Below are 46,545 nucleotides of genomic sequence, written 5' to 3'. Positions count from 1 at the left end.
GGGTCGCCGGGCTCCTCGACGCCGCCGTGCTGGCCGCCGGGCTCACCGTCGCGGTGCTGCCGCTGAGCGAACCCGGGCTCCGGCTGCCGGTCGCGCTGGCCGGGCTGGCGATCACCGTCCCGCTGTACGCCGTGGCGCTGCTCCGGCTGCCCGGCCGCTCCCGACTCTCCGGCCGGGAGCGGCTGCGCCGCGGCGTCGACGTGGTCGGCCTCGGCGTCAGCCTGGTCTTCGCCGGTTGGGTGCTGCTGCCGTCCGGCCCGGTGCCGCCGGCCGCGCGGGCGGCCAGCGTCGGCGGTGCCCTGGTGCTGGCCGTCCTGTCGGTGGCCGCGCTCGCCGAGCGGCGCCGGCGGCCGGGCGCCGCCCGCTGCCACGCCGGCGCGGCGGCCACGCTCGGTGGGCTGGCCCTGCTCGTGGTGCTGCTCGCCTACCCCGCCCCGGACCGGGCCGTGCTGGCCGTGGCGCCACCGCTGCTGGCCGGCGCGCTGCTCACCGCGGCCGGCGCCCGGCGTACCGCCGCCGGGGAACGGCCCCGGACCGGCGCGGCTCCGGCCGCCTGGCCCGGTCTCACCGCGCCGGCCGGCATCGCGGCGCTGGCCGCCGGGCACCACCTGTGGACGGTGGGGCAGTTCACCGCCCCGGCGATCGCCCTGGGGCTGTCCGTCATCCCGCCGATGGTGGTCCGGGAGGTGCTCGCCGCCGCCGACCAGCGGCGCCGGGCCGAGCGGCTGGCCGCCAGCGAGGCGCGGCTGCGGCACCTGGCCGGGGACGACGACGACCGCCCGCCGGCCGACGCCCCGCCGGTCGACCGGGCCGAGCTGGTGCACGCCCTCGGCCGGCGCAGCGGCGGGGCCCTGCTCGTGCTCGACCTGCACGGCGCCGACGAGGCGGCGGTGCTGGACGGGCCCGTGCTCGCCGAGGTGGTCCGCCGGCTCCGGTCCGGCGCCGGCCCGCAGGATCTGGTCGCCCGGCTCACCGACACCGAGTTCGCCGTGCTCACCGACCTCGGGCCGGTGCTCGCGTACGCGCTGGGCACCCGGCTGCTGGCCGCGCTCGCCGAGCCGTGTCCCCGGCCCGGCGGGGCGACGAGGATCCGGACCAGCGTGGGGCTGGCCGAGACCACCGGCGGCGAGCCGGAGGACGTGCTGCGCCAGGCCGACCTGGCCCGGCGGCGGGCGGTGCAGTTGGGCCGCGACCGGGTCGAGTGGTACGACGCCTACCTGGAGGAACAGCTGGTCCGCCGGCTGGACCTGGAGCGGGAGCTGCCCGGCGCGGTGGCCCGGGGCGAGCTGGACCTGGTCTACCAGCCGGTGCTGGCGCTGGCCGACCGGCTGCCGGTGGGCACCGAGGCGCTGCTGCGCTGGCGCAGTCCCGCACTGGGCACCGTGCTGCCCGATGAACTGCTGCCCGTGGCGGCTGACCTCGACCTGCTCGGCGAGGTCGGGCGGTGGGTGCTGGACCGGGCCTGCCGGCAGCTCGCCGACTGGTCGGAGGGGGGTCGGGAGCTGTGGATGGCGGTCAACGTGACGCCCCGGGAGCTGGCCGCGCCCGACTTCGTGGCCCGCACGGCGACCGCCCTGGCCGCGTACGACGTGCCGCCGGAACGCCTGGTCATGGAGGTGGCCGAGCCGGCGGTGGCGGCCGAGCTGTCCACAGTGGTGGCCCGGCTCGCCGGGCTCCGCTCGCTCGGTGTCCGCACCGCGCTGGACGACTTCCGCGCCGAGCACGCCTCGCTGGCCCAGCTCCGCCGGCTCCCGATCGACCTGCTCAAGGTGGGCCCGCACCTGGTCGGGCCGGGCCCGGACGGGCAGCGCCCGCTGATCGACGTGGTGGCCAACCTGGGCGACCGGCTCGGGCTGGAGGTGGTGGTCGAGGGGCTGGAGTCCGACGCCCAGGTGGCCGGGGCGCGCCGGGCCGGCTGCCGCTACGGGCAGGGGTTCGCGCTGGCCCGGCCGGCCCCTGCCGAGCGGGTCGAGGCGTGGTTCGAGGAGTTCCCCTCGACGCCCCGCTGACCCGGTCGCCCCAGGATGCTGAACCGGTTCATCGGCCCCGCGGCGGCGCGGTGCTGCCGCGCGGTGTCAGCCGGGCGGTCTCGTCCTGGATGCCGGTCACCGGCTCGCCCGCGATCACGGCCAGGAGCTGCCGCGCGGCGTGCGCCCCGTACGCGGGGATGTCCCGGCCCAGGGCGGTCAGCGGCGGGTGCACGAGCTGGCAGAGCGGGGAGTCGTCCCAGGCGACGATGGACAGGTCGCCGGGGACGGCCAGCCCCATCTCCTGGGCCACGGAGAGCCCGGCGATCGCCATCACGTCGTTGTCGTAGATCACCGCGGTGGGCCGGCCGGCGGAGCTGAGCAGCCGGCGGGTGGCCCGCGCCCCCTCCTCGCCGGTGTAGTCGGACCAGACGGTGGTGGCCTCGTCCAGCCCGAGCCGGCCGCACACCTCGGCGAACGCGTCGGTGCGGATCTCGGTGTGCAGCAGCGAGGGGAGCCCGCCGACCCGGGCGATCCGCCGGTGCCCGAGGGCGACCAGGTACTCCACCGTCTCGACCAGGGCCGCCGCGTCGTCCGACCAGACGCTGGCCAGGCTGCCGGTGTGCCCGGGGCCGCCGATCACCACGGCGGGCAGTTGCAGCTCCTCCAGCGCCGGCACCCGCCGGTCGTCGGTGCGCAGGTCGCAGACGAACACCCCGTCGACCCGGCGTTCGGCCCACCAGCGGCGGTAGACCGCGATCTCCGCCTCCTGGTCGGTCACCACCTGGAGGGTCAGCGCGTAGGAGCGGGCCGACAGCTCCGCCTCCACGCCGCTGATCAGCTCCATGAAGAAGGGCTCGATGCCCAGTATCCGGGCGGGCCGGCACAGGGCCAGGCCGACCGCCTTGGCGGTGGCGCCGGAGAGCGCCCGGGCGGCGCTGCTCGGGCTGAACCCGATCTCGGCGGCGATCGCCAGGATCCGCTGGCGGGTCGCCTCGGACACGCCGGGCTGCCCGTTCAGCGCGTACGACACGGCGCCCTTGGAGACCCCGGCCCGCCGGGCGACATCGGCGATGGTCGGCCGCTTCACCGGCGCGCTCCTCCACTCGTCCGGCCCTCGCGGGCCACCTCGACCGCCGGGGTGACCGGCGGCTGTCACGGTACTGCAACGGGGCCGCCGCGCGATCGGCGCGGCCCTTCACTTGCGCGGTTAAGCGTACGGCCTGATCCACCCGCCGGTATCGGCCGCCGCCTCCTGTTCGTGCCGCGGAGAGCGCTCAACCACGCATGATCGCGCTCCCAGAGAATCACGGCGATTGCCGTTCAGGGTCGCTGTTAACCGGCCGTTGACAGTCCAGGGGGTGCCCCGTACGGTGTGCTCACTTATCCGGTTCAGTCAACGTCTCTCGATGTCGGGAGCGTTCCCACCATGCACGGAGGATGACATGAGACGGTCCTGGACGCACTGGGCCCGGGCGGCCACCGTGGGTGCCGTCAGCCTGGTCATGGTCGCCGCCTGCAGCGGCAAGAGCACCACCGGCGGCTCCGACGCCGCCGACGGTCAGATCACGCTGAAGATCAACTTCTGGGGCGACTTCGGTCTCCAGGACCTCAAGGCGAAGTACGAGGCCGAGCACCCGAACATCAAGATCCAGCTGAACTCCGGCGAGTACAACGCGCAGCACGAGGACCTGCAGAAGAAGCTCGTCGCCGGCAACGGCGCGCCGGACATCGCGGCGATCGACGAGGGCTTCATGGTCCAGTTCCGCAGCCAGTCCGACAAGTTCGTCAACCTGCTGGACAAGGGCGCCGGCTCCTACGAGAGCAAGTACCTGCCCTGGAAGTGGAAGCAGTCCCTCTCCGCCGACGGCAATACCCAGATCGGCCTCGGCACCGACGTCGGCGGCCTGGCCATGTGCTACCGGACCGACCTGTTCAAGGCCGCCGGCCTGCCCACCGAGCGGGACCAGGTCTCCGCCCTCTGGCCCAACTGGGACAAGTTCATCGAGGTCGGCCAGCAGTACACCGCGAAGACGAACAAGAAGTTCATCGACGCCGGCACCAACCTGTTCAACCCGATCCTCGGCCAGCAGCAGGTCGGCTTCTACGACGACCAGGAGCAGCTCCGGATGGACGGCGGCCCGAAGGTCGCCTTCGACTACACCGTCAAGGCCGTCCAGGCCGGGCTCTCGGCCAACCTGGTCAGCTTCCAGGCCGACTGGGACAAGGGCTTCACCAGTGGCGCCTTCGCCGTGCTCGCCTGCCCGGCGTGGATGCTCGGCCACATCAAGGACACCGCCCCCGGCACCCAGGGCAAGTGGGACATCGCCGCGGTGCCCGGTGGCGGCGGCAACTGGGGCGGCTCGTTCCTGACCATCCCCAAGCAGGGCAAGCACGTGGACGAGGCGTACCAGCTGCTGGAGTGGCTGGTCGCGCCCGAGCAGCAGATCGAGATCTTCAAGAAGGTCGGCAACCTGCCCTCGCAGCCGGCGCTCTACGCCGACCCGGCGATCGCCGACTTCAAGAACCCGTTCTTCAACAACGCCCCGGTCGGCCAGATCTTTCCCAGGATGGCGCAGGGCCTCACCCCGCAGTACCTGGGCAGGAAGAACGGCCCGACCCGGGTCGCCGTGGAGAACGTGATCCGGCGGGTCGAGAACAAGAGCCTGAAGCCGGACGCCGCCTGGGGCGAGGCGGTCAAGGAGGCCGACAAGGCCGCCAAGTCCTGACCGGACACCGGTGACGGGGCGGGCGCGGTCCGTCCCGTCACCACCTCACCCGTCACCCACCTCGGCCCTGGAGTGATCCGATGTCCACCACCCGTGCCGCCCCCGCACGGTCGAGCCGCGGAGCCGCGCCGGAACGCGGCCGCTCCGGGGGCGACGACCGGCGGCTGACCTGGCGCAACCGGCTGTACCGCTTCGACATGCGGTACATGCCGTACCTGATGATCGCGCCGTTCTTCCTGCTCTTCATCGTGTTCGGGCTCTTCCCGCTGCTGTTCAACGCCGTGGTCTCGCTGCGCAACTACCGGCTCGACGACCCGACGCTGCCCTACTGGGCGGGCTGGGAGAACTTCAGCCGGCTCTTCGGCGACGAGGACTTCTGGAACGCCCTCTACAACACCTTCGGCATCTTCCTGCTCTCCTCGGTGCCCCAACTGCTGCTCGCGCTCGTGGTCGCGTCCCTGCTCAACCGCAGGCTGCGGGCGCAGACCTGGTGGCGCGTGGGGGTGCTGCTGCCGTACGTGACCCCGATCGTCGCCTCGACCATGGTTTTCAGCGTCTTCTTCTCCCGCGACTTCGGCATGGCCAACTGGGTGCTCGGCCTGTTCGGCCTCGGCGGGCCGGACGACCCGATCGACTGGCGGGCCGACAAGCTGCACTCCTGGATCGCCATCGCCACGATGGTCAACTGGAAGTGGATCGGCTACAACGCGCTGCTCTACCTGGCCGCCATGCAGTCCATCCCGCGCGACGTCTACGAGGCGGCGGCGATCGACGGCGCCGGGCCGTGGAAGCAGCTCTGGCGGATCACCGTGCCGATGATCCAGCCGGTGGTGCTCTTCACCGTGATCCTCTCCACCATCGGTGGCCTCCAGCTCTTCACCGAACCGATGCTCTTCGACCCGAACGCCCAGGCCGCCACCGGCGGGCCGAACGGCGAGTGGCAGACCATCGCCCAGCTCATCTACAAGGTCGGCTGGAAGGACCTCAACCTCGGCTACGCCGCGGCCATGTCCTGGGCCCTGTTCCTGATCATCCTGATCGTCGCCGGCGTGAACTACGTGGTGACGAACCGACTGTCCGGAGGTCGTCGGTGAGCGCGAGGAACGCAGCGCAGCGGAGTACCGCAGTCGCGATCGGAAGGAGGGCGCAGTGACGACCGTCGCACCCCCGCGCCGGAAGCCGCGGCTGATGGCCCGGGCCCCGCAGGAGACCCCGGCGGGGCTCTGGACCTACCTGTTCCTCGCGCTGACCATGCTGTTCGCCGCGTTCCCGCTCTACTGGATGTTCGTCATCGCGACCAGCGGCGACGAGGCCCTCGCGAAGCTGCCGCCGGCGATCGTCCCGGGCGGGCAGTTCATGACCAACGTCGACGAGGTCTTCTCCCTCCAGGACGTCTACTTCGCCGCCTCGCTGGTCAACAGCGTCATCGTCTCGACCGTGGTGACCGCCTCCGTGCTCTTCTTCTGCTCGCTGGCCGGGTTCGCCTTCGCCAAGCTGCGGTTCAAGGGCAGCAACGCCCTCATGCTCTTCGTGGTGCTCACCCTGACCGTGCCCAACCAGCTCGGCATCGTGGCGCTCTACATCGTGATGGGCAAGCTCGGCTGGAACGGCACCCTGCTCGCGGTGATCGCCCCGGGGCTGGTCACCGCGTTCGGCGTGTTCTACATGCGGCAGTTCATCGTCAACACCGTCCCCGACGAGCTGGTCGAGTCGGCCCGGATGGACGGCGCCACCACCATGCGGGTGTACGCCACGATCGTGCTGCCGGCGATCCGCCCCGCCCTGGCCGTGCTCGGGCTGCTCACCTTCGTGGCCACCTGGAACGACTTCCAGTGGCCGCTCATCACGCTGAGCGGCACCGACTTCCCGACCTCGATGGTGGCGGTTTCCGACCTGGCCAGCGGAAACTATGTGATCTACCGGCGGGTGCTGGCCGGCGCGTTCATCGCCACCGTGCCCCTGCTGGTCATGCTGTTCATCGGTGGACGACAGATCGTCCGCGGAATCATGGAAGGCGCGGTGAAGTCGTGAGCCGTCAGACGCTGCACGAGGGTTGGACGCTGCGGGCCGTGCCCGGTCCGCAGGTGCCGCCGGAGGTCGCCGGGGCGGCGGTGCCGGCGACCGTGCCCGGCTGCGTGCACACCGACCTGCTGGCGGCCGGCCTCATCCCGGACCCGTACCTCGACGACAACGAGTACCGCCTGGGCTGGATCGGCCGGACCGACTGGGTCTACGAGACCACCTTCGACTGGCGGCCCGGCGCCGAGGAGCGGGTCGACCTGGTCTGCGCCGGCCTGGACACGGTCGCCACGGTCACCCTCAACGGCACCGAGGTGGGCCGCACCGAGAACCAGCATCGCGGCTACCGGTTCGCCGCCGGCCCGCTGCTCCGGCCGGGGGCCAACACGCTCACCGTGCGCTTCGACTCGCCGTACCGCTACGCCGAGGCGCACCGGGACCGGCTCGTCGACCGGCCGAACGCCTACCCCGAGCCGTTCCACTTCATCCGCAAGACCGCCTGCAACTTCGGCTGGGACTGGGGACCGACCGTGGTCACCGCCGGCATCTGGCAGGAGATCGGGCTGCACGCCTGGTCCACCGCCCGGCTGGCGACCGTCCGGCCGCTCGTCACCGTCGAGGGGGACACCGGCCGGGTGGAGCTGCACGTCGAGGTCGAGCGGGCCGCCGACGACCCGCTCACCGTGCGCGCCACCGTGGCCGGCGCCGCCGTCGAGGTCACCATCCCGGCCGGGGAGCGCCGCGCCGTGGCGACCCTCACCGTCCGCGACCCCGCGCTCTGGTGGCCCGTCGGGTACGGCGACCAGCCCCTGCACGACCTCGACGTGACCCTCCGCGCCGCCGACGGCCGGCCGCTGGACGGCTGGTCCCGCCGGATCGGCTTCCGCTCGGTCCACCTGGACACCGCCCCCGACGCGCACGGCTCAGCGTTCACCCTGCACGTCAACGGGGTGCCGGTCTTCGTCAAGGGGGTCAACTGGATCCCCGACGACGCCTTCCCGAACCGGGTCACCCGGGCCCGGCTGGCCGAGCGGTTCGCGCAGGCGGTCGGCGCGAACGTCAACCTGCTGCGGGTCTGGGGCGGCGGCCGCTACGAGTCGGCGGACTTCTACGAGCTGGCCGACGAACTCGGCCTGCTCGTACAGCAGGACTTCCTGTTCGCCTGCGCCGCCTACCCCGAGGAGGAGCCGTTCCGCACCGAGGTCGAGGCGGAGGCGCGGGAGCAGGTCACCCGACTCGCCGGCCACCCCTCGCTGGTGCTCTGGACCGGCAACAACGAGAACATCTGGGGCTGGCACGACTGGGACTGGCAGGACGCCCTCGCCGGCCGCACCTGGGGGCGCGGTTACTACCTGGACCTGCTGCCCGCGATCGTCGCCGAGCTCGATCCGACCCGGCCGTACTGGCCGGGCAGCCCCTGGTCGGGCAGTGAGGACGTGCACCCGAACGACCCGGCGCACGGCACCACCCACATCTGGGACGTGTGGAACACCGACGACTACACGAAGTACCGGGAGTACGTGCCCCGCTTCGTCGCCGAGTTCGGCTACCAGGCGCCCCCGGCGTACGCGACCCTGCGCCGGGCCCTGTCCGACGCGCCGCTGGCCCACGACTCGCCCGGGATGGCGCACCACCAGAAGGCGATCGACGGGGACCTCAAGCTCCAGCGTGGCCTCGACGCCCACCTGCCGGCGCCCGCCGACTTCGACGACTGGCACTACCTCACCCAGCTCAACCAGGCCCGGGCCATCCAGCTCGGCGTCGAGCACTTCCGCTCGCACCGGCCGGTCTGCATGGGCACCATCGTCTGGCAGCTCAACGACTGCTGGCCGGTCACCTCCTGGTCGGCAGTGGACGGCGACGGCCGGCGCAAACCCCTCTGGTACGCGCTCCGCCGCGCCTACGCCGACCGGCTGCTCACCGTGCAGCCACGGGACGGCGGGCTGGCGCTGGTGGCGGTCAACGAGACCGGCGAGGCGTGGCACGCGGCGGCCACGGTCACCCGGCTCACCCTCACCGGGGAGCCGAGGGCGAAGACCTCGGTGGACCTCGACGTCCCCGCGTACTCCTCGGTGGTGCTGGCGCTGCCGGCGGAGCTGGCGCGGCCGGACGAGGTCCGGCGGGAGCTGCTCGTCGCGGAGGCCGGGGAGACCGCGGAGCGGGCTCTGTGGTTCTTCGCCACCGACCGGGAGGTCGAGTGGCCGGCGGCGGAGCTGGACGCGACGGTCGAGCCGGCGGGCGACGCCCAGCGGGTCCGGGTGACCGCGCGGACGGTGCTGCGCGACCTGACGCTCTTCCCGGATCGGCTGCACCCGTCGGCGGAGGTCGACCAGGCGCTCGTCACCCTGCTGCCGGGGGAGTCGGCCACCTTCACGGTGCACGCCGACGCCGCGCTCGACCCGGCGGCCCTCACCCGCCGTCCGGTGCTGCGCTGCGTCAACGACCTCACCCGGTAACCGTTCCTGGATCCTGGAGAGTTGCCGTTCGGGGCGGACGGCAACTCTCCAGGATCTCGGCATCGAGTTGAAGATTTTCGCAAGTGCTAAAGTCTTCAGGGTTCTCGGGGAGGAGTCGCCATGTCGGTGCCGCTGTACCAGGCCAAGGCGGAGCTGTTCCGCACCCTCGGGCATCCGGTCCGGATCCGGGTGCTCGAACTGCTCCAGGACGGGCCGAAGCCGGTCCGCGACCTGCTCGCCGCCATCGACGTCGAGCCGTCCAACCTCTCCCAGCAGCTCGCCGTCCTGCGGCGGGCCGGCATGGTCACCTCGCACCGGGACGGCCCGCTGGTCGTGTACTCGCTCAGCACACCCGACGTGGCCGACCTGCTCGCCGCCGGCCGGCGGATCCTCGGCGCGGTCCTCACCGACCGGGACGCCCTCCTCGACGAGCTGCGCGCCGGGGAAGGGGAGCGGTGAACGCGGCGGCCCCGGCCCCCTCCGCAATCGACGGCCCGTCCCGGCGCGGCATCCCCGGCGGCGGCCCGCGGCGGGCCGGCCGCCTGCTCCGGACCCGGCTGTCCGGGCTGCTGCCGGCCCGGTCCGACTGGGCGGCGGTACGCCGCTCGCCCCGCCGCGACCTGCTCGCCGGGCTCACCGTGGCCGTGGTGGCACTGCCCCTCGCGCTCGCCTTCGGCGTCACCTCCGGGCTCGGCGCGCAGGCCGGGCTGGTCACCGCCGTGGTCGCCGGGGCCGTCGCCGCGATCTTCGGCGGCTCCAACCTGCAGGTATCCGGCCCCACCGGCGCGATGACCGTGGTGCTCGTGCCGGTGGTGCAGCGCTTCGGCGCCCAGGGCGTGCTGATGGTCGGCGCGCTGGCCGGCCTGATCCTCCTCGCCCTCGCCCTGGCCCGCCTCGGCCGCTACGTCCGCTACCTGCCGACCCCGGTGATCGAGGGCTTCACCGCCGGCATCGCCGTGGTCATCGCCCTGCAACAGGTGCCGGCGGCGCTCGGCGTCACCGACGCGCACGGCGAGAAGGTCTGGGCGGTGGCCGCCGACGCGGTCGCCCGGTTCGCCGCCCACCCGCGGCCGGTGGCCGTCGCCGTGGCACTCGGGGTGGCCGCGCTGATGCTGCTCGGTGCCCGATTGCGGCCCGGCCTGCCGTTCTCGCTGCTCGGGGTGGCCGCCGCCACGCTCCTCGCCGAACTGGCCCCGATCGACCTGGTCCGCATCGGCGCCCTGCCGCAGGAGCTGCCCGCCCCCTCGCTGGACTTCCTCGACCCCGGAGCGCTCGGCGTGCTGCTGCCCAGCGCGCTCGCGGTGGCCGCGCTCGCCGCCCTGGAGAGCCTGCTCTCGGCGACCGTGGCGGACGGGATGACCGTCGGCGAACGGCACGACCCGGACCGGGAACTGTTCGGCCAGGGCCTGGCCAACCTGGCCGCCCCGGTCTTCGGCGGCATCCCGGCCACCGCCGCCATCGCCCGCACCGCGGTCAACGTGCGCGCCGGCGCCTCGTCGAAGCTCGCCGCGCTCACCCACGCCGTCGCCCTCGCCGCCATCGTGCTGGCCGCCGCCCCGCTCGTCGGCCGCATTCCGCTCGCCGCGCTGGCCGGGGTGCTGCTCGCCACCACCGTACGGATGGTGGAGGCCGGGTCGCTGCGGGCGCTGCTCCGGGCCACCCGGGCCGACGCCGTGGTGCTGGTGCTCACCTTCGCGGTCACGGTGATCTGGGACCTGGTCACCGCGGTGGCGGTCGGGCTGGCCGTGGCCGTCGTGCTCGCGCTGCGCGCGGTGGCCCGCAGCGCCCGGCTGGAACAGGTGCCCCTCGACCCCGGCGAGCACAGCGCCGAGGAGCACGCGCTGCTGGGCGAGCACATCGTCGCCTACCGGTTGGACGGGCCGCTCTTCTTCGCCGCCGCGCACACCTTCCTGCTGGAGCTGGCCGAGGTGGCCGACGTCCGGGTGGTCATCCTGCGGATGTCCCGGGTGTCCACCGTCGACGCCACCGGCGCGCAGGTGCTCGGCGACGCCGTCGACCGGCTGCGCGGGCGGGGGATCGCCGTGCTGCTCTCCGGCATCACGCCGGGCCACGACCAGGTGCTCAGCACGTTGGGCGTGGCGGCGGAGCTGCGCCGGGAGGGACTGATCTTCCCGGACACCCCGACCGCCATCCGCCACGCCCGCACCATCGCGCTGGGCGACTAGCCCGGCAGGGCGGCGAGGCCGGCCAGCAGCTCCCACTTCTCGGCGTCGCTGAGGACCGCGTACGCGGGCTCGTCGCGCCGGTCGGTCTCCGCCTCGATGGCCGCGCGTTCCGGCCCGTCCGGCAGCGCCCGGATCCCGTCGGCGGTCAGCCCGGCCGCCCGCCACGCCGCCCGGTGCGCGTCGGCGCGGTGGTGGCGCAGCGAGCCGAGCCGGGTGACCAGCAGCAGCGCCGGCGAGGCGTCCTCCGGCTCGTACGGCGGGGACATGGCGTGGAACGCCGGGCCGCCGGTGGCCTGCCCGTGCGCCAACACCCGGCCCACCAGGTCGGCCAGCCGGGGCACGATGCTCAGGCCGGGCAGCATTCCCGGCATGGCCGACCACAGCTCCTCGGCGGCCTCGGCGGTGGCCCGCTGCGCGTAGCGGGCCAGCTCCCGGCCCAGCTCGGTGAGGTGCCAGGTGCCCTCGGCGTCCACCGTGGTCACGCCCTGGGCCAGCTCCCGGCTCATGTCGCCGTCGGTGTAGGCCAGGCCGTCGGCGAGCGCCTCGGCGGACATGGGCCGGGCCAGCACCCCGGAGAAGAAGCTGTTCTCGTAGCCGAGGTCCACGCCGCGCTCGGCGTAGAACTTCTCCATCCGGGCCCGGGCGGCCCAGCGGGCGCCCACGTACACCCGGTCGACGGCCGGTCGGATCAGTCGCGCGTAGCTCACGGTCGCATCCACGACGGCGGACCCTACCGGTGCCGGGCCGCGCCGTGGGGGCGGCTACTCCGGCACCCGCCGGTACGCGCCGTCGCTGGCCGAGGTGGCCATCGAGGCGTACGCGCGCAGCGCCGCGGACACCGGTCGGACCCGGTCGGCCGGGGTGTACGGGCGGTCCCGCTTCTCCTCCGCCACCCGGCGCGCCTGGAGCACGTCGTCGGGCACGTCGAGGCGGATCGAGCGGGCCGGGATGTCGATGACGATCTCGTCGCCCTCCCGCACCAGCGCGATGAGCCCGCCCGAGGCCGCCTCCGGGGAGACGTGCCCGATGGACAGGCCGGAGGTGCCGCCGGAGAACCGGCCGTCGGTGAGCAGCGCGCAGGAGCGGCCCAGCCCGCGGCCCTTGAGGAACGAGGTGGGGTAGAGCATCTCCTGCATACCGGGGCCGCCCTTCGGGCCCTCGTACCGGATCACCACCACGTCCCCGGCGACGACCTCCTTGGCGAGGATCGCCGTGACCGCGTCGTCCTGCGACTCGTAGACCTTGGCCGGCCCGCGGAAGGTCAGGCACTCCTCGGGCACCCCGGCGGTCTTCACGACGCAGCCGTCCGGCGCCAGGTTGCCGTGCAGGATGGCCAGCCCGCCGTCCGCGCTGTACGCGTGCTCCCGGTCGCGGACGCAGCCGCCGGCCGCGTCGGTGTCCAGGGACGACCAGCGGTTGGTGGTGGAGAACGGCTCGGTGGTGCGCACCCCGCCCGGGGCGGCGTGGAACAGCTCGACCGCCTCCGGCCTCGGCGACCCGCCCCGAACGTCCCAGTCGGTCAGCCACTGGGCGAGCGAGGGGGAATGGACCGCGTGCACGTCCCGGTGCAGCAGCCCCGCCCGGTCCAGCTCGCCGAGGATGGCCGGGATGCCGCCGGCCCGGTGCACGTCCTCCATGTGGTACTGCGGCGAGTTCGGCGCGACCTTGGCCAGGCAGGGCACCCGGCGCGAGATGGCGTCGATGTCGGCGACGGAGAAGTCCAGCTCCGCCTCCCGGGCGGCGGCGAGCAGGTGCAGGATCGTGTTGGTCGAGCCGCCCATCGCCACGTCCAGGGCGACCGCGTTCTCGAAGGCGCTGCGGTTGGCGATGGCGCGGGGCAGCACCGAGGCGTCGTCGGCGTCGTACCAGCGCTTGGCGATCTCCACGGCGGTGCGGCCGGCCTCGACGAAGAGCGACCGGCGGGCGGCGTGGGTGGCCAGCGTCGAGCCGTTGCCGGGCAGCGCCAGGCCGATGGCCTCGGTGAGGCAGTTCATCGAGTTGGCCGTGAACATGCCGGAGCAGGAGCCGCAGGTCGGGCAGGCGGAGCGCTCGATCTCGCCGAGCTGCTCCTCGGTGACCGCCTCGTTCGACGAGGCGATCATGGCGTCGATCAGGTCGATCTTGGAGTGGACCACGCCCTCGATCGCCACCGTCTTACCGGCCTCCATCGGGCCGCCGGAGACGAAGACGGTCGGGATGTTGAGCCGCAGCGCGGCGAGCAGCATGCCCGGGGTGATCTTGTCGCAGTTGGAGATGCAGACCAGGGCGTCCGCGCAGTGCGCGTTGACCATGTATTCCACCGCGTCGGCGATCAGCTCCCGGCTGGGCAGCGAGTAGAGCATGCCGCCGTGACCCATGGCGATGCCGTCGTCCACCGCGATGGTGTTGAACTCCCGGCCCACACCGCCGGCCTCGGCCACCGCGTCGGCGACAAGGCCGCCGAGGTCCTTGAGGTGTACGTGGCCGGGGACGAACTGGGTGAAACTGTTGGCGATGGCGACGATCGGCTTGCCGAAGTCGTCGTCGGTCATCCCGGTGGCCCGCCACAGGGCCCGGGCGCCGGCCATCGTCCGACCGTGGGTGGAGGTCCTCGACCGCAGCTCAGGCATGCCTACCAGTCTGACACCGTCGACCCGGCGGCCCCCGGCCGCGCGCGCCGTGTCCCAACAGTTGCACACCCGGTGCCCCACGGGGGGCGCCGATCCGGCACAGTTGAGGTCGTGCAGTCGTCCCCGGGCATGGTCACCGTCGCGGTGCTGAGCGGGCTCGCCGCGGCCGGCGCCGCCGCCCTGCTCGCCGCGTCGGCGCGCCGCCGGGGCGGGCCGCACCGGCGGGCCCACGTGCTGCTCGCAGCCGCCGCCGGGGTCGCCCTGCTCAGCCTGCTCCTCGGGCTGGCCGGCACGCTGGCCGCGGGCGACCACTGGGCGCACCGGCAGGGGCAGCGGACCGGCTGGGCCACCCTCGTCTCGGTCGGCACCACGCTCGCCGGCCTCGGCCTCGGCGTCGTGCTGCTCCGGCTGCCCGGCACCGCCGCGGCCCGGGCGGCCACCGCGCGGCTGCTGCTGGACGGCCTGATCATGGCGGGCGCGCTCTGGTTCGTCGGCTGGGCGGTGTTCAGCCCGCCGACCCGGCTGCTGGGCGACGCCACCCCGGCCCTCTGCGCACCGATCCTGCTGGCCACGGTCAGCGCGGCGCTCACCGCCGGGCTGACCCTGATCATGGTGTTGCGGGCGGCCCCGCCGCGCGGCCGGCTGGTCCTGCTCGGCGCGGGCGCGACCGGGGTGACCTGCGGTGGCCTGGGCCTGGCGGCCGGGCTCTGCCAGGCCGGCGCGGGCCTGGCGTTCGCCGGCGCCGCGGTGATCGCCGCCGGCCTGCTGGCCACCGCCCTGGCCGCGCACCGGGTCGACCTGCCGCAGGTCGACGTCGACCTGATCCGCCGCGACGGCGAGTACGCCTTCGTGCCGATGTTCGCGATGGCCGCCTCCGCCATGTACCACCTGCTGCAGGGCGGCCGGTTCGACGTGTTCGGCATCGCGGCGGGGAGCGTCGAGGGCTTCGCCCTGGTGGCCCGGCAGTACCTGGCCCTCAACGACGTCCGCGGCTACGCCGGCCGGCTGGCCGAGCGCGAGGCGCACTTCCGCGAGCTGGCGCACACCGACCCGCTCACCGGCCTGGCCAACCGGCGGGGCCTGCTGCGGGCGCTGCACCGCTGCGCCGAGGCCGGCGTCCCCTGCGTGCTGCTCGGGCTGGACCTGGACGGCTTCAAGAACGTCAACGACATGCGCGGGCACGACGTCGGCGACGCGGTGCTGGCCGAGGTGGGCCGGCGGCTGCGCGGCAACCTGCGCCCGGGCGACCTGGCCGCCCGGCTCGGCGGCGACGAGTTCGCGGTGCTCATGCACGGCACGACCGATCCGGGGCCGGTCGCCGAGCGGCTGCTCGGGGTGCTCGGCCGCCCCTACGAGGAGGCCGACGGGCCGGTCTTCCTCTCGGTCAGCATCGGGGTGGCCGGCGGCTGCGGGGAGACCGACGTCGAGCTGCTGCTGCGCAACGCCGACCTGGCGCTGCGCTACGCCAAGCAGCGGGGCAAGAACCGGATCGAGCGCTACGACGCCAGCTACGACCAGCTGCTGCGCCGGCGCACCATGCTGGAGCACGAGCTGCGCGGCGCGATCGAGCGCGACGAGCTGCGGCTGGCCTTCCAGCCGGTGGCCTCGCTGCCCTCGGTCCGCCCGGTCGGTGCCGAGGCGCTGCTCCGCTGGCACCACCCGGAGCTGGGCAACGTCCGGCCGGACGAGTTCATCCCGCTCGCCGAGGAGTGCGGGATGATCTCCAAGCTCGGCGCCTGGGTGCTGCACCAGGCCTGCTACCAGCTCTCCCGCTGGCTGGCCGACGGGCACGACGTCTGGGTGTCGGTGAACGTCTCGCCCCGCGAGCTGCACGCCCCGGAGTACGTGGTCCAGGTCGCCGACGCGCTGCGCGCCCACCACGTGCCGCCGCAGCGGCTGGTGCTGGAGGTCACCGAGCACGCCGTCGCCACCGACCTGGACGAGCTGATCCGGCGGCTCACCGCGCTGCGCCTCACCGGGGTGCGGATCGCGCTGGACGACTTCGGCGCCGGCTACTCCTCGCTGGGGCAGCTCCGCCGGCTCCCGATCGACATCCTCAAGATCGACCACAGCCTGGTCGCCGAGCACGAGCCGGTCCGGCCGGTCGGCCGGGACGGCCCGGCGTTCGCCCCGATGGTCGACATCGTCATGCGCCTCGGGCACCAGCTCGGCCTGGAGGTGATCGCCGAGGGCGTCACCACCCCCGCCGAGCTGGCCGCCGTGGTGGCCGCCGGCTGCCGGTTCGGGCAGGGCGCGGCCTTCGGCTGGGGCGTGCCCGCCGAGCACCTGGAGGCGATGCTGGAGGCGGCCACCTCGCCCGGCAACCGCCCCACCTCGGTCCCGCCCGCGCCGCCGGCCGCCCAGGTGCGGACCGGGCCGTCGCCGCTGCTGCCCCGGCTGCGGTCGAATCCGCCCGCGCAGATACCCGCGCCGCGCACCTCGAACGAGGGATCTTCGCAGGTCGCGCCGGCCGTGGAGGGCGGTCCGGGAGGCGACACGCCCACGTCCGTGAACCAAAATGTGGGATCAGTTGACTCATCGCGTGAGATGCGTCAGGCTTGACCGCATGTCGTCGAACCGGTCGCTGCGAGTACTTACCTGAGCGCACTCTCCCGAACGAGAGTGCGCTGGCCCCGTGCATCTGCACGTGGGCCGTTTTTGTTGCCGTCGGACCATTGCCGGGACGCCCGCGTTCCATCCTGAGAAGCGCATCACCCACTCCAGCCGAAGGCCTGAACCGCCATGACGAGACCCACGCCAGAGACTCTCGCCCACTCCGTCCGGCGAGCCCGCCCGGCCACCGAGCCGGCCGCCGACGCCGACAACGCCCCCGCTCCCCGCACCGGTGCTTCCCAGGCCGCCCCGGCGGTACGGCAGCCCGCTCAGGTCTCCGGCGCCGGCTCGCTGGTGCGGTCGCTCGAGGCGCTCGGCGTCGACGTCGTCTTCGGCATCCCGGGCGGGGCGATCCTGCCGGCGTACGACCCGCTCTACGACTCGACCGTCCGGCACATCCTGGTCCGGCACGAGCAGGGCGCCGGGCACGCCGCCACCGGCTACGCCCAGGCCACCGGCAAGGTCGGCGTCTGCATGGCCACCTCCGGCCCCGGGGCGACCAACCTGGTCACGCCGATCGCCGACGCGTACATGGACTCGGTGCCGATGGTGGCGATCACCGGCCAGGTCGCCCGCCCGTCGATCGGCACGGACGCCTTCCAGGAGGCGGACATCCAGGGCATCACCCTGCCGATCACCAAGCACAACTTCCTGGTGCAGACGGCCGAGGAGATCCCGCAGGTGCTCGCCGAGGCGTTCCACCTGGCCTCGACCGGCCGGCCCGGCCCGGTCCTGGTCGACATCCCCAAGGACGTCCTCCAGGCGCAGACCACCTTCACCTGGCCGCCCACCCTGGACCTGCCCGGCTACCGGCCCACCCTGCACCCGCACGGCAAGCAGATCCGCGAGGCGGCCCGGCTGATGACCAGCGCCCGCCGCCCGGTGCTCTACGTCGGCGGCGGCGTGCTCAAGGCCGGCGCCACCGAAGGGCTGCGCCGGCTGGCCGAGCTGACCGGCATCCCGGTGGTCACCACGCTGATGGCGCTCGGCGCGTTCCCCGACTCGCACCGGCAGCACCTGGGCATGCCCGGCATGCACGGCACCGTCGCCGCGGTCTACGGCCTGCAGAAGTCCGACCTGATCGTGGCGCTGGGCGCCCGCTTCGACGACCGGGTCACCGGCAAGCTGGACTCGTTCGCGCCGGACGCCACCGTGGTGCACGCCGACATCGACCCGGCCGAGATCGGGAAGAACCGGCACGCCGACGTCCCGATCGTGGGCGACGCCCGGCACGTCATCGACGAGCTGATCGCGGCCGTCACCGCCGAGCAGGCGGCCCGGCCGGCCGCCGACCTCGCGGACTGGTGGAACCAGCTCGACGACCTGCGCGGGCGCTACCCGCTGGGCTACGAGGAGCCGGCCGACGGGACGCTCTCCCCGCAGTACGTGATCAAGCGGCTGGGCGAGATCGCCGGCCCGGACACCGTCTACGTGGCGGGCGTCGGCCAGCACCAGATGTGGGCCAGCCAGTTCATCTCGTACGAGAAGCCGTACACCTGGCTCAACTCCGGCGGCCTCGGCACCATGGGCTACGCCGTCCCGGCGGCCATGGGCGCCAAGGTCGGCAAGCCGGACACCACGGTCTGGGCGGTGGACGGCGACGGCTGCTTCCAGATGACCAACCAGGAGCTGGCCACCTGCGCCCTGGAGGGCATCCCGATCAAGGTCGCTGTGATCAACAACGGCAACCTGGGCATGGTCCGGCAGTGGCAGACCCTGTTCTACGGGGAGCGCTACTCCAACACCGAGCTGGGCACCCACAAGCACCGCATCCCGGATTTCGTGAAGCTCGCTGAGGCGCTCGGCTGCGTCGGCCTCCGCTGCGAGAACGCCGCCGACGTGGACAAGACCATCGAGGCGGCCATGGCGATCACCGACGCCCCGGTGGTCATCGACTTCGTGGTCGGCAAGGACGCCATGGTGTGGCCGATGGTCGCCGCCGGCACCAGCAACGACGAGATCATGTTCGCCCGGGGCGTCCGCCCCGCCTTCGACGAGGACGAGCTGTAGTCATGACGGAGTGCACCGAGCGCAGCGAGGGCCATGAGGGCATGACGAGGAAGGCGCAGCCATGACCATGCACACCCTGTCCGTGCTGGTGGAGAACAAGCCGGGTGTCCTGGCCCGGGTGTCCGGGCTGTTCTCCCGGCGCGGGTTCAACATCGACAGCCTCGCCGTGGGGGAGACCGAGAACCCCGACGTCTCCCGCATCACCATCGTGGTCAACGCCGAGTCGTCGCCCCTGGAGCAGGTGACCAAGCAGCTCAACAAGCTGGTCAACGTGCTCAAGATCGTCGAGCTGGACCCGCAGGTCTCGGTGGCCCGGGAGCTGCTGCTGGTCAAGGTCCGCGCGGACCGCAACGCCCGGGGCCAGGTGCTGGAGACCGTCGCCCTGTTCCGCGCCCGGGTGGTCGACGTCGCGCCGGACACGCTGACAATCGAGGCCACCGGCACCCCGGACAAGCTCGACGCGCTGCTGCGTGACCTGGAGCCGTTCGGCATCAAGGAGATGGTCCAGTCCGGCACGGTGGCCATCGGGCGTGGCTCCCGCTCCATCACCGCCGGCCCGGCGCTGCGCGCCGCCTGATTCGCACCCACCAGATTTTCGACGGGCCGACGGGCACCGCCGTACGAAAGGGAAGTCAATGAGCGTTGAGGTGTACTACGACGACGACGCCGACCTGGGCCTGATCCAGGGCCGCAAGGTCGCCGTGATCGGGTACGGCAGCCAGGGCCACGCCCACGCGCTGTCGCTGCGCGACTCCGGCGTCGACGTGGTGATCGGCCTGCCCGCCGGCTCGAAGAGCCGGCCGAAGGCCGAGGAGCAGGGCCTGCGGGTGCTCACGCCGGCCGAGGCGGCGGCCGAGGCCGACGTGATCATGATCCTGGCGCCGGACACCGCCCAGCGCGGCCTCTACGCCGACGCGATCGCCCCCAATCTCGCCGCCGGCAAGGCCATCTTCTTCGGCCACGGCTTCAACATCCGGTACGGCCTCATCAAGCCCCCGGCCGACGTGGACGTGGCGATGGTCGCCCCGAAGGGCCCCGGCCACCTGGTCCGCCGCCAGTACGTCGACGGCAAGGGCGTGCCCTGCCTGGTCGCGGTCGAGCAGGACGCCAGCGGCAACGCCTTCGGCCTGGCCCTGGCGTACGCCAAGGCGATCGGCGGCACCCGGGCCGGCGCCATCCGGACCACCTTCACCGAGGAGACCGAGACCGACCTCTTCGGCGAGCAGGCGGTGCTCTGCGGCGGCGCCGCGGCGCTGGTGCAGACCGGCTTCGAGGTGCTCACCGAGGCCGGCTACGCCCCCGAGGTGGCCTACTTCGAGTGCCTGCACGAGCTGAAGCTCATCGTCGACCTCATGTACGAGGGCGGCATCGCCCGGATGCGCTACAGCATCTCGGACACCGCCGAGTACGGCGACCTCTCCCGCGGCCCCCGGGTCATCGACTCCCGGGTCAAGGAGGAGATGCGCAAGATCCTCGGCGAGATCCAGTCGGGTGAGTTCGCCCGCGAGTGGGTGGCCGAGGACGAGGCCGGCCGGCCGAACTTCGCCAAGTGGCGGGCCGAGGGCGCGGCGCACCCGATCGAGGAGACCGGGCAGAAGCTGCGCGCCATGATGAGCTGGGTCGACCGGCCCATCACCGAGACCGCCTGACCCCGGGTCGGGCAGCTCCGACGCGGCCCGCGGCCCGACGCTCTCCCCGGCGTCGGGCGGCGGGCCGCCGTCATTCCGAGGCCAGGGTCTCCGCCTCGGCGGCGAGGGTGCCCGCCTCGTCGGTACGGCCCCGCGCCGCGAGGGTGCGGGCCAGGTCGCGCAGGGACCGCTCCAGCAGTGCGCGGTGTCGCGGGTCGGCCGTGGCCAGCGCGCGGGCCAGCTCCACCGCCTCCCGCCCGGCGGTCACCCCGTCCAGCCCGGCGACACGCTCGCGCGGCGGCGCGCCGGACTCCCGGTCCCCTGGCGGCGCGTCGACCGCGGTCATTGCCAGGACCAGGAGCAGCGCCTGGACCAGCAGTGGTTGGAACACCTCCGGCAGGTCGTCGGCCCGGCGGCGGCAGACGGTCAGCAGCTCGTCCAACGGTGACTCGACGGCGTCCCACCGCCGGTCCACGACCCGGGCGGCGGCGAGCCGGGTCAGGGAACGGGCCAGCTCGCCGTCGTCGGCGTCCCGGGCCAGCTCGACCGCCTCGGCGAGCCGGTCGACGCCCTCGGCCCGCCGGTCGTACCGGAGCAGCAACTGTCCGTGCACGCGCAGCGCACCGGCCAGGTGCCCGCGCCGCGCGTGGGGGACGGCGTCGACCAGTGGGCGCAACTGGTCGACCGCCGCCGCGGCGGCCCGCAACGCTGCTTCCGGCTCGCCCAACTCGGCCCGGCACTCCGCCTCGACCAGCAGCGCCTCGACCGTGAGCCCTCGTCCACGGGGCGGCTGCGCGAGGCGCAGGAACTCCCGGTCCTCGCGGGAGCCGTCGAGCCGGGTCAGGGCTTCCTGGGCGCGGCCGGTCGCCGACAGGCTGCGCGCGACGTCGTTCGCCGCGCTCACCCCGACAGCGGCCCACCGCAGCCGCCGGTAGGAGGACTGGGCACGGTACGCGTCCCACACCTCCCGCCGGACGGCGAGCGCCTCCTCCGGCCGGCCCAGCGTTGCCTGGCAGTCGCCGATGACCAGCAGGGTTCCGGCCCGCCGCATCCGTTCGTCGGCACTCAGCGGGGTGGCGGCGTCCCAGGTGGCCCGGGCGCGCAGCGCCAGGATGAGCGCGGCCCGCACCTCCCCGAGCACGTACCGGTTGCTGGCCAGCAGTCCTCGGGCGGCGGCGAGCACCACCAGGGCCGCCCGGTCGGGCGGGTCCTCGACGTACCCGATCGCCTCCCGGAGCTGGTCGACCGCCTCGGCCATGGGCTGCGCGTCGGGGACACCGACCCGGGCCACCAGCGCGCGGGCCAGGTCCACCCGGTGCCGGTCCGGGCGGTCCGCCACCAGCCGGCGGCACAGCGCCACGGCCTCCTCGGCGGCGGCCGCGCGGCGGGCCGTCCCGCCGGGCAGGCCGCTCACCAGTTGGGACCGGGTGACCAACGCCTCGGCCAGCCGCGGGCCCCACCGCAGCGGCCGGCGCCGGGCCAGCGGGCGGAGCAGCGCGATCCGGACCACGAGCGACATCGACGCTCCCTCCCGTGCGGCTGCTGGCTCCCGTTGTACCGGGGTCACGCCAGCCGGCCCCGGGTGAACGGGGGATGACGGGCGCGCGACCAGCCTGTGTGAGGGCGCTCACCCCGCGGTCCGCGACCCGGAGGGGGGACGGCCCCCTACCATCCTTGGTGTGGTGCTCCAGCCGGCACCCGACGGCCATGGCACGGATCGGCGCAGGGCGCAGCGAGGCGTCCCGACGCCCCAGGCCGACCACAAAACCGAGCGTCTACGAGGACCGATGAATCCTGTCGTACTGATCGCCGAAGAACTCGCTCCCGCCGCCATCGAGGTGCTCGCGCACGACTTCGACGTGCGTCACGTGGACGGCACCGACCGCCCGGCCCTGCTCTCCGCGCTCTCCGAGGCCGACGCGGTGATCGTACGCAGCGCCACCCAGATCGACGCCGAGGCGATCGCGGCGGCCCCGCGGCTGAAGGTGGTCGCCCGGGCCGGCGTCGGGCTGGACAACGTCGAGGTGCCCGCCGCCACCGCGCGGGGTGTCATGGTCGTCAACGCTCCGACCTCCAACATCGTCTCCGCCGCCGAGCAGGCCGTCGCGCTGCTGCTCGCCGTGGCCCGCAACACCGCCAGCGCCAGTGCCGCGCTGAAGGCCGGGGAGTGGAAGCGGTCGAAGTACACCGGCGTGGAGCTCCAGGGCAAGACCGTCGGCGTGGTCGGCCTCGGCCGCATCGGTGTGCTCTTCGCGCAGCGCATCGCCGCCTTCGGCACCCGCCTGATCGCGTACGACCCGTACATCCAGCCGGCCCGCGCCGCGCAGCTCGGCGTCCGGCTGGTCGGCCTGGACGAGCTGCTCCGGGAGAGCGACTTCATCTCGATCCACCTGCCCAAGACCCCGGAGACGGTCGGCCTGATCGGCGAGAAGGAGCTGGCGATCGTCAAGCCGGGCGTCCGGATCGTCAACGCCGCCCGGGGTGGCCTGGTCGACGAGCAGGCGCTCGCGAACGCGATCGCCGAGGGCCGGGTCGCCGGCGCCGGCGTCGACGTCTACGCCAAGGAGCCGTGCACCTCCTCGCCGCTGTTCGCCTTCGACAACGTGGTGGCCACCCCGCACCTGGGCGCCTCCACCGCCGAGGCGCAGGACAAGGCCGGCCTGGCCGTGGCGAAGAGCGTCAAGCTGGCGCTCCAGGGCGAGTTCGTGCCGGACGCGGTGAACGTGCAGGCCGGCGGCGTGGTCGCCGAGGACGTGCGGCCGCTGCTGCCGCTGGCCGAGAAGCTGGGCCGGGCCTTCACGGCCGTGGCCGGCGGGGTGGCCGCCAGCGTCACCGTCGAGGTGCGCGGCGAGATCGTCACCAACGACGTGTCGGTGCTCAAGCTCGCCGCCACCAAGGGGCTGTTCAGCTCGGTGGTGGAGGAGCAGGTCACCTACGTCAACGCGCCGCACCTGGCCGCCGAGCGCGGCGTCGAGGTCACCCTCGCCACCCAGGCCGAGACCGTCGACCACCCGAACCTGGTGACCGTCCGCGGCGCGCTGCCGGACGGCCGGACGGTCAGCGTCTCCGGCACGGTGACCCACACCGGCACCCGGGACGTGCTCAAGCTGACCGAGGTGGACGGTTTCGACGTCGAGATCGGCGCCGAGGGCATCCTGGTCTTCCTGCGCTACGTCGACCGGCCGGGCGTGGTCGGCACCGTCGGCACGCTGCTCGGCGAGGCCGGCGTGAACATCGCCGCCATGCAGGTGGCCCGCCGCGAGGCGGGTGGTGAGACGCTGATGACGCTCACCGTCGACCAGGCGCTCGGCGCGGACCTGCTCACCTCGGCGGCCGACTCGATCGGCGCGGTGGCGGCCAGCGCGGCCGACCTGCGGGACGAGTAGTCCGGCCACGACGAATCGGGGGCCCGGCCGGTCGGCCGGGCCCCTCGCCGTGTCCGGCTCAGGACGTGACGCGCGCCGGTGGCGGGTAGACCGAGCCGTCCTGGGCGTCGAAGAGCATCAGGTCGTGCTCGCCGGCCAGCCGCTCGATGTCGAGCAGCACCTGGTCGGGGCAGGTGGGGAAGAGGTTCATCTCCACGTGGTCACCGGCCGCGTGCAGCGGGGTGACCTCCCAGGGCGTGCCCGGGCCCGCCGGGCGGTCGGGATAGCTGGCCGTGATGGCGCGGTAGAAGGCGACCACACGGGGGTCGGGGTACTGCTCGCCGTGCCACCCCTCGCGGCACCGCTGCACCGCCGCCCGCACCTCGTCGGGCGTGGCCCCGGCCGGCAGGGCCCACACGCTCAGATCGAAACTCACGGCGGACAGCGTGCCATCCCCGGTGCGCGCCGTCACCCCTGCCCCGCCGCAGGTTAACTCGCTGATTACCGACAGGGCGCCCGACGGTCCGCTGTGGAGACTCTTGCGTCGAGTTGCGTCGATTCGCTAGCGTACCCGTGCGGTCACTGGCTGAGTCGATACTCCGGCCCGTCTTCGGGTGGCGCGGTCGGCCGTCCGCCTCACCGGCCCGCACCCCTCGATTGCGCGAGCCACGCGCACTCGTCGCTGACCGGCCCCCACGGTCGTTGCCGAGACTGTGGGGGCCGATCGCGGTTCACGCCCCGGATGCGAAGGCGGGGCGGTGCCTGCCGGTCAGCGCTGACGGTCGGCGAAGAGCGCCCGGTAGTCCGAGCCGTTGCGGAACCACGCCAGCCCGGCCGGACCGGCGGCGTACAGGGCGGTCGCGTAGGCGTCGGCCACCGCGAGATCCGGGCCCACCACCGTGGCGGCGACCAGCTGGTCGGCCGGCTCGCCGGTGTGCGGGTCCACCACGTGCCCGCGCCGCCCGGTCACCCCGGAGGTGCCGACCGCGCCGGCGGTCATCTCCAGCACCAGCGGCGCCCGGTGCCCGTCGGTCGGGTGGTGCACCGCGACCCGCCACGGGCCGCCGTGCGCCGCGTGGCCCCGGACGGTCAGGTCGGCGCCGGCGAGCACGGCGTAGTCGTGCACGCCCGCGGCGCGCAGCCGGGCCGCGGCCCGCTCCACCGCCCAGCCGCCGAGCAGGCCGCCCGGGTCGAAGCCGCCGGGCACCGCCCAGGCGTCGAACCACCCGTCGGTCGCCGCCCGCATCGCGGCGCAGCGGTCCACCAGGTCGGCCAGCGGCGGGTACGACTCGGGGCCGATCTCGCCCCGGCGCAGCTTCGACACCAGGCTGTCCGGCTGGTTCGGCCCGTAGGTGAGGTCGATGGCCCGCAGCTCGGCGACCGCGTCCCGGAGTGCGTCCACGACGCCCCGGCGGCCGAGCCACTCGGGCGCGTTGAGCAGCAGCGAGTATTCCGCGGTGGAGGTGCGGACGGTGTGCCGGACGCTGATCCGGTCCCCGGCGGCGCCGGCCCGCTCCAGGCGGTGGCTGCGGGTGCCGAGCCGCAGGTCGGGGCGGCGGTGGCGGAAGGCGGACTGGTCGATCCACCGGGTGCGGGGCTGCTCGTCCGTCCAGCGGGCCCGCCGCTGATCCTCGATCCGCATCACACTGCTCCCTCGCTGGCCACGCCGCAGCGTCGCGGCGAAAGCCGGTCGCGGGCCCCCGTCGACCCGGTCGCCACCGACCCTAAGCAGTGGACATGACCGCACCATGAATGCCACCTGGGAGACTCCTGTGCATCCGGGTTTCCCGAATGCTGGAAGACGCGTACCGGGAGCCGGGACGGCGACGTACGGTTGCGCAGAACGACGAGGTGAGGAGCGCCAGGTGGCACGCATCGCGGTGGTGGCCGGGGACGGCATCGGACCCGAGGTGGTCGAGCAGGCCCGCAAGGTCATCGACGCGGTGCTCCCCGGGGTCGAGGCCACGGAGTACGACCTCGGCGCGGCCCGCTACCACCGCACCGGCGAGGTGCTGCCCGACTCGGTCCTCGACGAGCTGGCCGGACACGACGCCATCCTGCTCGGCGCGGTCGGCGACCCCACCGTGCCGCCGGGCGTGCTGGAGCGGGGCCTGCTGCTCAAGCTCCGCTTCGCCTTCGACCAGTACGTCAACCTCCGCCCCTCCCGGCTCTGGCCCGGTGTCGCCGGCCCGCTGGCCGCCGTCAAGCCCGGCGAGGTGGACCTGGTGGTGGTCCGCGAGGGCACCGAGGGCCTCTACGCGGGCGCCGGCGGCTCGCTGCACCGGGACACCCCGGCCGAGGTGGCCACCGAGGAGAGCCTGAACACCCGGCACGGCGTCGAGCGGGTGATCCGCGACGCGTTCGCCCGGGCCCGCCGCCGGGAGCGGCGCAAGGTCACCCTGGTGCACAAGACCAACGTGCTCACGCACGCCGGCTCGCTGTGGGCCCGCGCCTTCGCGGCCGTCGCCGCCGAGCACCCCGACGTGACCACCGAGTACCAGCACGTCGACGCCGCCGCGATGTTCCTGGTGACCAACCCGTCGCGGTACGACGTGGTGGTCACCGACAACCTCTTCGGCGACATCCTCACCGACATCGCCGCCGCGGTGACCGGTGGCATCGGGCTGGCGGCCAGCGGCTGCATCAACCCGGAGGGGCGCTACCCGTCGATGTTCGAGCCGGTGCACGGCTCCGCGCCGGACATCGCCGGCCGGGGCGTCGCCGACCCGGTCGCCGCGGTGCTCTCCGCCGCGCTGCTGCTGGACCAGCTCGGGCACGCCGACGCCGCCGCGCGGGTCACCGCCGCGGTCGCCACCGAGCTGGCCGGGCGTACGCCGGGCGCGCCGCTGCGCACCGAGGAGGTCGGCGACCGGCTCGCCGGGTACGCCGTAGCCTGACCGGGCCGTCACGTGGGCCCGGATCCGGGCCGCCAGACCCGTACCCGGGCCCGCTCCGCTCCGGTCGTCGCCGGGCCGTCCGTCCGGCGTGCGCCGAGTGCCGGGGCGGAGCTATCCGCTGAACGACCGTTCGGGGTAAGTTTCTGGCACCAGTGACGCCGGCGTGCGATCCCGCATGCCGTGGACCCGCAGGGAGGTCAGCGCGATGAGCGGTGGTGACAAGCTCGATTTCGAGATCCGTCCGAATCCCGCGCCGGTATCCGCCGCCGACCGGGCCGCCCTGCTGGCGAACCCGGGCTTCGGCCGGGTGTTCACCGACCACATGGTGACCATCCGGTACGCCGAGGGCAAGGGCTGGTACGACGCCCGGGTGGAGGCGCGCGCGCCGATCCCGATGGACCCGGCCGCCGCGGTCCTGCACTACGCACAGGAGATCTTCGAGGGGCTGAAGGCGTACCGGACCGGGGACGGGTCGGTGACCATGTTCCGGCCGGAGGCCAACGCGGCCCGCTTCGTCGCCTCCGCGCACCGGCTGGCCATGCCGGAGCTGCCGGCGGAGACGTTCGTCGAGTCGCTGCGCCGGCTGGTCGAGATCGACCAGGACTGGATCCCGGAGCACGAGGACGCCAGCCTCTACCTGCGCCCGTTCATGTTCGCCAGCGAGGTCTTCCTCGGCGTCCGCCCGGCCAACGAATACCTCTACTGCGTGATCGCCTCGCCCGCCGGGGCGTACTTCGCCGGCGGGGTCAAGCCCGTGACGGTCTGGGTCTCGCCGGACTACACGCGGGCGGCGCCCGGCGGCACCGGCGCGGCCAAGTGCGGCGGCAACTACGCCGCCTCGCTGGCCGCCCAGGCCGAGGCCATCGAGGCCGGCTGCGACCAGGTGGTCTTCCTGGACGCGGTGGAGCGGCGCTTCGTCGACGAGCTGGGCGGCATGAACGTGTTCTTCGTCTACGACGACGACACCCTGGTCACCCCGCCGCTGACCGGCACCATCCTGCCGGGCATCACCCGCGACGCGATCCTCACCCTGGCCGCCGAGTCGGGGCACCGGGTCGAGGAGCGGCCGGTCAGCTTCGCCGACTGGCAGGCCGACGCGGCCAGCGGGCGCCTGCGTGAGGTGTTCGCCTGCGGCACCGCCGCGGTGATCACCCCGATCGGCGGGGTGCGCTTCCCGGACGGGGAGTTCCTGATCGGCGGCGGCGAGCCGGGCCGCTCCACCATGGCGCTGCGGCAGAAGCTGGTCGACATCCAGCGCGGCCGCGCCGAGGACCGGCACGGCTGGGTCTCCCGGGTCCTCTGACCTCCGCCCGTCCCGCACGGCCGGCCCCGTCCCCCGCGACGGCGCCGGCCGTGCGCGTTTCCCGCGCGGGTCAGGTCAGGAGGTGGGTGCGGAGGGCCTTGAGTTGTTCCTCGGTCACGCCGGCGTGCTGAAGGTAGCCCTCGACGGAGCCGTAGCCCTCGCGCAGTTCGGTGAGGAAGAGCAGCATCGCCTCGGCGGGGGAGGCGAGGAACGGCGGTGGGGGCTCCTCGGCGTCCGGCACGGTGGCCCGGACCCAGGCGCTGAACCGCTCGGACGCGGCGGTGCTGAGCGCGTAGTCGGCGGCCACGTCCTCGTCGGGCACGCCGAGCACGGCCAGGGTGAGCCCGCAGACGATGCCGGTGCGGTCCTTGCCGGCGACGCAGTGCACCACCACCGGCGCGTTGGCGCTGTCGGCGATCAGGCCGACCGCCTCGGCCAGCCCGGCGGTGCCGGTGCGGGCCAGGTCGGCGTACCGGTCGGCGAGGTAGCGGGCCAGGTCGGTGCCGGGGGTGAACATCTGCTCGGCCCAGTCCCGGTGCTCGGGGTGGATGTGCCGGTAGGTGAGCCCGTCGTAGGCCGGCACCCGACCGTCCCGCGCCACCTCGGTGGGGCGGCGCAGGTCGATGACGGTGCGGATGCCGAGCGCGGTGAACGCGGCCCGGTCGGTCTGGTCGATGCGGTGCAGGGAGTCGGAGCGGTAGAGCCGGCGGTGCCGGACGGTGCGCCCGTCCCGGTTGCGGTAGCCGCCGACGTCGCGGAAGTTGAACAGCGCGGGGAAGGGGGTCTCCGGGGCGTCCACCCCTGACACGGTAACGGCCGGCGGGGCCACGATGTGCCCCGCCGGCCGCTGGTTACAGGGTTCTCCGTTACCGGGCCGTGCCCGGCGGGATCGACGAGTAGGTGTCGTCGTAGTAACCGCCGAGCTTGTCCCGGTACGCCGGGTCCGTGTCGGTGGCCTCGTCGTACTCGGGCGCGGCCTTGATCTGGTCCTTGCTCCGGTCGACGTAGACCTTCCGCTCGTCGTGGTCGACGTGGTTGACGGTGCCGGCCGGCAGCATGACCTTCTTGCCGAAGATCCACGGACCGGTGTCCACCACGAGGAAACTGGAGTTCACCTCGTGGCTGGCCCGGTCCACCTTGCCGATACCGCCGTCACTCGCCTCGACCTTGTAGCCGACCAGGTCGACACCGGTCACCCCGGCGTCGTCCCGGTAGCTCCACGGATCGAAACGCCCGGCGGGCGCGCCGCCCGCGAAGGCGCCCTGACCACCCTGGGTCAGCGGATCCGGCGTCCCGTGGGTCGTTCGAGGGTCGAGCCGCTCCATGGCGTCAACACTCCCTTTCTCGACTTTTGGGGGATGTGCCTGTCGGATCCCTTCCTACCCGGATACGGAGATCGATACACCGGACCGGCTCAGGCCAGCGCGGCCTCCGCGTCCAGGGCCACCGCGGCGGCGTGCACGACCCCGGCGATCCGCAGCCCCTCGTGCACCTGGTCGCGGCTGAACCCGGCGGCGCGCAGGGTCTTCTCGTGCGACTCCAGGCAGACGCCGCAGCCGGTGATCGCCGAGACGGCGAGGCACCAGAGCTCGAAGTCGACCTTCTCGACGCCCGGCCGGGCGATGATCTGCATCCGCAGTCGGGCCGGGATCGACTGGTACTGCTCGTCGCCGATCAGGTGCTTGGCCCGGTAGTAGATGTTGTTCATCGCCATGATGGTGGCCGCGCCCTTGGCCGCCTCGACCGCCTCGGGCGTGAGGTGACCGGCCGCCTCGGCGGCGATCTCCCGCAGCACCGTCGCGTTGCGGGCCGCCACCGCGCAGGCCAGGGCGGTGCCCCAGGCCTGCTCCGGCTTCAGCGTCGAGGTGGCGATGGTGGAGCCGAGGTTGAGCTTGATGTCCCTGGCGTACTCGGGCAGCGCCGCCTTGACCGCGTCCAGTCCCATGGTCAGGCCCCGGCCCCGGCGAGCAGCGCGCTGGCGTCCAGGGTGGCGCCGCCCTTGTTCCAGTTGCACGGGCAGAGCTCGTCGGTCTGGAGGGCGTCGAGCACCCGCAGCACCTCGGAGACGTTCCGGCCGACCGAGCCGGCGGTCACCATGGCGAACTGGATCTCGTTGTCCGGGTCGACGATGAAGGTGGCCCGCTGGGCGACGCCGTCCTCGCCGAGCACGCCGCAGTCGGCGGTCAGCTCACGCTTGATGTCGCTGAGCATCGGGAAGGGCAGCTCGCGCAGGTCCGGGTGGTCCTTGCGCCAGGCGTAGTGGACGAACTCGTTGTCCACGGAGACGCCGAGCACCTGGGCGTCCCGGTCGGCGAACTCGCCGTTGAGGCGGCCGAACTCGGCGATCTCCGTCGGGCAGATGAAGGTGAAGTCCTTCGGCCAGAAGAAGACGACGCGCCACTTGCCCTCGTAGGTCTTGTGGTTGATCGTCTCGAACGCCTTGTCGGCGTCGAGCGAGACGCAGGCGGTGAGTTCGTACTCGGGGAAGCGGTCACCGACAGTGAGCACGGGTCCTCCTTGACGGCGGCCGGGCAACGACGCCAGGCCGGTAACTGGATCTGTTCCAGATGCTTCCGCAGCCCGGTTCCCGTCCCACGCCGGGCAGGGCGCCGTGTTAAGTCGATCACCGGGCCGTCCCGCGATGTGGGTTTCTCCTCCCAAAACCCGGAGCGGGGTGGCAGAGTACGGAACGTGACCAGCTCCGTCCTGATTATTGGCAGCTAGCGCGCCGGCCTTCCCCCTCGCCGAGCGCGCAGACCTCCCGCATCCGCGGGGGGTCTTTTTGTTGCTCCCCGCAGGTTCGAGAAGAGGACTCCCATGACCTTCCAGGTGTACGACACGACGCTGCGCGACGGCGCCCAGCGCGAGGGGCTCAGCTACTCGGTGGTCGACAAGCTGGCGGTGGCCCGCCTGCTCGACGACCTCGGGGTCGGCTTCATCGAGGGCGGCTGGCCGGGCGCGGTGCCGAAGGACACCGAGTTCTTCCGCCGGGCCCGCACGGAGCTGGAGCTGCGGCACGCGATCCTGGTCGCGTTCGGGGCGACCCGCAAGGCCGGCGTGGCCGTCGAGGACGACCCGCAGGTGCGCGGGCTGCTCGACGCGCAGACCCCGGCCGTGGCGCTGGTCGCCAAGGCGGACCTGCGGCACGTCGAGCGGGCGCTGCGCACCACCGCCGAGGAGAACCTGGCGATGATCCGCGACACGGTCGCCTACCTGGTGGCGCAGGGGCGGCGCGTCTTCGTCGACGGCGAGCACTTCTACGACGGCTACCGGTACGACCCGGCGTACACGGCCGCGGTGGCGGAGACCGCGCTCGCCGCCGGGGCCGAGCGGTTCGTCCTCTGCGACACCAACGGCGGGATGCTGCCCTCCCAGGTCACCGCCGCGATCACCGACCTCACGGCGCGCACCGGGATCGCACCGGAGCGGCTCGGCATGCACGCCCAGAACGACACCGCCTGCGCGGTGGCCAACACGATCGCCGCCGTCGAGGCCGGCGTCCGGCACGTGCAGGGCACCGCCAACGGCTACGGCGAGCGCCCCGGCAACGCCGACCTCTTCGCGATCGTGGCCAACCTCCAGCTCAAGCTCGGCATGCCCGTCCTACCGGAGGGCTGCCTGGAACAGATGGTGCGGGTCTCGCACGCCATCGCCGAGATCGCCAACATCGCCCCCGACACCCACCAGGCGTACGTCGGGGCCGCCGCCTTCGCCCACAAGGCGGGGCTGCACGCGAGCGCGATCAAGGTCGACCCGTTGCTCTACAACCACGTGGATCCCTCGGTGGTGGGCAACGACATGCGGATCCTGGTGACCGAGATGGCCGGCCGGGCCAGCGTCGAGCTCAAGAGCCGTGAGCTGGGCCTGGACCTGGCCGGCCATCCGGACGCGCTGTCCAAGGTGACCAGCCGGGTCAAGGAGCTGGAGGCCGGCGGCTGGTCGTTCGAGGCCGCCGACGCCTCCTTCGAGCTGCTGGTCCGCTCCGAGCTGCCGGACGCCGCGCCGGCCCGGCCGTTCGCGCTGGAGTCCTACCGGGTGCTGGTCGAGCACCGCGAGGACGGCGCCGTGGTCTCCGAGGCCACCGTCAAGATCCGGGTACGCGGCGAGCGCGTCATCGCCACCGCCGAGGGGAACGGCCCGGTCAACGCGCTCGACGAGGCGCTGCGGGTGGCCCTCGCCCGGCACTACCCGGAGCTGCGCGAGTTCGAGCTGGCCGACTACAAGGTCCGGATCCTGGAGGGCAGCCACGGCACCGGCGCGGTGACCCGGGTGCTGGTGGAGACCGCCGGGGCCGGCCGCGACTGGACCACGGTCGGCGTCCACCCCAACGTGGTGGAGGCGAGCTGGCACGCCCTGGTCGACGCCCTCACCTACGGCCTGGACCGGGCCCGGGTCTGACGCCGGTTCACCCAGTGGGCAGCCGCAGCTCGGCCAGCACGGCGCGGTGGTCGCTGCCCGGCACGGCGTACACGCTGACCGCGCGGACCGCGATGCGCCGGTCGACCAGCACGTGGTCGATGGTGACCGGCGGGATCGGATCGCCGTCGTAGGGACCCCACGTGCCGGGCAGGCCGGCGCCGGCCGCGTCGGCGGCGTCGACGTAGCCGGTGTCGATGAGGTCGCGCAGCGGCGCGTGGTCGAGGGTGGCGTTGAAGTCGCCGGCCAGGACGCTCAACCCGCCGCCGGGGGTGGCCGGCGGTTGCGCCCGCAGGTCGGTCCACCAGTCCGGGACCACCTCGACGGCGTACGGGGCGGCCGGGTGCGCCGACTCCACCCGCAGCGGTGGGGCACCCGGCACGGCCACCGTGCCGTAGGCCTGGGTGAAGAAGAAGCCCTGGTTGCGCCGGTGGCCAGTTCCGCTGAGCGGGTGTCGCGCGTAGAGCCCGGAGCCGGTCGTGCCGACCTCGGGGTGCAGCGACCGGTAGGGCAGCAGGGTGGCCAGCCCGAGCCGGTCCAGCTCGGCGGCGATCTGCGGGGTGAACTCCTGCACGGTCAGCACGTCCACCCGGTGCGCCCGGACCAGCTCGACCAGGCGCGCCGGGTCGGCGTCGCCCTTGAGCAGGTTGGCGGTGAGCAGCCGGAGCACGGGTCCGTCCACCGCGGGCCGGCCGTCCGGGACGGCGCGCGGCGCCACGGCGCCGAGCAGCGCCAGGGCGGCGAGGGTCGCGACCACCGCGGGCGCGCGGCGCCGCAGGGCGAGCGCCAGCGCCACCGTGGCCGGCGCGGCGGCGGCGACGTACGGCGTGAAGGCGACCGCCTGCACCAGCGGCCCCCGTTCCAGTCCGCCCAGCCGGAGCACGGCCCAGGCGGCCACCGGCGCGACGGCCAGCCAGCAGGCGACCGTGGCGAACCGGCCGGCCCGGGTGCCGGCCCGCGCCGGCCGAATCATCGTGATCACGGCCGTCACGCTACCTGCCGGCCGGGCCGGGCGATGACCCGCGAAGCCATTTCGTGAATGGTCACACCTTCGCTTCTCACAATTTTCGGAAGCAATTCTCGAATGCGGCCGAGGGAATGTGAGCTATTGACCGTCCGCATTTTCCGATGTTAGGTTCCACCTGGTTGAGACGTCGCGACTCTCCGTAGTAACCGCAGCTCAGAGCCAGGTGCAACTCGACATACACGGTGCGCTGACGACGTGGATCCCCGATGGTCCGCAATTGTCCCTGCGCCTGGCTCCCGTGCCGTATCCATCCGTCCCGCTCCGCAACGCGGGCCGGCCGTATCACCACGGTCACACAAAGGGAGATCTGCCATGGCCACATTCCTCAAGCGCAAGGCGACGGTGGTGGCCCTCGCCGCGCTGTCCCTCACCCTGGCCGGCGGGGGCATCGCGGCCGCCGCCCGCCCGGCGGCGAAGGCCCCGGCCGAGGTCGGGCAGGCCGGTGCCCGGCAGCCCGGCCACCAGCCGCCGGTGACGGCCGCCGAGAGCCGGGCGGCGAAGTCCGCGCTGCGGGCCACCCTCGCCGCGCCGACGCCCGGGCTGGTCGCCTGGGCGGTGATCAGTGCCAACGGGACCCTGCTCCAGCACTCCCCGAACGTCGTGAGCGCCAAGAAGTTCGCGCCGGGGCAGGGCCAGTACGCCGGCCAGTACCAGGTGACGCTCGACTACGCCGTCAACCTCAAGGGCCTGCACGCCACGATCGGCACCAACGACGCGGCGAACGTCCCGCCCGCGGGCGAGGTCTCGGTGGCGCCCCGCTACCTGATCCCGAACGCGGTCTTCGTCCAGACCCGCAACTCCGGCGGCGGGTACGCGGATCGGCCGTTCCACCTGCTCATCGCCAACTGATCCCCGCCGCGCGGCAGCCGGTTCCCGCCCCGCGCGGGGGCCGGCTGCCGTCGCCCGGCCCGGTCCGCCCCGCCGCGCCCCGGCTCGCGTCGTTGCGGACCGGCCGGGGGAGTCGTCCCGGTCCGGGCCCGGATGGGCCGCCGAGGGGCCGATAATCCGACGTTTGTCCGTACGCCGGCACGGGAAGCAAGCACCGTGACGGACATCTCGGACACCCTGGCCAGCGTGCCCAGCCCGGTCGATGCCGACGCGAGCGGCGTCGAGCTGGAACAGACCCTCTTCGAGGTCAAACGCGTGATCGTCGGGCAGGATCGCCTCGTCGAACGCCTGCTCACCGCCCTGATCGCCGACGGTCACTGCCTGCTCGAGGGCGTGCCGGGGGTGGCCAAGACCCTCGCGGCGCAGACCCTCGCCACCGTGGTCGGCGGCACCTTTTCCCGCATCCAGTTCACCCCCGACCTGGTCCCCTCGGACATCGTCGGCACCCGCATCTACCGGGCCTCCACGGAGGCGTTCGACGTGGAGCTGGGCCCGATCATGGCGAACCTGGTGCTCGCCGACGAGATCAACCGGGCCCCGGCCAAGGTGCAGTCGGCGCTGCTCGAGGCGATGGCCGAGCGGCAGGTCTCCATCGGCGGCCGGAGCTGGCCGGTCCCCGACCCGTTCCTGGTGCTGGCCACCCAGAACCCGATCGAGTCGGAGGGGGTCTACCAGCTCCCCGAGGCGCAGCGCGACCGCTTCCTCATGAAGGTCGTCGTCGACTACCCGAGCGACGCCGACGAGCTGGCCATCCTCTACCGGATGAGCACCGAGCGGCCGACCGCGCGCCCGGTGCTCGACCCGGCCCGGCTGCGCGAGCTCCAACGCCGTGCCGGCACGGTCTTCGTCCACCACGCGCTCGCCGAGTACGTGGTCCGGCTCATCCTCGCCACCCGGGACCCGGGGCGGTTCGGGCTGTCCGAGCTCGCGCCGCTGCTGGCGTACGGGGCCAGTCCCCGGGCCACCCTCGGCCTGGTGGCGGCGGCCCGGGCGCAGGCGATGATCCACGGCCGGGACTACGTGCTCCCGGAGGACGTCCGGGACCTGGCGGTGGACGTGCTCGCCCACCGGCTGGTGCTCTCCTTCGACGCGGTGGCCGACGGGGTTTCCGCCGAGGCGCTGGTCCGCCGGCTGGTCGAGGCGGTGCCGCCACCCCGGGTGGTCACCGGGCACCCGGAGGCGGCGCCCGACCTGGCGGCGGCATGAGGCGCCGGGAGGCACCCACCCTGCCCGAGCCCGGGCTGGCCGACCTCGCCCCCGACCAGCGGCTGCGCCGCCTGGAACTGACCGTCACCCGGCGGCTCGACGGGCTGCTGCACGGCCAGTACCGCGGCCTGCTGCCCGGGCCCGGCAGCGAGGCGGCCGGCAGCCGGGAGTACCGCCCCGGCGAGGACGAGGTACGCCGGATGGACTGGGCGGTGACCGCCCGGACCACCGTCCCGCACGTACGCGAGGTCGACGCGGACCGGGAGCTGACCACCTGGCTGCTGGTCGACGCCAGCCCCAGCATGGAGTACGGCACGGCCACCCTGGACAAACGGGAGCTGGCGGTGGCCGCGGTGGCGGCGGTCGGCTTCCTCACCGCCGGCGTCGGCAACCGCCTCGGCGGCCAGGTGCTCGCCCCGGACGGGGTGCGCCGGTTCCCGGCCCGGGGCGGGCGTACCCACCTGCTCGGGCTGCTCCGCGCCCTGCTGGGCGCGCCCCGCACCGACGGGTGCCGGGAGACGCCCCCGCCGACCCTGGCCGACGGGCTGGACGGGCTCCAGCGGGTGGCCACCCGGCGCGGGCTGGTGGTGGTCGTCTCCGACTTCCTCGACGGGCTGCCCGACGATCCGGACGCCGCCCCGGCCTGGGAGGCCGTGCTGCGCCGGCTGGCGGTCCGGCACCAGGTGCTGGCCGTCGAGGTGACCGACCCGCGCGAGCTGGAGCTGCCCGACGTCGGGCTGGTCACGCTGGTCGACCCGGAGACCGGCCGGCACCGCGAGGTGTGGACCGGTGACGCGGCGCTGCGTGAGCGGTTCGCGCAGGCCGCCGCGGCCCAGCGCGACCAGGTCCGCCACGCGCTGCGCCGGTCCGGGGCGACGCACCTGCCGCTGCGCACCGACCGGGACTGGAGCGCGGACATCGTCCGGCACGTGCACGCCCAGCGCCGGCTGGCCGCCGCGCCCGCCGTGGCCCGGGGAGGTGCGGCGTGACCTGGCAGTCGCCCGCCCGCCTCTGGCTCCTGCTCGGCGTCGCCGCGCTGGTCGTCGGCTACCTGGTGATACAGCGCCGGCAGAGCCGGTACGCGGTCCGCTTCACCAACCTGCGGCTGCTGGACCGGGTCGCCCCGCAGCGGCCGGCCTGGCGCCGGCACGTACCGGCGGGACTCTTCCTCGCCATGCTCGCGCTGCTGGTGGTCGGTTTCGCCCGGCCCAACGCCGAGGTGCAGGTGCCCCGGGAACGGGCCACCGTGATGGTGGCGGTGGACGTCTCCACGTCGATGCTGGCCGGCGACGTCGACCCGGACCGGCTGACCGCCGCCAAGGAGGCCGCCCGCCGGTTCGTCGACGGACTGCCGGACGAGTTCAACGTGGGGCTCGTCGCGTTCGCCGGCAGCGCGGCGGTGCTGGTTCCGCCGAGCACCGACCGGGAGGCCCTGGACGAGGGGGTCGAGCGGCTCGCCGAGGGGATCACCGGGGTGCAGGGCACCGCCATCGGGGAGGCGATCAGCACCTCGCTGGGCGCGGTGAAGAGCCTGGACGCCAAGGCCGCCAAGGACCCGCCGCCGGCGCGGATCATCGTCCTCTCCGACGGCGCGAACACCTCCGGGATGGATCCGATGGAGGCGGCCGGGCAGGCCGTGGCGGCCAAGGTGCCGGTGCACACCATCTCGTTCGGCACGCCGTCCGGCTCGGTGGACCGGGGTGGGCGGGCGATCCAGGTGCCGGTCGACGGGCAGACCCTCAAGGCGGTCGCCGACGAGACCGGGGGCGGCTTCCACGAGGCGTCCACCAGCGCCGAGCTGCGCGCCGTCTACGAGGACATCGGCACCTCGGTGGGCTACCGCAAGGAACGGCAGGACATCTCGGCCCGCTTCATCGGACTCGGGCTGGTCCTCGCCATGGGGGCCGCCGCCGGATCGCTGCGGTGGTTCTCCCGGCTGCCCTGACCCGCACCGACGACCGGACGACGCACGACACGTGAGGAGCCCAGGTATGGCAGTGCAGACCGGACTCGGCGAACCGCGCGGCCCGTGGTTCGTCTCGCCGGAGCTGGACCCGGACGGACGGGGGCGCTGGGACGGGCCCGGGTCCGCGCGGGACGCGGCGCGGCGGGGCTGGCGCGGCCGGCTGATGAGCGCGGCGGCGGTGGTGGCCCTCTCCACCCTCTCCGGGGCGGCGGCCGGCACCTGGGCGGCCGACCGGGACGCGCCCGGCCCGGCGGCGGCCTCCGCCGCCGCGGTGCCGGCGGAGCTGGTCACCGCCGCCGAGAAGACGGTTCCCGGGGTGGTCTCGGTGATGGTCGGCGGGACGTCCGGCGCGTCGGCCACCGGCTCCGGCTTCGCCATCGACAACGAGCAGCACATCGTGACCAACGACCACATCCTGGCCCGGGGCGGCTCCGGACCGGTGACGGTGGAGACGTCCGACGGGCGCCGGTTCACCGCCGAGGTGGTGGGACGGGAGCCGGGCAGCGACCTGGCGGTGCTGAAGGTGCCGGCCGAGGCCCGGCTGTCGGCGCTGCCGCTGGCCAAGCCGAACTCCACCCGGGTGGGCGAGCCGGTGCTCGCCGTCGGCTCCCCGCTCGGCCTGGCCGGCACCGTCACCGCCGGTATCGTCAGTGCGCTCAACCGGCAGGTACGGATCGGCAACGGCCGGCACAGCGCGGTGCAGACCGACGCCTCCATCAACCCGGGCAACTCGGGTGGGCCGCTGGTCAACGCGCGGGGCGAGGTGGTCGGGGTGAACACGGCCATCGCCACCATCGACGGCAACGGCTCGATCGGCATCGGGTTCGCCATCCCGATCGACCAGGTCCAGCAGACCGCCGACACCATCATCGGCCGGGGCGGCTGACCGGCCCGGCGTCCTGACCCCCGCCGGGCGTGCCGTACGGGCCGCCCGGCGGGGGAACTGTCGGATATCCGGCGTGGGACCATCGGGCCATGGAAATATTACGCTGAGTATGGATACTGGCGTGGGTGGAGCAAGCTGTCATCGCGGCCCTCCTCCTGGTGGGCCTGATCATCGGCGCCGGTGTCGGCGCGGCGTACGCCCGCGCGCAGCGGGGTTGGAAGGACTACCAGACCATCCGGACCAGCGTGCCGGGCGCCCGGCGTACCGCCTGGATGGCGATCCGCGCGGTGGTCACCAAGATCGGTGTGATCGCGCTGCTGCTGGTCGGTGCGGCGGCGTACGCGGCGGCCGGGTCGGACGACGAACGGGCCGGCCCCGCGCCCACCCCGACGCCGACGGTGACCGCCACACCGGGTCACCCTCCCGGGCGTTAGCCTCGGGGCGTGGACGACGGACTGCGGGTGACCGACCGGCTCGTGCTCCCCGACGCGGAGCTGCGGGAACGCTTCTCCCGCTCGTCCGGGCCGGGTGGCCAGGGGGTCAACACCACCGACTCGCGGGTGGAGCTGAGCTTCGACCTGGCCGGATCGCCGAGCGTGCCCGAGCCGCTGCGCGCCCGCGCCCTGGACCGGCTCGCCGGCCGGCTGGTCGACGGGGTGCTGACCGTGGCGGCCAGCGAGCACCGGGCGCAGCTGGCCAACCGGGAGGCGGCCCGCGAGCGGATGGCCGCCCTGCTCCGCGAGGCGGTCGCGCCGCCGCCGAAGCCGCGCCGCCCCACCCGCCCGTCCCGGGCCGCGAAGGAGCGCCGGCTGGCCGAGAAGAAGCGGCAGTCCCAGCGCAAGCGCGACCGCCGGGTGGACGGCGACTGACCGCCCGCCGGTCAGCGTGACGGCACCGGGCGCGCGGCGGCCCGTTCGTGGCCACGGCGCACCTCGAACCCGGTGAAGGCCAGGCAGACCGCGGCCAGCAGGCCCAGCGCGAGCAGGGCCGACAGCCCCGTCGTCAGCGGCAGCAGCGCCGCCACGACCAGCGCCTGCACCAGCCGGGCCGGTCGCCGGCGACCGGTCGTCCGCCACCGGAACGCCTGCACGCCCAGCAGGTAGAGCAGCACCCCGCCGAAGAGCGCGGCGTGCGCCAGCGGATACGGCGGCGGCCCGAACTCGAAGAAGCCCCGGCTGCCCAGCACCGACATGGTCTTGCGCAGGCCGAGCGAGACCAGCACGATCCCGGCCAGCATCGGCAGGTGCAGCCAGGTGTACGCGTCGCGGGCCAGCCGGGTGCGGGTGCCGAGGTCGACGGCGGCCAGCACCCGTTCCCCCTCGGTGCTGTCCCACCCGAAGTAGGCCCACCACAGAGCGGCCAGCAGGGCGGTGCCGAGGAAGGCCGCCACCACGATCCGGGCCGAGATCGGCGTGTAGACCACGGCGCTGCCCATCGAGATCACCGCCTCGCCGAGCCCGATGATGATGATCAGGCTGTACCGGTCGGCCCAGTGCTCCGCCGAGCGCACCCTGAGGTGGCGCAGGCCCACCCGGGCGTTCCCGACCACGTCGACCGCGATGGCGAGCAGCCACAGCGCGACCCGGGCCGGGGAGAACTGCCGCACGTCGCCGACCGGCAGCGGCAGCAGCGCGGCGACCAGCATCAGGCCGAGCGCGACCAGGGTCGGCGCGGCGGCCCGCAGCGGCGGCATCCGCGCGCCCGGGTTCCGTAACGCCACCAGCCCGAACGAGGCCAGGTGCAGCAGCCGGATGGCCGCGTAGCAGGCGACGAAGACCAGCGGCCCGGGCAGGCCGCCGCGCGAGTCGTCGATCGCCTGCGGGCTGGCCAGCGTGATCACCGCGGTGAGCGCGACCACCAGCACCATGACCAGGCGGACCACCGGCCGCTCCGAGCGGACCTCGGCCGCCAGCCAGGTGTACGCGCACCACGCCTGCCAGAGCACGACGAGCACCAGCAGCCCGCGCGCCAGGCCGCGCCACGTCGGGTCGTCGGCCATCAGCGCGGCCACCTGGAGGAACGCGTAGACGAAGACGAGGTCGAAGAAGAGCTCCTTCGGGGTGACCCCGGCGTGCTCCTCGGTCGGGCCGATCCGTGCGTGCAGCCGCCGGTGCCGGCGCCGGAACACGGTCACGTCGGCCAGCGCGGTCGCACCCACCGCCGCGGCCAGCAGCGCCAGCTCGGCCAGCACGGACACGTGCGGGGCGATCGGCGCCAGCCCGAGCACCAGCACGATGCCGAGCACCGGGGACCGGCCCAGGAGGCGCAGCGTCCGCACCTCGAACAGCACCAGGCCCAGCAGGTAGAGCACCACCCCGCCGTAGAGCACCAGCAGCCCGAGCAGCGGGCTCGCCCCGTCGTGGTGCACCTGCAGCTCGCCGAGCGCCTTCTTCAGGCCGAGCGCCACCAGGATCAGCCCGGTCATCATCGGCAGGTGCAGGAAGCTGTACGCGTCCCGGCCGAGCCGCCCGCGCCCCGGCCCGGCCCGCTCCAGCGCCTGCTCGGCCGCGAACCGGGCCACGTCGAAGTACGTCCACCACAGCGCGCCGGCCAGCGCCACCCCGAGCAGCGCCCCGACCAGCACCTCCGGGGTCAGCGGCTGCGCCGTCGCCACCCCCTGGCTCAACCCCACCGAGATGATCGTCTCGCCGAACCCGATCAGGATGATCAGGCCGTGCCGCTCCGCCCAGTACGGGATCGAGCCGATCCGCCACCGGTCCGCGCCGACCAGGAGCGCCCCGCCGTACTCGGCGACGATTGCGCAGCCCACCAGCGCGAAGCGGACCCACTCCCCGGCCGCGCCGTCCGGCACGTGGCCCGGGGCCACCGCGGCGGCGAGCAGGAACAGCGCGCCGGCCAGCGCCGGCGGCCAGGCCCGCAGCGCCACCCGGCGGGGTCCCAGCTCCCCGGCGGTGGCCAGCGCGGCGACGGTCAGCGCGGTGCCGCGCACGACCAGGTAGCCGAGAGCGAAGACCACCGGCCCGGAGAGGCCGCCGGGGCGGTCGAGGAATGCCTCCCGCACCGTCAGGCCCATCACGAACAGGGTGGCGCTGAGCCCGAACATCACCACCGGCATGACCCCGCGGTCCAGCCGGACGATGCTGCCCAGCCAGGCGAACGGCGCCCAGCACCACCAGAGCAGCACGAGCAGCAGCAGGCCGCGCGGCAGCCCGGCCGGGTTGAGCTGCTCGGCGGTCACCCCGGTGACGTTGAGGAACGCGAAGACGAAGATCAGGTCGAGGAAGAGTTCCAGCCGGCTGACGCCGCCCGCGTCGCCGGCCAGCTGGATCCGACCGACGCCGCCGCCCACCACCTCACTCTGCCAACCGGGCCGGGCCCCGACCGGAGATCGGTCCCAATCACCCGGCGGCCGGCCCGGTGCGCCGGAAAACGGTTTGAGGGCCGGCCGCGCCGTCGCCCAGAATGCGCCGCGTGCCGAGCGACTTCTCCGTGAAACCCACCCTCACCGGCGAGCGGGTCCTGCTGCGTCCGTTCGTCGACGACGACCTCGCGGCCTTCGAGGCGATCCTGGCCGACCCGGAGGTGGCCCGGCTCACCGGCAGCCCGCCCGGGGAAGGGCTCGAACCGGCCCGGCTGCGGGCCTGGTACGGCACCCGCAACAGCCAGCCCGACCGGCTCGACCTGGCCGTGGTGGACCGGGCGACCGGCGCCTGCGTCGGCGAGGTCGTCCTCAACGAGTGGGACCGGCACAACGACAGCTGCAACTTCCGCACCCTCATCGGCCCCGCCGGGCGGGACCGGGGCCTCGGCACCGAGGCGGTCCGGCTCGTCGTCGGGTACGGCTTCGAGCAGCTCGGCCTGCACCGGATCGGGCTGGAGGTGTTCGCCTTCAACCCGCGTGCCCGCCGGGCCTACGAGAAGGTGGGTTTCGTGGCCGAGGGCACGCTGCGGCAGGTGCTCCGCGACGGCGACGGCTGGGTGGACGCCACCGTGATGTCGCTCCTGGCCGAGGAGTGGGCCGCGCACCGGGGCCACCCGGCCGGCTGAGTCCGCCTCGCCCGCCGTCCGGCCGGTCAGCCGGGCCGGTCCGCCACATCGAGGGCGGCCAGCAGCCGGGCTCGCAGTCCGGCGGCCCGCTCGGCGAAGCCCCGCTGGGCGGCGGCGTACTCGGCCCGGCCCTCTGGGGTCTCCACCGGCACCGGCGGGTGACCGAGGTCGGCCAGGTCGTAGGGGCTGGCCCGCATGTCCAGCGTGCGGATCTCCCGGGCCAGCGCGAAGGCGTCCCCCACCAGCTCCGACGGCACCAGCGGAGAGAGCTTGTACGCCCACTTGTAGAGGTCCATGTTGGCGTGCAGGCAGCCCGGCTGCTCCAGCGCGTGCTGGCTCTCCCGCGTCGGGTTGAGCACGTTGAGCGGCCGGGCCGGCGCGGTGAAGAACCGGAACGCGTCGAAGTGACTGCACCGCACGCCGCGCTCCTCGACCACCGCGGCGGTGGCCGCCGGGCTGAGCCGCAACGGCCAGGCGTTGTGCCGCACCTCGTCCTGGGTCTGCCGGTAGACCATCGCCCACTCGTGCATCCCGAAGCAGCCGAAGTGGGCCGGGCGGCCGGCGGTGGCCGCCAGCAGCGTGCGGATCCAGGAGATCGACTCGGCGCGGCGCTCGCGTACCCCCGCGGTGTCGAGGGTGACCCCGGCGGCGGTGGCATGGTAGTCCCGGCCGAATTCGGCCGGGTCCGCGTCGCGCAGCACCACCCCGGCTCCCGGGTGCCAGCGGCGCAGCTGGGCCGGGCGGTGCGAGTAGTAGGTGAAGAGGAAGTCCTCGACGGGATGCTTCACCCCGGAGCGGCGGCGGGCCAGGTGCGGCGCCAGCCAGGCGTCCACCCGCTCCTCGTGGGCGCGACGCCGGGCCTGCCAGTCGGCCGCGTCGAGCGCGGTGGCGGGGGCGAGGGCGGCGGTCACGGACCCCAGGGTACGACCGCCGCCCCGCCACCGGTCAGCGCACGTCCACCCGCACCCCGGCGGAGAAGACCCCGCTGCGCAGCTCCAACTGCTTCGGCGGGTCGTCGCCGTGCACCGTGAACACCAGCGGCAGCAGCACCCGGGAGCCCGCGGCGACCGGCTGGGCGAAGACGTCCCGGCCGAGATTGGCCACCCGGGTGGCGCTCTCGTCGGTGGCCACCCAGTTGCCCCCGGGCAGGTACGCCCGCTGCAACTGCCCGTGCCAGGTCTGCTCGCCGGGCGTGAGGTTGCGCACCCCCACCGTGGCCAGGCACTGCCGGCCGCCGGACGGTGACGCGGGGAGCGTCCCCGCGCCGCAGGCCAGCCGGTAGACGGTGAACTCGAACGCGGTCTCGCGCAGCGGTACGCCGAGCGCGCCGGTGACGCTGGTGCCCACCCAGGCGCCGCTGGTCGGCTGCTTGGTGGTGTCCATGGCGGCGACCCGCTGGGTGGCCGTCCACGCCGCCGCGCCGACCACGCCGGCCAGCACCGCGGCCGCGACCCCGACCACCGCCCAGATCGGCGGCCGGCGGCGTCGTCCGGCGGTGGCGGGCATGGCCGGTCGCGGGTAGACCGTGCCGCGGTCCGCCGGGCCGCCCACCCCGCCCGCGACCGGCGGGACCCCGGCGGCGAGCCGGGTCGGGCCGGACGGGGTGCCGGTGGCCGCCCGGTCCGGGCCGGACCGCCGGCGCCGCCACGCCCACCACAGCACGCCGCCGGTGACGACCAGGAGCGCGGCCAGCGCGGCCAGCAGCACCGGCGGGCGCTGCCAGGCCGGGGCCGCGCTGACCCTCGCCGCCGGGACCGTGGGCCCCGTCCAGGTCGCCGTGGCGCAGTCGTACGGGCGGGTGCCGTCGGTGCCGTACGCGCAGGTGGGCGCGGTCACCGGCCGGCCCGCGGCGGCCCCGCTGAGCGCGGTGTTCAGCGTGGTGGTGCTCCGCGCCGGCAGCCGCAGCCGCCAGGTCACCTCGTTGGCCGTGGCCGACCCGATCGGTCGGGTGGCCCGGCCGCCGCCGGTCACCGCGGTGGCCCGGGACCCGACCGGCAGCTCCTGCCGGACGGTCGTCTCGACCGGTGTGGGTCCGGCGTTGCGGACCTGGATCCGGTATCCCGGCGCCGGGGTGCCGGCCGCCGCCACCGCCACGGTGACCGGTGGCGTGCTCAGCTGGATCGGCGCCGGCTTGGTGGTCGGCACCGCCGGTGGCGCCGCGGGCATCCCGGTCGGGATCGGGGTGGCCTGCGCGGCCGCGGCCGGCGGAGCCGCCGGTTGCGCGGGCGCGGCCGCCGCCCGGGGCGCCGCCGCGGGCAGCGCCGGCACGGCGGCGATGATGCCGAGGCAGTTCACGAGCACTGCCAGGGTCCTGTGGTGTCGTCTCGATGCAGGCATACGAACGAACCTCCGGCCCCGAAGCTATGGGCCCGGGCCCGCCGGGCGGGTACGAAGTCCGCAATCCCGCCCCGGCCGGCGCGGGCCGGCGTACCCTGGCGCGCCGCCCGGGCGGAGCCGGTGGCCGCGTCCGGCGTGGCCCGGCCGGTCGCCGGGGATAGATTGGCCGGGTGCGTATCGCTCGTTTCGCTCATGCCAAGGGAATGTCGTTCGGGGTCGTCGAGGGCGAGCCGGAGGCCGGGCCGCAGGGCCTGACCATCGCCGAGATCGAGGGCCACCCGTTCGGGCAGATCCAGTTCTCCGGCGCCCGCTGGGCGCTCTCCGACGTCCGGCTGCTCTCGCCGATCCTGCCGAGCAAGGTGGTCTGCGTCGGCCGCAACTACGCCGAACACGCCGCCGAGCACGGCAGCGAGGTGCCCAAGGAACCCCTGCTCTTCCTCAAGCCGTCCACCTCGGTGATCGGCCCCCGGGACGCCATCCGGCTGCCGATCTTCTCCAAGCAGGTCGAGCACGAGGCCGAGCTGGCCGTGGTGATCGGCGCGCCGGGCGCCCGCCGGGCCGACCGGGCCGCCGCCGAGCGGGCCATCTTCGGCTACACCTGCGCCAACGACGTCACGGCGCGCGACCTCCAGCGCTCCGACGGGCAGTGGACCCGGGCCAAGGGCTTCGACTCGTTCTGCCCCATCGGACCCTGGATCACCACCGGGCTGGACGTCTCCGACCTGGAGGTCCGCTGTGAGGTGGGCCGCAACCCGGAGGAGATGGAGGTACGCCAGCTCGGCCGGACCAAGGACATGGTCTTCGACGTGCCGGCCCTGGTGTCGTACATCTCCCACGTCATGACGTTGCTCCCCGGTGACGTGGTGCTGACCGGCACGCCGGCCGGGGTTAGTCCGCTCACCGACGGGGATACGGTCACCGTGCGGATCGAGGGGATCGGCGAACTCACCAACCCGGTGGTGCCGGTCGCCTGATGCGTCCGACGCCTCGTTTCCGCAGTTCAGGGGCGGTTCGAGGGGTTGGATTTGGCCTGTCGGCACCGGGAGGGTAAAGTTCGTTCCTGGCGCCGCAAGGGGCCAATGGGGTATGGGGTAATTGGCAGCCCGACTGATTCTGGTTCAGTTAGTCTAGGTTCGAGTCCTGGTACCCCAGCGCAGCCGCGGATTCGCGAGAATCCCGGACGCTGGATTCTGGCGGAGTTCCGCTCCGCCTCCCCTCCTCGCGAGGGAGGCGGCAGATGATCTCTGATAGAGTGCAGCTTCCCGCCCGCGAGGGCGCGGAAGCACGAAGTTCTGGCCCCGTCGTCTAGCGGCCCAGGACGCCGCCCTCTCAAGGCGGTAGCGCCGGTTCGAATCCGGTCGGGGCTACAGTGCGCACGGCCCGTCCCACCTCGTGGGGCGGGCTGTTTCGTTTCCTGCCGCTGTCTCGTCTGCCGCACCGCTTCGTTCGCTGGCCGACCCCCTCGTCGGGGGCCGGCGGTGGTGCCGCTAGACTACTGCCGCACCGCTCGTCAGGGCGGTGAAGCAGGAAAAGTGCCTGGCCCCGTCGTCTAGCGGCCCAGGACGCCGCCCTCTCAAGGCGGTAGCGCCGGTTCGAATCCGGTCGGGGCTACCACACCGAACGGCCCGTCTCGCTCCCGCGAGCCGGGCCGTTCACCGTTCCCGGCCGCTGTTCTCCGTTCCCGGCGCCCGGCGGCGCCGCGCGCCCTCTGTCCCGGCTGCTGTTCGCCGTTCAGGGGCGCCGGCCGGCCGTGGGCCCTCTGCCGCACACCGGCGGCGCATTTGCGGCTCGTGGCGACGACCTGGGCAGGGTCCAGGCCCAGCGGCTTCTCGCCCTCCGGCGCACCCTGCCGGGACACGGGGCCGGATGCGCCGCGCGGGCGGCCGGCGGAGGCAGGCGGACACACGCTCCTGACGACGCGAAGCCCCGCCGTCGGTGGAACGCCATGGAGGTCACCGGCGCCGTTTGACCTCCATGACGTTCCACTCACGCGCACCGTGACCCCGGGCTGCGTGTTGACCAAGAAGTT

The 46,545-nt window shown here is 74.0% G+C and carries 38 protein-coding genes and 3 tRNA genes; 27 read left to right on the top strand and 14 right to left on the bottom strand.

Features of this window, described 5'->3' with window-relative positions; genetic code table 11:
* The coding region (locus tag ACW0Q9_RS07005; protein ID WP_456179108.1) for a putative bifunctional diguanylate cyclase/phosphodiesterase at positions 1-2,009 on the top strand (2,009 nt) is incomplete at its 5' end.
* 28 nt (positions 2,010-2,037) lie between these two features.
* Here ACW0Q9_RS07005 and ACW0Q9_RS07000 read toward each other — a convergent pair.
* Positions 2,038-3,057, bottom strand: a complete 1,020-nt coding sequence (locus tag ACW0Q9_RS07000; protein WP_456179107.1) for a LacI family DNA-binding transcriptional regulator — start codon at positions 3,055-3,057, stop codon at positions 2,038-2,040.
* 355 nt (positions 3,058-3,412) lie between these two features.
* Between ACW0Q9_RS07000 and ACW0Q9_RS06995 the strand changes: the two genes are divergently transcribed.
* From ACW0Q9_RS06995 to ACW0Q9_RS06970, 6 genes are all read left to right on the top strand, one after another.
* Positions 3,413-4,696 (top strand): ABC transporter substrate-binding protein, encoded by a 1,284-nt coding sequence (locus ACW0Q9_RS06995; RefSeq protein ID WP_456179106.1) that lies wholly within the window; start codon positions 3,413-3,415, stop codon positions 4,694-4,696.
* A gap of 80 nt (positions 4,697-4,776) precedes the next feature.
* On the top strand, positions 4,777-5,790 hold the full coding sequence (locus tag ACW0Q9_RS06990) for a carbohydrate ABC transporter permease (RefSeq protein WP_456179105.1): 1,014 nt from the start codon (positions 4,777-4,779) through the stop codon (positions 5,788-5,790).
* Positions 5,791-5,884: 94 nt separating this feature from the next.
* Entirely contained in the window at positions 5,885-6,727 is an 843-nt protein-coding gene (locus tag ACW0Q9_RS06985) for a carbohydrate ABC transporter permease (RefSeq protein WP_456179110.1), read from the top strand.
* A complete protein-coding gene (locus tag ACW0Q9_RS06980; protein WP_456179104.1) occupies positions 6,724-9,171 on the top strand; it encodes a glycoside hydrolase family 2 protein in 2,448 nt (815 codons plus the stop codon). Before ACW0Q9_RS06985 ends, ACW0Q9_RS06980 begins: the two co-directional genes overlap by 4 nt.
* A 120-nt stretch (positions 9,172-9,291) precedes the next feature.
* Complete coding sequence (locus ACW0Q9_RS06975) at positions 9,292-9,630, top strand: ArsR/SmtB family transcription factor (RefSeq protein WP_154225085.1); 339 nt, start codon at positions 9,292-9,294, stop codon at positions 9,628-9,630.
* Positions 9,627-11,357 carry a SulP family inorganic anion transporter gene (locus ACW0Q9_RS06970; RefSeq protein WP_456179103.1) on the top strand — a complete coding sequence of 577 codons (1,731 nt, stop codon included), beginning with the start codon at positions 9,627-9,629 and terminating at the stop codon, positions 11,355-11,357. The genes ACW0Q9_RS06975 and ACW0Q9_RS06970 overlap by 4 nt, the downstream gene beginning before the upstream one ends.
* Here ACW0Q9_RS06970 and ACW0Q9_RS06965 read toward each other — a convergent pair.
* Both ACW0Q9_RS06965 and ilvD read right to left on the bottom strand, forming a co-directional pair.
* Entirely contained in the window at positions 11,354-12,076 is a 723-nt protein-coding gene (locus ACW0Q9_RS06965; RefSeq protein ID WP_456179102.1) for a hypothetical protein, read from the bottom strand. The genes ACW0Q9_RS06970 and ACW0Q9_RS06965 overlap by 4 nt on opposite strands.
* Before the next feature lie 42 nt (positions 12,077-12,118).
* Entirely contained in the window at positions 12,119-13,966 is a 1,848-nt protein-coding gene (ilvD, locus tag ACW0Q9_RS06960; RefSeq protein WP_456179101.1) for a dihydroxy-acid dehydratase, read from the bottom strand.
* 111 nt (positions 13,967-14,077) lie between these two features.
* On the opposite strand from ilvD, the gene ACW0Q9_RS06955 reads away from it, so the two are divergent.
* From ACW0Q9_RS06955 to ilvC, 4 genes are all read left to right on the top strand, one after another.
* On the top strand, positions 14,078-16,528 hold the full coding sequence (locus ACW0Q9_RS06955; RefSeq protein WP_456179100.1) for a putative bifunctional diguanylate cyclase/phosphodiesterase: 2,451 nt from the start codon (positions 14,078-14,080) through the stop codon (positions 16,526-16,528).
* A gap of 180 nt (positions 16,529-16,708) precedes the next feature.
* The gene (locus ACW0Q9_RS06950) at positions 16,709-18,589 is read left to right on the top strand and encodes an acetolactate synthase large subunit (RefSeq protein WP_456179099.1); all 1,881 of its coding nucleotides are present in this window, start codon (positions 16,709-16,711) and stop codon (positions 18,587-18,589) included.
* Between the two features lie 61 nt (positions 18,590-18,650).
* Positions 18,651-19,166, top strand: a complete 516-nt coding sequence (gene ilvN / locus ACW0Q9_RS06945) for an acetolactate synthase small subunit (RefSeq protein WP_046563652.1) — start codon at positions 18,651-18,653, stop codon at positions 19,164-19,166.
* Between the two features lie 58 nt (positions 19,167-19,224).
* Positions 19,225-20,238: a ketol-acid reductoisomerase gene (gene ilvC / locus ACW0Q9_RS06940; protein ID WP_456179098.1), complete on the top strand. Its 1,014-nt coding sequence runs from the start codon at positions 19,225-19,227 to the stop codon at positions 20,236-20,238.
* 70 nt (positions 20,239-20,308) lie between these two features.
* On the opposite strand, the gene ACW0Q9_RS06935 is transcribed toward ilvC, so the two are convergent.
* A complete protein-coding gene (locus tag ACW0Q9_RS06935) occupies positions 20,309-21,736 on the bottom strand; it encodes a hypothetical protein (protein WP_456179097.1) in 1,428 nt (475 codons plus the stop codon).
* Positions 21,737-22,004: 268 nt separating this feature from the next.
* On the opposite strand from ACW0Q9_RS06935, the gene serA reads away from it, so the two are divergent.
* Positions 22,005-23,603, top strand: coding sequence for a phosphoglycerate dehydrogenase (gene serA, locus ACW0Q9_RS06930; RefSeq protein WP_456179096.1), 1,599 nt, complete (start codon positions 22,005-22,007; stop codon positions 23,601-23,603).
* 58 nt (positions 23,604-23,661) lie between these two features.
* Here the strand turns inward: serA and ACW0Q9_RS06925 are convergent, their stop codons facing one another.
* Both ACW0Q9_RS06925 and ACW0Q9_RS06920 read right to left on the bottom strand, forming a co-directional pair.
* Positions 23,662-24,018: a hypothetical protein gene (locus ACW0Q9_RS06925; protein WP_456179095.1), complete on the bottom strand. Its 357-nt coding sequence runs from the start codon at positions 24,016-24,018 to the stop codon at positions 23,662-23,664.
* Positions 24,019-24,351: 333 nt separating this feature from the next.
* The gene (locus tag ACW0Q9_RS06920) at positions 24,352-25,224 is read right to left on the bottom strand and encodes an FAD:protein FMN transferase (RefSeq protein WP_456179094.1); all 873 of its coding nucleotides are present in this window, start codon (positions 25,222-25,224) and stop codon (positions 24,352-24,354) included.
* Positions 25,225-25,447: 223 nt separating this feature from the next.
* On the opposite strand from ACW0Q9_RS06920, the gene ACW0Q9_RS06915 reads away from it, so the two are divergent.
* Both ACW0Q9_RS06915 and ACW0Q9_RS06910 read left to right on the top strand, forming a co-directional pair.
* Positions 25,448-26,479, top strand: a complete 1,032-nt coding sequence (locus ACW0Q9_RS06915; protein ID WP_456179093.1) for a 3-isopropylmalate dehydrogenase — start codon at positions 25,448-25,450, stop codon at positions 26,477-26,479.
* Positions 26,480-26,684: 205 nt separating this feature from the next.
* Complete coding sequence (locus ACW0Q9_RS06910) at positions 26,685-27,782, top strand: branched-chain amino acid aminotransferase (protein WP_212837618.1); 1,098 nt, start codon at positions 26,685-26,687, stop codon at positions 27,780-27,782.
* 70 nt (positions 27,783-27,852) lie between these two features.
* Here the strand turns inward: ACW0Q9_RS06910 and ACW0Q9_RS06905 are convergent, their stop codons facing one another.
* The 4 genes from ACW0Q9_RS06905 to ACW0Q9_RS06890 all read right to left on the bottom strand — a co-directional run bounded on the left by ACW0Q9_RS06905 (position 27,853) and on the right by ACW0Q9_RS06890 (position 30,290).
* Complete coding sequence (locus tag ACW0Q9_RS06905; RefSeq protein WP_456179092.1) at positions 27,853-28,590, bottom strand: tyrosine-protein phosphatase; 738 nt, start codon at positions 28,588-28,590, stop codon at positions 27,853-27,855.
* A gap of 58 nt (positions 28,591-28,648) precedes the next feature.
* Positions 28,649-29,107 carry a PRC-barrel domain-containing protein gene (locus ACW0Q9_RS06900; RefSeq protein ID WP_313722641.1) on the bottom strand — a complete coding sequence of 153 codons (459 nt, stop codon included), beginning with the start codon at positions 29,105-29,107 and terminating at the stop codon, positions 28,649-28,651.
* A gap of 89 nt (positions 29,108-29,196) precedes the next feature.
* Positions 29,197-29,727: a carboxymuconolactone decarboxylase family protein gene (locus ACW0Q9_RS06895; RefSeq protein WP_456179091.1), complete on the bottom strand. Its 531-nt coding sequence runs from the start codon at positions 29,725-29,727 to the stop codon at positions 29,197-29,199.
* A 2-nt stretch (positions 29,728-29,729) separates the two neighbouring features.
* The gene (locus tag ACW0Q9_RS06890; RefSeq protein WP_456179090.1) at positions 29,730-30,290 is read right to left on the bottom strand and encodes a peroxiredoxin; all 561 of its coding nucleotides are present in this window, start codon (positions 30,288-30,290) and stop codon (positions 29,730-29,732) included.
* Positions 30,291-30,599: 309 nt separating this feature from the next.
* Between ACW0Q9_RS06890 and cimA the strand changes: the two genes are divergently transcribed.
* Positions 30,600-32,180 carry a citramalate synthase gene (gene cimA, locus ACW0Q9_RS06885; RefSeq protein WP_456179089.1) on the top strand — a complete coding sequence of 527 codons (1,581 nt, stop codon included), beginning with the start codon at positions 30,600-30,602 and terminating at the stop codon, positions 32,178-32,180.
* A gap of 7 nt (positions 32,181-32,187) precedes the next feature.
* Here the strand turns inward: cimA and ACW0Q9_RS06880 are convergent, their stop codons facing one another.
* Positions 32,188-33,171 carry an endonuclease/exonuclease/phosphatase family protein gene (locus ACW0Q9_RS06880; protein WP_456179109.1) on the bottom strand — a complete coding sequence of 328 codons (984 nt, stop codon included), beginning with the start codon at positions 33,169-33,171 and terminating at the stop codon, positions 32,188-32,190.
* Positions 33,172-33,537: 366 nt separating this feature from the next.
* Here ACW0Q9_RS06880 and ACW0Q9_RS06875 point away from each other — a divergent pair, with 366 nt between their 5' ends.
* From ACW0Q9_RS06875 to arfB, 7 genes are all read left to right on the top strand, one after another.
* Complete coding sequence (locus ACW0Q9_RS06875) at positions 33,538-34,074, top strand: hypothetical protein (RefSeq protein ID WP_456179088.1); 537 nt, start codon at positions 33,538-33,540, stop codon at positions 34,072-34,074.
* A 195-nt stretch (positions 34,075-34,269) separates the two neighbouring features.
* The gene (locus tag ACW0Q9_RS06870; protein WP_456179087.1) at positions 34,270-35,319 is read left to right on the top strand and encodes an AAA family ATPase; all 1,050 of its coding nucleotides are present in this window, start codon (positions 34,270-34,272) and stop codon (positions 35,317-35,319) included.
* On the top strand, positions 35,316-36,308 hold the full coding sequence (locus ACW0Q9_RS06865) for a DUF58 domain-containing protein (RefSeq protein WP_456179086.1): 993 nt from the start codon (positions 35,316-35,318) through the stop codon (positions 36,306-36,308). The genes ACW0Q9_RS06870 and ACW0Q9_RS06865 overlap by 4 nt, the downstream gene beginning before the upstream one ends.
* Positions 36,305-37,264: a VWA domain-containing protein gene (locus tag ACW0Q9_RS06860; protein ID WP_456179085.1), complete on the top strand. Its 960-nt coding sequence runs from the start codon at positions 36,305-36,307 to the stop codon at positions 37,262-37,264. Before ACW0Q9_RS06865 ends, ACW0Q9_RS06860 begins: the two co-directional genes overlap by 4 nt.
* Before the next feature lie 46 nt (positions 37,265-37,310).
* Positions 37,311-38,171, top strand: coding sequence for a S1C family serine protease (locus ACW0Q9_RS06855; protein WP_456179084.1), 861 nt, complete (start codon positions 37,311-37,313; stop codon positions 38,169-38,171).
* A 125-nt stretch (positions 38,172-38,296) separates the two neighbouring features.
* On the top strand, positions 38,297-38,605 hold the full coding sequence (locus ACW0Q9_RS06850; RefSeq protein WP_456179083.1) for a hypothetical protein: 309 nt from the start codon (positions 38,297-38,299) through the stop codon (positions 38,603-38,605).
* Positions 38,606-38,614: 9 nt separating this feature from the next.
* Positions 38,615-39,040, top strand: a complete 426-nt coding sequence (arfB, locus tag ACW0Q9_RS06845) for an alternative ribosome rescue aminoacyl-tRNA hydrolase ArfB (RefSeq protein ID WP_148427041.1) — start codon at positions 38,615-38,617, stop codon at positions 39,038-39,040.
* 11 nt (positions 39,041-39,051) lie between these two features.
* Here arfB and ACW0Q9_RS06840 read toward each other — a convergent pair whose 3' ends face one another.
* On the bottom strand, positions 39,052-41,481 hold the full coding sequence (locus ACW0Q9_RS06840; protein WP_456179082.1) for a low temperature requirement protein A: 2,430 nt from the start codon (positions 41,479-41,481) through the stop codon (positions 39,052-39,054).
* A gap of 122 nt (positions 41,482-41,603) precedes the next feature.
* On the opposite strand from ACW0Q9_RS06840, the gene ACW0Q9_RS06835 reads away from it, so the two are divergent.
* Positions 41,604-42,179 (top strand): GNAT family N-acetyltransferase, encoded by a 576-nt coding sequence (locus ACW0Q9_RS06835; protein ID WP_456179081.1) that lies wholly within the window; start codon positions 41,604-41,606, stop codon positions 42,177-42,179.
* Between the two features lie 26 nt (positions 42,180-42,205).
* On the opposite strand, the gene ACW0Q9_RS06830 is transcribed toward ACW0Q9_RS06835, so the two are convergent.
* Together ACW0Q9_RS06830 and ACW0Q9_RS06825 are read right to left on the bottom strand one after the other, a co-directional pair.
* A complete protein-coding gene (locus tag ACW0Q9_RS06830) occupies positions 42,206-43,090 on the bottom strand; it encodes a 3-methyladenine DNA glycosylase (RefSeq protein WP_456179080.1) in 885 nt (294 codons plus the stop codon).
* Between the two features lie 34 nt (positions 43,091-43,124).
* Entirely contained in the window at positions 43,125-44,516 is a 1,392-nt protein-coding gene (locus tag ACW0Q9_RS06825; protein ID WP_456179079.1) for a hypothetical protein, read from the bottom strand.
* 170 nt (positions 44,517-44,686) lie between these two features.
* Between ACW0Q9_RS06825 and ACW0Q9_RS06820 the strand changes: the two genes are divergently transcribed.
* The 4 genes from ACW0Q9_RS06820 to ACW0Q9_RS06805 all read left to right on the top strand — a co-directional run bounded on the left by ACW0Q9_RS06820 (position 44,687) and on the right by ACW0Q9_RS06805 (position 46,130).
* Complete coding sequence (locus ACW0Q9_RS06820) at positions 44,687-45,490, top strand: fumarylacetoacetate hydrolase family protein (RefSeq protein WP_154225113.1); 804 nt, start codon at positions 44,687-44,689, stop codon at positions 45,488-45,490.
* A gap of 106 nt (positions 45,491-45,596) precedes the next feature.
* Positions 45,597-45,668 (top strand) — tRNA-Gln (locus ACW0Q9_RS06815).
* A gap of 142 nt (positions 45,669-45,810) precedes the next feature.
* Positions 45,811-45,883, top strand: a tRNA-Glu gene (locus tag ACW0Q9_RS06810).
* 171 nt (positions 45,884-46,054) lie between these two features.
* Positions 46,055-46,130 (top strand) — tRNA-Glu (locus ACW0Q9_RS06805).
* The last annotated feature ends 415 nt before the right edge of the window (positions 46,131-46,545 follow it).

Source organism: Micromonospora sp. I033, from assembly GCF_053890995.1.
The sequence above is the reverse complement of the archived record's forward strand: the minus strand, read 5'-3'. Positions and strand labels throughout refer to the sequence as shown.

Excerpts from the sequence above, each read along its gene's own strand:
- ACW0Q9_RS06995 (WP_456179106.1), top strand. The coding sequence starts at position 3,413 with ATGAGACGGTCCTGGACGCACTGGGCCCGGGCGGCCACCGTGGGTGCC.
- ACW0Q9_RS06990 (WP_456179105.1), top strand. The coding sequence starts at position 4,777 with ATGTCCACCACCCGTGCCGCCCCCGCACGGTCGAGCCGCGGAGCCGCG.
- ACW0Q9_RS06985 (WP_456179110.1), top strand. The coding sequence starts at position 5,885 with ATGGCCCGGGCCCCGCAGGAGACCCCGGCGGGGCTCTGGACCTACCTG.
- ACW0Q9_RS06975 (WP_154225085.1), top strand. The coding sequence starts at position 9,292 with ATGTCGGTGCCGCTGTACCAGGCCAAGGCGGAGCTGTTCCGCACCCTC.
- ilvD (WP_456179101.1), bottom strand. The coding sequence starts at position 13,966 with ATGCCTGAGCTGCGGTCGAGGACCTCCACCCACGGTCGGACGATGGCC.
- ACW0Q9_RS06950 (WP_456179099.1), top strand. The coding sequence starts at position 16,709 with ATGACGAGACCCACGCCAGAGACTCTCGCCCACTCCGTCCGGCGAGCC.
- ilvN (WP_046563652.1), top strand. The coding sequence starts at position 18,651 with ATGACCATGCACACCCTGTCCGTGCTGGTGGAGAACAAGCCGGGTGTC.
- ilvC (WP_456179098.1), top strand. The coding sequence starts at position 19,225 with ATGAGCGTTGAGGTGTACTACGACGACGACGCCGACCTGGGCCTGATC.
- ACW0Q9_RS06935 (WP_456179097.1), bottom strand. The coding sequence starts at position 21,736 with ATGTCGCTCGTGGTCCGGATCGCGCTGCTCCGCCCGCTGGCCCGGCGC.
- serA (WP_456179096.1), top strand. The coding sequence starts at position 22,005 with ATGAATCCTGTCGTACTGATCGCCGAAGAACTCGCTCCCGCCGCCATC.
- ACW0Q9_RS06920 (WP_456179094.1), bottom strand. The coding sequence starts at position 25,224 with ATGCGGATCGAGGATCAGCGGCGGGCCCGCTGGACGGACGAGCAGCCC.
- ACW0Q9_RS06910 (WP_212837618.1), top strand. The coding sequence starts at position 26,685 with ATGAGCGGTGGTGACAAGCTCGATTTCGAGATCCGTCCGAATCCCGCG.
- ACW0Q9_RS06900 (WP_313722641.1), bottom strand. The coding sequence starts at position 29,107 with ATGGAGCGGCTCGACCCTCGAACGACCCACGGGACGCCGGATCCGCTG.
- ACW0Q9_RS06895 (WP_456179091.1), bottom strand. The coding sequence starts at position 29,727 with ATGGGACTGGACGCGGTCAAGGCGGCGCTGCCCGAGTACGCCAGGGAC.
- cimA (WP_456179089.1), top strand. The coding sequence starts at position 30,600 with ATGACCTTCCAGGTGTACGACACGACGCTGCGCGACGGCGCCCAGCGC.
- ACW0Q9_RS06880 (WP_456179109.1), bottom strand. The coding sequence starts at position 33,171 with ATGATTCGGCCGGCGCGGGCCGGCACCCGGGCCGGCCGGTTCGCCACG.
- ACW0Q9_RS06875 (WP_456179088.1), top strand. The coding sequence starts at position 33,538 with ATGGCCACATTCCTCAAGCGCAAGGCGACGGTGGTGGCCCTCGCCGCG.
- ACW0Q9_RS06865 (WP_456179086.1), top strand. The coding sequence starts at position 35,316 with ATGAGGCGCCGGGAGGCACCCACCCTGCCCGAGCCCGGGCTGGCCGAC.
- ACW0Q9_RS06855 (WP_456179084.1), top strand. The coding sequence starts at position 37,311 with ATGGCAGTGCAGACCGGACTCGGCGAACCGCGCGGCCCGTGGTTCGTC.
- ACW0Q9_RS06825 (WP_456179079.1), bottom strand. The coding sequence starts at position 44,516 with ATGCCTGCATCGAGACGACACCACAGGACCCTGGCAGTGCTCGTGAAC.